Source organism: Streptomyces sp. TRM68416, assembly GCF_014596915.1.
GTDB lineage: Bacteria > Actinomycetota > Actinomycetes > Streptomycetales > Streptomycetaceae > Streptomyces.
The window spans coordinates 1-55,576 of the sequence record NZ_JACVWU010000007.1 but is presented as its reverse complement, the minus strand read 5'-3'; the positions used below and the strand labels follow the sequence as shown (position 1 = coordinate 55,576).

The following is a 55,576-nucleotide window of genomic DNA, read 5'->3' as shown; positions in this document are numbered from 1 at the left end:
CCGCAGTTCGGGCAACGGGGCGTGTGTGGAGATCGCCGCCGTCGACGGCCTCGTCGCGGTCCGGGACTCCAAGAACACCGACGGACCGGCGCTCGTGTTCACCCCGCGCGAATGGCGGGCGTTCCTCGGCGGAGGAACCAGCCGCCGCTGAACGGGAGTTGAGAACCGTCGGCGGGCCGGGGCGGTGAACCACCGGAACAGTTGCCGCACGTACGAACGGAGTACGACGCGCGACCGGCCCCTTGGCGCGTCGGGCTGCCCGTGAACGAGGTCCCCTCACCCCCACCCGCCGCGTCCGGCGCCTTCTACACGATGGAAGCCTTCTGGACCGCGGCCGGTGTCGCCGTGGCCGTACTCGTCGGGTGCGGCGCGATGTGGGCCGCGTTCCGGGCCGCCCACCCCAAGCGGCGCCTCACCTACACCGTGCGCCACCGCCCGATGGTGCCCCGGTCCATGGACGGAGGCCTGGAGATCCGCCGCAACGGCACCTTGCTGACCGACCCGCACCTCGTGGAGGTCGTGCTGACCAACCCCAGCCGCTGGGACATCGCCAGCCACTCGTTCGACCGGAACCAGCCGATCCAGGTGGACCTCGCCGTGCCCTACCTGGAGGTGACGGGCACCGAGTCCAGCGCCGGATCGGCCGCCGTACCGCCGGTCGAGGTGAACGGCACGCGGCTGTGGATCGGGCCGGGCCTCATCGGCCGCCGCACGACCATCACGTACCACCTGCTCGTGGACAGCGCACCGGTGCACGACTGCCGCCACTCCCTCGTCGACGTGGACGTGCAGCAGGTGGCCGTGGCCCCGGCCCGCCCGGCACCGCTCGTCCGTCCCTGACCCGCACGCCATCGGAGCATCTCTCATGCCGTCCTCCTACGAACTGCTGCCCGGGGCCGACGACTCCCCCGTGATCCTGCACGTGCCGCACTCCGCCCGGGAGATCCCGGCCGACGTACGGGCCGGGATCCTGCTGGACGACACGGCCCTGGAGCGGGAGCTGGACCACATCACCGACGCGCACACCGCGGAACTCGCCGAGGCGGCGGCCGAGCGCGCCGGGGTGACGCCCTGGCGGTTCGTGAACCGGCTGTCGCGGCTGGTGGTCGACCCGGAACGGTTCCCGGACGAACGGGAGGAGATGCTCGCCGTCGGCATGGGTGCCGTCTACACGCGGACCACCCACCGCACGGAGCTGCGGGCCGCGGACACCGATCCCGCGCCGCTCGTCGAACGGTACTTCCTGCCCTACGCCGAGGCGATGGCGCGGGCCGTGGCCGGGCGGCTGGCCGCCACCGGGCGGGCCGTGATCGTCGACGTGCACTCCTATCCGACCGCCCGGCTGCCCTACGAGCTGCACGGCGACGGCCCGCGCCCGCCCGTGTGCCTGGGCACCGACGCCTTCCACACCCCGCCCGGACTGCTCGCCGCGGCCGAGAAGGCGTTCGCGGAGTGCGGGGGGACCGGGGTGGACAGCCCGTTCGGCGGTACGTACGTGCCGCTGGAGTTCTACGGGAGCGAGCCACGGGTCAGCGCCCTGATGGTGGAGATCCGCCGCGACACGTACATGACCGAGCCGGGCGGACCCGCCGGGCCCGGACTCACCCGGCTCGCCTCGGCACTGGCGCGGCTGCTGGACGCGCTGCCGGGCTGACCTCCGGCTGGAGCACTTCCGGGCGACAGCCGGGCGGGGGGCGGTGAGGGTGGGGGCATGACAGAGGAGACCACCACGCTCACCGAGCCCCCGGTGCGGGACTGGCCCGCGCTCGACCTGGACGGCACGGACTTCGACCCGGTCCTCGGCGAGCTCATGCGCGAAGGGCCGCTGACCCGTATCCGGCTGCCGTACGGCGAGGGCTGGGCGTGGCTGGCCACCCGCTACGAGGACGTCAGGGCCGTCACCAACGACCCCCGGTTCGGCCGGGCGGAGGTCACCCGGCGTCAAGTGACCCGGATGGCACCGCATTTCAAGCCCCGGCCCGGCTCGCTCGCCTTCGCCGACCAGCCCGACCACAACCGGCTGCGGCGGCCGGTCGCCGGCGCGTTCACCGTGAGCGCGATGAAGCGGCTGCGGCCGCGTGCGCAGCGGATGCTCGACGGCCTGATGGACGGCGTGGTCCGGGACGGACCGCCGGCGGACCTCGTCGAGCGGGTCCTGGAGCCCTTTCCGCTGGCCGTGGTCAGCGAGGTGATGGGGGTGCCCGCCGCCGACCGGGCCCGGGTGCACGGCTGGACCCGGCAGATCATCTCCACCTCCGGCGGCGCCGAGGCCGCCGAACAGGCCAAGAACGGCCTGTACGCATGGATCACGGAGACGGTGCGGGCCCGCGCCCGCAGCCTCGGCGACGACGTGTACGCGCTGCTCGGCGCCGCCGTGCACGGCGGCGAGATCAGCGAGGCGGAGGCGGTCGGCCTCGCCGGTCCGCTCCAGATCGGCGGCGAGGCCGTCACCCACAACTGCGGCCAGATGCTGTACCTGTTGCTCACCCGGCCCGAGCTGATGCGTCGGATGCGGGAGCGGCCCGAGGCGCGCGGCGCCGTCCTGGACGAGCTGCTGCGCTACGTCCCCCACCGCAGCAGCGTCGGCCTCGCCCGGATCGCCCTGGAGGACGTCGACCTGCACGGCGTCCGCATCCGGGCCGGTGACCCGGTGTACGTGTCCTACCTGGCCGCCAACCGCGACCCCGAGGTCTTCGCCGACCCGGACCGCATCGACCCGGACCGCGCGCCCCGGCCGCACCTGTCCTTCGGCAACGGCCCCCACTACTGCACCGGCGCCGTCCTCGCCCGCCTCCAGACCGAACTCCTGCTCGACACGCTGCTGGACCGGCTCCCGGACCTCCGGCTCGCGGTGGCGCCGGAGGAGGTCCCCTGGCGCCGCAGAACCATGATCCGCGGCCCACGGTCCTTGCCCTGCACCTGGTGACAGATCCCCGCCCGGCCTCGGACATCCGGCCGCAACCCTGCGGCGCCAGGACCCGACCAGGCCGCCGTGGGCTCGCGTCCCCTGCCGAGCCCGGTGCGCACCTGATACACGTCGGGCCCACAGCCCCACCGAACCCAGCCCCGAACCCGGCGACACCGACTCACAGCCCCGCGGGGCCCGCACCCGAACCCGACGCCACCGACTCACCACCCCGCGGGGCCCGGCCCGAGCCCGGTGACGTCGGTCCGCGACCTCGCCAAGGCCGCACCCGAACCGGCCGGCGTCGGCCCGCAGCCCCGCGGACTCGGCCCGACCTCCGTGGCATCCCGGCAGGGCGTTGGTGCCCCTGCCGGGCTCGGTGACCGGCGCCGGTGATCAGGACCCGCGTGCCGGTGCGCATCGGGTAGCGGAGCGGGGGCCAAGGCGGGCCCGCGTGCCGCGTCCGACCGCACCGGCTCAAGGGGTCAGGTGGTCACGCCCGTAGCCACTCCGTGACGACCACCTCGCCGCCCGCCCGCAGGCGCAGGGCGAACGGGCCGACAGGTGGGGCGTCGGTGGTGAAGCGGCCCATGGAGTCGGCGGTGAGTTCCGCCGTCGACTGCGGGCCGCCGAGCACCTCGATGCGGACGGGCTGGGGCGGCAGGACCTGGCCCATCAGTGCCTGCGCGGTCACCTCGACGTCGACGGTCACCTCGCCCGCGCGGAAGGTCAGCATGCGCGGGACGTCGGTGGCACCCCGCACGGGGATCGCGTCCACCACCGAGTCGAAGGTCAGCTCGGCGATACGGGCGTCGAGGTCGTGCAGCGCGAAGGCCTCGACGGCGATCCGGCGCAGTTCCGGCGGGACGGGGTCCAGGATCCCGGCGGCCCGGCGCAGTTCCTCCTCCAGCAGATCGCAGTCGAACTCGGCCTCGGCGTCGGCGGTTTCCTCGATGCCTTCCTCGAAGAGACCGTCGTTCATGTCCTCGTTCACAGCGCCCCCCGTGCGTCGAGTCGGGCCCGAAGGCGGCGCAGACAGCGCTGGCGCAGCGGCCCGATGCTGCCCACGGCGATGCCCAGTGCGGCGGACACCTCCTGGTAGCTGGGCGGCGGCGTGGACATCAGCACGCGCAGCAACTGACGGCAGCGCTCGCCGAGTTCCTCGAACTCCTGCCACAGCCGCCGGACGCGCTCGCTCTGCGCGGCCGCCTCCTCGGAGTCCAGCAGCGACTCCTCGGGCGTACGGTCCTCGCTGACCCGGTCGAGCAGATGCGGATCGTCGGTCGGTGTCAGCCGCCGCAGGCTCTTGAGCACCTTCAGCGACTCGTGCCGCGCGGTGCTCGCCAGCCACGACCCCGCCTTCTCCGGCTCCCGGATGCGCCCCAGGTGCTGGGCGAAGCGGAACCAGGCGGTCTGGTACACCTCGTGCGCGTCGGCGTCGGAGAGCCGGTGTGCGCGCACCACGGACCACACCAGTGGGCTCAGCCCTTCCACGAGCGCCTTCCAGGCCGCCGCGTCACCGTCGACGGCGGACTGGACGAGCGCGCCGACCTCTGCACGGTCCACAGCCCCACCCCTCGTGTACGGCAAGTCATCGTACGCCGCGGAGGGGACGGTTCCGACCCTCATGCCGGAGGAGCGAGGGGGATGACGGGGACCGGGCGCCAGGTGAGCGGACGCAGCGACGGCACGTGCGCCCCGCGCACCTCCGCGTACTCGGTGTTGCCCGCGAGGAGTTGCTTGCGGGCCGCGCGCGGGTCGGTCTCCTTGTGCGCGGTCATGTGCTCGGCGATCATGCCGGCGACGACGGGAGTGGCGAACGAGGTACCGCTCCAGTGTGCGAACCCCTCGAACATCACCTGGTCCGGCTTGCCGGTCGCGGCCGCCGCCCGCTCCTCGGTCAGGTTCCCGGTGTGCCGCGGGGACTGGCAGGTGCACAGGTAGGCGAAGCCGTAGCGGCAGGCGTCGTACGTGGAGTGCTGGTACACGTACGGCACGGGCACGTCGAAGCCGGTCAGGGAGCTGGTGAGGCGCTCGCCGGGCGCGTAGGCCTTCACCCAGCCGCCGTGGTTGCTGAAGCAGGCGCCGAACTCGCCGTCGCCGCGCAGCGCGCCGACCGACAGCACGGAGTCGGCGTAGGCGGGCAGGTCGGCGTAGGCGGCGGGCCAGAAGGGCGTGGCGCTGCCGTTGTTGCCGGCCGCGGCGACCAGCAGGGTGTGCTGTTCGCGGAGTTCCTCCATGAAGGCGTCCAGGCCCAGCAGTCCGTCGGTGCGGCCGTTGGAGGTGCCGGCGGAGAGGCTGAGGATGTCCGGCCAGCCGCCCTGGTCGACGGCCTCGAAGAGCTTGTCGCCGAACTCGGACTCCAGGATGGCACCGGCGTCGTTGAGGGTGTTGCGGACGGTGATGTCGGTGTTGGGTGCGACGGCGGCGAGGAGTCCGGCGATGAACGTGCCGTGTCCGACGTACTGCTGGAGCACGCCGTCGTCGTCGCACTCCCTGATCTGGGGGTCGCCCTCGGTGCGCGCCAGCAGCGGGTAGGACCGGTAGTCCTTCATCAGGCCGGTGTCGATCACCAGGACGCCGACGGCGGTGTCCGGGTCGTAGGGCGTCGCGGCCGCCGCCGGGTTGGGCGGCTGGGTCAGCGGGGCCGGGACGGGCTCGTCGCCCGGGCAGGCGTTGACGGCGATGGAGACCACGTGGTTGCGGCTGACCAGCCGGCGCCCGGCGCGCCCCTCCACCTCTCGCAGGGCCCTGAGAGCGCCCGCGACGGACCGGTCCCCGCGCCGGTCGCCGTGGCCGGGGTCGCCGACCTGGATCCGGGTGATCCCGGAGCGGTTGGTCTCCGGGCTCGCCCGCCGCACGTGGTCGGTGGTGAGGCCGGTGAACGCGGTGAAGTGCTCGCGCACGGTGTCCTCGACGACGCGCGCCTCCTCGCCGTCGCGGGCCAGGACTACGCCCTTCTCGTAGAGGAACTCCGCTGAGTCGTCCGGTCCCATCGCCAATGGGACGTCGGGCATGCAGCGTTGGATCTGCTCGAACTGTTCGTGGAATCGCTGAGGTGCCATGGCGTGTCCTCCCCCTCGAGGCGGCAATCGTCAGTCAGAGCCGCACGGTCGTCGATTGATACACCACCAACCCTGTGTGGCGCGCCAGGCGGAGCACTACCATCCGTTGAGTGACGGCGGGAAGCGACTCGGTTCTCGAACTGCTGCCGAAGGTGTTCGCCGCCCCGGGCGAGGCGCTGGCCCAGGCGGAAGGCGTGCTCGGCGCCGACCCCTCACCGCTGCACGCCTCCGTCGCCCACCAGGTGATCGGCATCTGGCAGCGGGACTTCGGTGACATGCGGCTCGCGCTGGCCCATCTGCGGCTCGCCCGGGACTTCGCGGCGCGCGCGGACTCCGCGGACCGTGAGGCGGACGTGCTGGGCACGCTCGGTGTGGCGCTGGTGCACGCGGGCCGTACCCGGCAGGGTCTGGACGCGTTCGAGCGGGGTGTCGCCCGCGGTACGGGACACACCCGGGCGCGGGTGCTGTTCCGGCGGGCCTACGTCTGGTGGGTGCTCGGTCATCACCGCGAGGCGCTGGAGGACGTACGCCGGGCGATTCCGGTGCTGCGGCAGGCGGACGACGTGATCTGGACGGCGCGGGCGCTGACCCTGCGCGCCACCGTGCACCTGGCGCTGGGTTCGGTGGACCGGGCGGAGGCGGACTTCACGGCGGCCGAGGCGCTGTGGGAGACCACCGGCCAGGAGCACGACAAGGCGGACGCCGTGGAGAGCCGGGGGCTCGCCGCGTTCCGCTCCGGTGACGTGCCGGCGGCGCTGCGGCTGCTGGACGAGGCCGAGGAGCGCTACGCCAAGCTGGGCACGCCGACGTTCATGCTGGCCATCCGGCGCTGCGAGGTGCTGATGGCGGCGGGGCTCGCCCCGGAGGCGCTGGCCGAGGCGGACGCGGCGATCGGGGTGCTGGACCGGATCGGCGGGCAGTCCACGCGCAAGGCGGAGCTGCTGCTCGTCGCCGCCCGCGCGGCCCGACTGGAGGGTGATCCGCACACGGCGATCGCGCGCGCGGCGGTGGCGGTACGGCTGTTCACGGGGCAGCGGCGCACCTGGTGGGAGACGCACGCCCGGCTGGTGCTGATCGAGGCGCGGCTGGCCGCCGGGCGGGCCTCGGGGCGGCTGGTGGCGGACGCGGCCGCGGTCGCCGAGCGGCTGGCCGCCTTCGGGGCGCCGGCGGCGCCGGAGGCCTCGCTCCTGGCGGGCCGGATCGCGCTCACGCTGGGCTGGCGGACGGATGCCGAGCGGCATCTGGCGGTCGCCGCCCGCAGCCGCCGTGCCGGGCCGCCGCTGGCGCGGATGACGGGCTGGGCGGCGCAGGCGCTGCGGGCGCGGGCCGCCGGGTCGGGGCGCGGGGTGCTGGAGGCGTGCCGGCGCGGTCTGGACGTGCTCGACGACCACCGGATGACGCTGGGCGCCTCGGAGTTGCGGGCCCGGGCCACCGCGCAGGGCACGGAGCTGGCGGCGCTGGCCCAGCAGGCGAGTCTCGACAGCGGGAGCCCGCGGCGGCTGCTGGTGTGGAGCGAGCGCTGGCGGGCCACGGTGCTGTCCGCGCCGCCGACCCGGCCCCCGGCCGACCCGGCGCTGCAGAGCGCGCTCACCGCGTTCCGGGAGATCGCGGCCCGCGCGGAGGCGGCCCGGATGGAGGCCCGGCCGGTCCCGGCGCTGGAGCGTGAACAGCGCCGTCTGGAGCGGGAGATCCGCTCGCGGACCCTGCACATGCGGGGCGAGTCCCCCGGTGACGGGGACCGTTTCGACCCCGGGCGGCTGCTGCGGCGGCTGGGGGACGACCTACGGCTGGCCGAGCTCGTCGTGGTCGACGGGCGGGTTCAGGTGCTGTTGTGCGGGCGGGGGCGGGTGCGGCGGTTCGAGGCGGGGCTGCTGGCCGACGCGGAGACCGAGGCCGAGCATGTGCAGGCGGGGTTGCGGCGGCTGGCCCACCCGGGGGCGGAGGGACGGCTTCCGCTGGTGGAGGCGGCGGGGCGGCGGCTGGAGGAGCTGCTGCTCGGACCGGCCGCGGCGCATCTCGGCGACGGGCCCGTGGTGGTCGTACCGCCGGGCCGGCTGCACCGGGTGCCGTGGGCGGTGCTGCCGTCGCTGCGCGAGCGGGTGCTCAGCGTGTCGCCCTCGGCGAGCAGTTGGCTGCGCGCCCGGGAGACCGAACCGCCGCCCGGCGGCCGACGGGTCCTGGTGCGCGGCCCCGGGCTGGCCACCGGCGGTGCGGAGGTGCCCGAACTCGCCGACCGGTACGGCACGGCCACCGTCCTGGAGGACGACGAGGCGCGCGTGCCCCGGGTGTTGGCGGAGCTGGACGGTGCGGCGCTGGCGCACATCGCCGCGCACGGCACCTTCCGCGCGGACAGCCCGCTGTTCTCCGCGCTGCGGATGGCCGACGGCCCGATCGTCGTGCACGACTTCGAGCGCCTGGACCGCAGCCCCTACCGCATCATCCTCTCCTGCTGCGACACCGCACGCTTCGCCTCGGTCGGCGCAGACGAACTCCTCGGCCTGGTCACCGCCCTGCTCCCGCTGGGCACGGCGGGCGTGGTGGCGTGCAGCGCGCCGGTCAACGACGCCGCCGTGGTCCCCCTGATGGTCGCCCTCCACAAGGGCCTCAGCTCCGGCCTCTCCCTCGCCGAGGCCCTCCGCGACGCCCGCGCCGCACTGCCGGACGACGCGGTCCACCGGGCGACGGGGTGGGCGTTCACGGCGTTCGGGGCGGCGTGAACGCTCCGCCGCCGGGAGGGCCGCGGCGTGCCGTCGGCTCGCCGCGGCGCCCTCGTGGCCGATCGCGGGGGTTCGCTCACGCCGGCTGCGCGGTCGGCAGTTCCACCAGCCACGGCAGGGCTGCGCGGTCGCTGGCGCCGAGGCGGGTGTAGGCGCTGTAGAGGTGGTTGCCGACGGTGCGGACGGAGAGGGTGAGGCGTTCGGCGATCTCTCTGTTGCTGAGGCCGGCGGCGGCGAGGGTGACGATCTGGCGCTGGCGGGCGGTGAGTTCGCCGAGCACGAGGCCGGACAGGGCGGGCGTGCGGGCGCCCTGGCAGCGCCGGGCCAGGGCGACGGCGCGGGTGCGCGAGGTGCGGGCGGCGCGCGGGTCGCGGTGCGCCCGTACGGCCTGGGCGTGCGCCTCGGCGGCGAACAGCACCAGCCCGCGCTCCTGCAGGGCCTCGGCGACCCGGTCCAGCGCGGGCCCGTCGCCGCGCGCGAGGGCGTCGGCGTGCTGCGCGAAGACCCCGTCGAGCCGTCCGGCGGCACGCTCGGGCTCCCCGAGCCGTACGGCGTCGTACGGCTCCACGGCGTCCAGGGCGGCGGTGCTGTCGGGTCCGGCGTCCTCCGACTGGGCTGCGGCGAGGGCGAGTTCACGGCGGCAGTCCGGATCGTCACCGGCGGTGCGCAGCCCCTCCCTCGCCCATGCCGCGGCCTCCCGCAGCCGCCCGCGCAGTCGCGCGACCCGGGCCCGGACGGCCGCGTGTCCGGCCGGTACCGGCATTCCTTCGTCCAGCAGCCACTCCCCCACGGGCGCCGACACGTCCCGTACGTCGGCCAGTTCGGCGCGTCGGGCGAGGCCGGCGGTCTCGGCGTCGAGGGCGGGACCGCACTGCTCCGGTGTGCGGGCCAGCCGCCTCGCCCGGAGCCTGCCGGCCGCGGCCCGCAGCACCGGGCCGTGCAGGGGGTGGGCGAGGCGGACGGCGCCCCGGTCGTCGATGCGGATCAGCCCGTCGGCCTCCAGGCGTTCGAGGACCCGCAGGTCGAAGGCGTCCATGTCCGTGACCAGCGGCTCGCCGAAGGCGAGGCGTTCGAGGGTCTCGCGTTCCTCGGGGCAGCCGCGGTCGAGGAGGTGCGCGGTGCGTTCGCGCACGGTCGCGGTCAACGGCAGCGGCCCCCGCCAGGCCCAGGCGTCGGCGTCCTCGACCCGGGTGAGCAGCCCGCGTTCGCGCACCGCGCCCACCAGGTCGCGCAGCAGCCGCAGGTCGCCCCCGCACAGGCGGTGCAGTCGGTTCACGGTGAGCTGCTCCAGGCCGGCGCCGGTACCGGCGGTGAGCAGTTGTGCCGTCTCCTCGCGGGGCAGCGGGTCCAGGGCGAGGCGCGGCAGCAGCTCCCCGGTCCACAGCCGGGAGACCGCGCCGGGCGCCGGGTGGCCGTCCGTGGCGACGACCAGCAGGCGGGCGCGGCCGTGCAGGGCGAGCTGGTGGACGAGGGCGGCGGAGGCGTCGTCGAGCAGATGGGCGTCGTCGACGAGCAGCAGCCGTACGCCGGACAGGAGTTGGACGGCCCGGTGCAGGGTGACCGTCTCGGGCAGCAGGTGCGAGAACGCGGCGAAGGGGATGGCGCGGGCCTCCGGTGTGCCCGCCACCTTGACGCAGTCCGTGCCGCGGACCGCCTCCGTGACGAGGCGGGTCTTCCCGCAGCCCGCGGAGCCGGTCACCACGATGCCGTGCCGGCCGGCGGCCAGGGCTCCGCGGATCAGCTCCAGTTCGTCGTCCCGTCCGGTGAACGGCCAGGGCAGCTCAAGGGTCTTCGCGTCCCGTTCGAATGTCGTCACAGCAACAGGAGTCCGGATACTCATCCCTGATACAGGGGGACTTGAGTAGCCCCCGACTCAGGCGCCGGGCGGGTGGCGGAGGCAGGCTGTGCCCATGACCGCTCGCTACTGCTCGCTCGCGCAGCAGTCGGCCCCCGTGCTGGCACCGGGGCTGACCGCGGAGCGGCAGCGTGCGCTCATCGGCGGACGCCGGATGTGGGTCAACAACACGGTCCTGCACTACTACTTCTTCGACGGCGACGGCGACGCGTCCGTCATTCCCGTACCGGGCACCGGGGGGTCCCGTCGGGTGTCGTGGGTCGGTGCGAAGGAGCAGCAGGACGTGGTGCGCGAGTGCTTCCAGGAGTGGCAGGACCTCGGCATCGGGGTGTTGTTCAACGAGGTCACGGACCGCTCGGAAGCAGAGTTGCGGATCGGGTTCCAGCCGGGTGACGGTTCCTGGTCGACCGTGGGGAAGGACGCGCTCCAGGTCGGCCTGAACGAACGGACCATGAACTTCGGCTGGGACCTGACCGCTCCTTCGGAACGGGGCACGGCGCTGCACGAGATCGGGCACGCGCTGGGCATGCTGCACGAGCACCAGAGCCCGTTCGCCGGCATCCACTGGGACGACGAGGCCGTCTTCGCCGATCTGGCGGGCCCGCCGAACTTCTGGAGCCGTGAGACGACGTTCTTCAACATTCTGCGCAAGCTGGACCCGGACGAGGTCAACGGCGCCGTCTGGGACCCTCAGTCGATCATGGAGTACCCCTTCGAGGCGGGGCTCATCCTGGAGCCGGAGCAGTTCCGCGCGGGCCTGAACCCGCCCGGCACGCTCTCCCCCGCCGACAAGGAGTTCGTCCTGCGCTGGTACCCGCCGGCCGGGTCGCCGCGGCCGCCCGTGCTGGTGCCGTTCCGCTCGGCGCCGCTCGCGCTCGGGCCGGGCGAGCAGGCCGACTTCGTCGTCGAGCCGCCGGAGACCCGCGAGTACGCGCTGGCCACCTTCGGCGACTGCGACACCGTCGTGGTGGTCTTCGAGGAGCGGGACGGCGAGCCGCGCTACCTGACCGGCCAGGACGACGGGGGCACCACCGGCAACGTCACGATCAAGGCCCATCTCGTCAGGGGCCGCCGCTACTTCGTCCGTGTGCGCCTGTACTCCAGCTGGGGGTCGGGGGAAACCGCGGTGATGTGCTGGTGACAGCACGGAGGCGGGCGCACGCGGGCGGACGGACCACCAGTCCGGCGCCGGGGGAGCGGCCGAGTGACGTCACCTCTGGGGGAGGGTGACGTCACTCGGCCACGCCATTGGGCCGTCGCTCCTCAGCCGCCGTCGGCCGTGGCGCGCGGGGTCGGTTCGCCCTCGGGGCCGTAGCCGAAGCGGATCAGCAGCTGCGGGTGGCAGCGCTTGGTGCCGGGGGCGCGCATCGCCTCCCGGAGGTCCGGCCACTCCATCGCCTGGTGCAGCATCGAGGTGCGTACGCCGTGCGCGGTGGCGACCAGGAGAGTGTGCTCCAGCGCCTGGCCCGCCCGCAGCCAGGCCTCCCGGTCGTCGCGGACGGTCCACACCAGCGCCACCTGGGCGTGCCGCTCGAAGCGCGCGGTGGGGTGCGGCCGTCCGGTGAAGTCCCGCATCGGCATCCGCCCGGACCGGTCCAGCGGGCGCGCGAGAGTGGCCGGAATGCCGTACGGGCCCGATCCGGGCGGCACGATCCAGGCGCGGCTCTCCGCCGTGCGCGCCCGGTCGGTGGCGTTGCGCAGTTCCGCGGCGGAGGTCACCTGGAGCAGGCGCCGGGTCTGGAGGATGTCGGGGACGTACAGGTGCGCGCCCTCGGCCCGCGCGGCGTCGGCCATCTCGGCGACGGTGGGCTCGGGTACGGGGCGGCCGGTGAACGGCATCCGGCTGGTGTGGCGCCGCAGCAGGGCCGCGTAGAGGCCGCGGTGGTCCGGCGGGGCTTCGGTGGCGGCGGTCAGTTGTACGGTGGCCAGCAGCTCGGGGTCGTCCGGGTCCGGCAGCAGCGTGACCCGGGGATTCCAGCCCAGGTGGGCGGCGGCGACCCGGAGGTTGAACACGGCGGCGCCGGCGGACAGGTGCAGGGCGCGCCGGTCGGGGTCGGCGAGCGGCAGCGCTCTGCTGCGGTCGTCCCGTACCTCGACGGACCGTGTGGCCGGTGCCATGCCGAAGCGCCAGGGCTGCGTGTTGTGGATCGACGGTGCCGCCACGGCCGCGGCCAGCAGTGTCTCCACCGCGGTGGCGTCGATCTCCTGGGTCCTCATCGCGACTCCTCACTCGTGCCGGGAGCCGCCGTGCCGAACGCGGCTCTCCGCGTGCCCCCAGCCTCCGCCTCCGCCGGACCGGCCACGAGGGGTCGGCGGTCCTTCGCCGGGGGCCGGGGGACCCGGGACTTCGGTCGGGACAGGCTTACGTGGCGGGCAGCGCCGCCGCCAGCAGGACCACGCCGAGTGAGCCGACCAGGGAGACCACGGCCAGGGACCGGGCCGGTTCGGCGCGGTTCCTGGCGTGGGCGATGCCGTGGCCGACCGCGGCCGGCATCACCAGGACGAACAGGGCGAGTCTGGCGGCGAGGGTGCGGCCGTAGCCGGGTTCGGTCAGGGCGGCCCAGGTGACGCCCTTGTGCCAGGCCACGGCCCAGCCGGTGGCCAATTGCACCGGCAGGGACACCGCCCCGGTCAGCAGGCCGAAGCGGCGGCCCTCCTCGGCGGTGAAGCGGTCCTTGGTCTCGGGGGCGAGCATGCGGCGGGCCAACGGCAGGATCACCAGGGACAGGGCCTGCTGGCCGCCGACCCACAGGGCCGCACCGGCCACGTGGGCGAAGCGGACCGGGGACCACCGGCCGACGGTGTCCACTACCGGCTCACCTCCACGACTCCGTGCGCGCCGGCCGGGGTGGCGGACGCGGCTGCGTGCGTTCCCGGTCGGCCGGGCCTCAGCTTCGCCGGGCCGCCCGCACCGGCACCTGGGCCGGACGGCCCCGGCTCACGGCGTCGCCGGTCCCCGATCGACGCCCGCCGGTGGGGCCGAACGGCCGGGCGGTGCGGGGCACTTCGGCCCAGGTGGGCTCGGGGGCGGCCGGTCTACCGTGCGGTGCCATGGATCACGGCAGCCACCTCGCCCGGCGGACGCGTCCGCGCACTGCGCAGCCGGGGCGGCGGATCGGCTGGTTGATGACCACGGCCGGCGTCATCGGCTGGCTCGCCTCCTTCCGCCTCACCGTCGACGACTGGCGGCTGCTGAAGGACCCGGGCTACCGGCCGTCCTGCGACATCAGCCCGGTGGTGGGCTGCGGCAGCGCGATGTCCAGCTGGCAGGGCAACCTGTTCGGCTTCCCCAACATGCTGCTCGGCCTCGCCGCCTTCGCCGCGGTCACGGCCCTCGGCGTGGCCGTGCTCACCGGGGCGCGCCTGCACCGGACGCTGTGGCTCGCCCTGAACGCCGGGGCGCTCGCCGGGGTCGGCTTCTCCCACTGGCTGATCTGGCAGTCGCTGTACGAGCTCAACCGGCTCTGCCCGTACTGCGCCGTCGTCTGGACCGTCACCGTCGCCCTGTTCTGGTACGTGAGCCTGCACAACCTCCGGCACGGCGTCATCCCCGTACCGGCCCACGGACGGAGCCTCCTCGCCCTGGTCGTGGAGTCGCACTGGATCCTCCTGGGCGCCTGGTACGGCGTGATCGTCGTGCTGGTCCTCACGCGCTTCTGGACGTACTGGAGCGGCCTGCTGTGATCGGGCCGGTCGGTCGACGGCACGGGACCTTCGGCCCCGGACACTGCCCACCCCCATGAACTTAGGTTTACCTAAGTAGTGCCGGAAGTGCCGGCAGAGAGCGAGGCACGCCCATGGCGACCACGGACCACGACGCGTCCGCCCCCGAGAACGTCCCGGTACCGGGCGACGGTCTCGACCCCGCCGTCATGCCGGGTCACTGGCTGCTGGCCCGCCTCGGCAAGCGCGTCCTGCGGCCCGGCGGCGTGGAGTTGACCCACTGGATGCTCGACCACCTCGCCGTCGACCGCGACGACCGGGTGGTGGAACTGGCCGCGGGTCTCGGCGCCACCGCCCGGCTCGCTCTCCAGCGCGCCCCGCTCTCGTACACCGCCGTCGACCGTGACGCGGCCACGGTGGCCCGGCTGGGTCTCCTCACCGGCCCCGGCAGCACCGAGGTGGCCGCCGTGCGGGCCGACGCCTCCGACACCGGGCTGCCGACCGGCAGCGCCACCGTCGTGTACGGGGAGGCGATGCTGACCATGCAGCCCTCCCCCGCCAAGCGGCGCGTCGTACGGGAGGCGCGCCAGCTGCTCGACGGCCGCGTCGGCCGGTACGCCGTCCACGAACTGTGCCTGCTGCCCGACGGCATCGACCCGCGGCTCGCCGACCGGATCACCGCGGACCTCGCCGACGCCCTCCACGTCGCCGTCCGCCCGCTCACCCCCGTCGGCTGGAACGAACTCCTCGCCGACGAGGGCTTCACCGTCATCGTCGGCAGAACGGCACCCATGGCGCTGCTCGAACCGCGTCGCCTCATCGCCGACGAGGGGCTCGGGCACGCCCTGGGCATCGTCGGCCGCGCCCTGCGGGATCCCGCGGCCCGCCGCCGCGTGACGCAGATGCGCCGCGTCTTCCGTCGCCACCAGGCCCACCTGGGCGCGATCAGCCTGGTCGCCGTCCCCACCGAGTGACTCCCCGAGGAGGAACCGTCATGCCCGCCACCGTGATCACCGACCTGGCCGCCGAACTCCCGATCCCCGAGGACGGCACCCTCAGTCGCGTCCTGTACCGCGACGACCGGCTGCGCGTGGTCGGCTTCGCCTTCGCCGCCGGCCAGGAACTCACCGAGCACACCTCGGCCCTCCCCGTCGTCATCCAGGTCCTCCGGGGCCGCCTGGACCTACAACTCGGCGACGAGAAGACCGAGGCCACACCCGGCACATGGACCCACCTGCCCGCCCGCCTCCCCCACACCGTGCACGCCACGGAACCGACCGTCATGCTGCTGACGATGCCGGCTGGGTGACGGGGTGCGCTGACGGGGGCCGGCGGTTCGGGCCGGGGGACGGGCGGTAGGTACCCGGCATCGGGGACGCGCGGTACCGGATCCGAGGACGGGCGATACCGGATCCGGGGACGGCCAGCCCGGATCCGACGGCTGACGACAGCCCACTGACGGGGCGGCACAGGCCCGGCGAACGGCCGGTTCGGGTCCGGGGACGACCGGTTCGGGTCCGCCGCCGACAGGCGACGCCAGGCCCCGGGACCGTACGGCCGGGCCCACCGACAGGCGACACCGGATCCCGGAACAGCCGGACCGGATCCGAGGACGGGCGTGCAGCCCGCTGGCGGGCGGCGCGGATCCAGGGCCGGTCGCTACGAGAGCGCGGCAGGCGGGCCGGGCCCGGCGAACGGCCGCTGCGGGACCCCGGGACGACCGTGCGGGCCCGTAGCGGTGCCCGGGGTCCGCGCGGTGGACGCGCGGGCCCCGGGTACGGGCACGCGCGGGCCCCGGGTACCGGCGTGCGGGTCAGTTCTCGCCGTGGGCCAGCCACAGGTCGGGGCCGAAGACCTCGTAGCGGATGTGCCGGGCGGGGATGCCGGCGCGGAGCAGTTGCGCGCGGGCGGCGCGCATGAACGGCAGTGAGCCGCAGAGGTAGACGTCGGCGTCGGCGGGCAGGTCCAGCTCACCGAGTTCCATCAGGCCGAGGCGGGCGCCCGGTTCGCCGGCGGCGTCCTGCTCGTACCAGAACTGCGCCCGGGCGCCCGGCAGTTCGCCCAGCGTGCGGTCGGTGTCCGCGCGCAGGGCGTGGTCGGCCGGGGACCGGTCGGCGTGCAGGACCCACACCGGGCGGGTGGCCCCGGTGGCCGCGAGGTGCTCCAGCATGCCGACCATCGGGGTGCAGCCGATGCCCGCCGAGACCAGCAGCAGCGGCGCGTCGGAGTCGTCGAGCGCCACGTCGCCGAACGGCGCCGACAGGGTGAGTTCGTCGCCGACCCGCACCGAGCGGTGCAGTTGGTTGGAGACCTCGCCCTCGGGGGCGTCGGCCACGCTCGCGACCCGCTTGACGGTGATGCGGCGCAGCCGGTCGCCGGGCGCGTTGGAGAGGCTGTACTGGCGGGTCTGGTGGACCCCGTCGGGCATGAGGGCACGGACGCTGACGTACTGCCCGGCGCGGGCCGCGGGCAGCGGCGTGTCGTCGGCGGGGCGGAGCAGGAACGAGACCACGTCCGCGGTCTCCTCGTGCCGCTCGACCACGGTCCACTGCCGCCACGGCGCACGGGGGTCGACCTGCGCCTCGTGGTAGAGGCGGGCCTCCAGCGCGATCAGGGCGCCGGCCATCAGCCAGTACACCTCGTCCCAGGCGGCGGCCACCTCGGGGGTGACCGCCTCCCCCAGGACGTCCCCGATGGCCCGGAACAGGTACTTGTGGACGATCGTGTACTGGTCCTCGGTCACGCCCAGCGCGGCGTGCTTGTGGGCGATCCGGGCCAGCAGCGCGTCCGGACGGGTGTCCGGGGTGGCCAGCAGGGCCTGGGCGAAGGCCGCTATGGACCCGGCGAGGGCCTGGCGCTGCTCGCCGCTGGCCTGGTTGCCGCGGTTGAACAACCCGTCCAGCAGTTCCGGCTGTTCGGCGAACATCGTGCCGTAGAAGCGCTTGGTGATCTCGTCCAGTGCACCGCCGACGGCGGGCAGGGTGGCGCGTACGACGGCGGCCGACTCGGGCGAAAGCATGGGTCTCCCTCTGCGGGTGTGGGGTGCGGGTTGTGCGTGCGACTCGATGGTCATGGCTGCTCCGCCGGCTCCCATAGGGCCGAACAGCCCGGGTCCGGGGGCCCGTCGGTCCGTCCGGGGCCCGTCGGTCCGTCCGGGGCCCGTCGGTCCGTCCGGGGCCCGTCGGTCCGTCCGGCGGGGCGGGGAGCCGCCCCCGCCCCCCGCCGGTCACGGCCGACGGGTCGGGACAGTCCCCCTCGCCTGACGTGTGCAGGTGATGGCGAGGGTGAGGAAGACACCGACGACCGCCGCGGGAGCGACGGCCGCCACCAGCCAGTCCCGTCCGCTGTCGGGCCCGGCGGCCACCAGGAGTGTCGCGAGGGCCAGGGCGGCTACGGTGCCGACGGCGACGAGGGCGGCGAAGACCACCTGCGGGCGGGCCACGCGCGGGGCGCTGCGCGCCCGGCCGCCGCGGCGCCGCAGGGCGTGATCCGGCGCTGCGAGCGGAGCGCCGAGCGCCACCCAGCGGCGGGCGATCTCCCGTCTCTCGCGCCGCTGTTGGACACCGGCGCGGACCCGCAGGACGACCGTGACGGCCGCGCCCGCCACGGCCACCGCACCCGGCACCGGCCACACCGTGCCGACGAGCACCAGGAGGGCGACCGCGGCGGCCGTGGCCCAGCCCGTCAGGCAGGCCGTGGCGGCGGTACGGCGGAAGACGGGACGGTCGTCACCCGCGCGCAGGTCGGCGAGGGCCGGCAGGTACCAGACACAGGCGGAGGCGGTGACCACGGTGAGGCCGAGGCCCAGAACGAGGCGGGACACGGTTCACCGTGCCGCTTCGAGCTCGGCGATCTCGGGGTGGTGCAGGTCGAACGCGGGTGATTCGGACCGGATCCGCGGCAGCGCGGTGAAGTTGTGCCGCGGCGGCGGGCAGGAGGTCGCCCACTCCAGGGAACGGCCGTATCCCCACGGGTCGTCGACCTCGATCTTCTTGCCGTACTTGGCCGTCTTCCAGACGTTGTAGAAGAACGGCAGGATCGACAGGCCCAGCAGGAAGGCCCCGATCGTGGACAGGGTGTTGAGGGCGGTGAAGCCGTCGGCGGCGAGGTAGTCGGCGTAGCGGCGGGGCATGCCTTCGGAGCCGAGCCAGTGCTGGACCAGGAAGGTGAGGTGGAAGCCGGCCGAGAGGGTCCAGAAGGTGATCTTGCCGAGGCGTTCGTCGAGCAGCTTGCCGGTGAACTTCGGCCACCAGAAGTGGAATCCGGCGAACATCGCGTACACGACCGTGCCGAAGACCGTGTAGTGGAAGTGCGCGACGACGAAGTACGAGTCGGAGAGGTGGAAGTCCATCGGCGGCGAGGCCAGGATGACGCCCGTCAGACCGCCGAAGACGAAGGTCATCAGGAAGCCGGTGGTCCACAGCATCGGTGTCTCGAACGAGAGGCTGCCCTTCCACATCGTGCCGATCCAGTTGAAGAACTTCACACCGGTCGGTACGGCGATGAGGAACGTCATGAAGGAGAAGAACGGCAGCAGCACACCGCCGGTGACGTACATGTGGTGGGCCCACACCGTCACGGACAGGCCCGCGATCGCGATGGTCGCGCCGATCAGACCCATGTAACCGAACATCGGCTTCCTGCTGAACACGGGGACGACCTCGGAGACGATGCCGAAGAACGGCAGCGCCAGGATGTAGACCTCTGGGTGGCCGAAGAACCAGAACAGGTGCTGCCACAGCAGGGCGCCGCCGTTGGCCGCGTCGAAGATGTGGCTGCCGAACTTGCGGTCGCACTCCAGCGCGAACAGCGCCGCCGCCAGCACCGGGAACACGATCAGGACGAGCACCGCGGTCAGCAGCACGTTCCAGGTGAAGATCGGCATGCGGAACATCGTCATGCCCGGGGCGCGCATGCAGATGATCGTGGTGATGAAGTTGACCGCGCCCAGGATGCTGCCGAAACCGGACAGCGCCACGCCCATGATCCACAGGTCGGAGCCGAGGCCCGGCGAGTGCACGGCGTCCGACAGCGGGGCGTACAGGAACCAGCCGAAGCTCGCGGCGCCGCCCGGGGTGAGGAAGCCGAACGCGGCGATCGAGGAACCGAACAGGAACAGCCAGAAGGCGAGCATGTTCAGCCGCGGGAAGGCCACGTCCGGGGCGCCTATCTGCAGCGGCATGATCCAGTTGGCGAAGCCGGTGAACAGCGGCATCGCGAACATCAGCAGCATGATCGAGCCGTGCATGGTGAACGCCTGGTTGAACTGCTCGTTCGACATGACCTGAAGGCCGGGCCGGGCGAGCTCCGCGCGCATCATGAGCGCCAGCACCCCGCCGACGACGAAGAACACGAACGCGCTGACCAGGTACAGCGTCCCGATCCTCTTGTGGTCGGTGGTCGTCAGCCACTCCACCCACGACGGCCGGCCCGCCCCCACGGGGACCTCCACGGCGCGCGCCCGCGCGGCCCCCGCCTGCTCTGTCTGTACCTCGTCCACCGGACGGCGTCCTTCCCCTGCGCTCATGTTGCCGCGCCACATGATCGTGGGAAGAACACCGGGGCCGGATGGGTCCAACGGTCCCCGGGTGACCCTGCGCCCAGGGGCCAATGGTCCCGGTCCGCAGACCGCAAAAGGGACGCCCCGCATGAAAAAGGGTCCTCGCGGGCTTTCGCCCACGAGGACCCTTCACACCGTCGGGACGACAGGATTTGAACCTGCGACCCCTTGACCCCCAGTCAAGTGCGCTACCAAGCTGCGCCACGTCCCGGTGTACTCGTCACGCGGGTGTTCCGCGAGAACGCGCAGGTAAACCTTACCGTATGCGACCGGATGCTCCCGTCGGCCAGGGCCGGTGGCAGCCGGTGACGACCGCGCAGCCCGTCACTTGATGAGGGCGTTGGCCACCACCACGCCCACCCCGAGGAGCGCGTCGGCCAGGCCGACGAGGACGGCGGAGCTCCACGGGCGGTGCGAACGGCGGGCGGTGACGACACCCAGGGCGAACAGGAGGGCGATGTTCAGCGTGAAGGCCACGTACTCCACCCCGTGCGCCGACCACCAGCCCCAGCCCGCGCCGGCCAGCAGCACGACCGTGGGCATGACGGCCGCGACCAGGGGCCACTCGTCGGCGAGGGCGCGCAGCGCGTCCCAGCGACGGTGCGGCGAGCGCTCCGCGATGTAGTGGGCGTAGCCGTGGGCGAGGGCCGAGACGAGCGCGGTCACCAGCAGCCACAGGGCGTCGGAGCGGCGGCTCGCCTGCGAGACCTCGCCGTACTGGGTGAGGGCGGCGACCATCGAGCTGGCCAAAACGGCGCCGTAGACGCCGCCGAACAGGACCGCCTCGCGCGTGTCGTGCCGGTGGGGTGCGGCAACGGCCGCCGCGGTGTCCGTCATGTCCCCACGATCACCCGGGGCCGGTGCCCCCGCCACTCCGTCCCGGCGCGCCGAAGTGCGCGACGAAGTGTCCGTCCACCTGGGTCGATGCCCGACAGACTGTCTCCGGCGCGGTCGGGAACGGGCTCGCTAGGGTCGCCCCATGGACCACAGCTTCGTACTCCACATCCCCGACGCCGATCTCGAACCCGAGCCCCTCACGCCGGAGCAGATCGTCTCCGGCACGCCCGAGGTGACCGGGAAGGTCGTGTGGGAGTCGGCGGACGGGCGTCAGGTGCGCGGGATCTGGCAGATCACGCCGGGGGTCGTCACCGACACCGAGGCGGACGAGCTGTTCGTCGTGATCAGCGGGTCGGCCACCATCGAGGTGGCGGGCGGGCCGACGCTGACGGTGGGGCCGGGGGACATGGCGGTGCTGCGCGAGGGCGACCGCACGACGTGGACGGTGCACGAGACGCTGCGCAAGGCGTACGCGATCAATCTGTGAGCGGCGGGGCCGTGGTGCCCCGGATCTCCAGCGCCGGGGCGGCCAGGTGGACGCGGCCCGCCGCCTCGGGCCGGTCGAACCGGTCGAGGAGGCAGCGGGCGGCGCGCCGGCCGACCTCGTGGCCGGCGCCGTCCACCGTGGTCAGCCACAGGTGGCGCAGCCGGGAGGTGCTGGTGTTGTCGTAGCCGACGACGGACAGGTCACGCGGCACGGCCAGGCCGAGTTCCTCGGCCGCCGAGAGCGCGCCGACGCAGGTGATGTCGTTGACGGCGAAGACGGCGGTCGGGCGTTCCGGGCGGCTCAGCAGGCGGACCGTGGCGCGGTAGCCGCCCTCCTCGGTCAGGTCGCCGGCCTCGACCAGCGCACGGTCGGCGAGGCCGTGCGCGCGCATCGTCGCCTCGAAGCTGTGCCGGCGCAGGCCGCCGACCGCGCCGTAGCCCGTGATGTGCGCGATGCGGCGGTGGCCGAGGCCGATGAGGTGCTCGGTGACCAGGCGGGCGCCGTGCTCGTCGTCGTTGGCGACGACGTCGACGCGGGGCGGCACAACCTCGCGGGCGCCCGCGACGACCACCGGGATCCGTTCGGCGACCGCTTCCAGCGCGGCCGGGTCGGGCAGCGTGCCGACCACGACCAGGCCGTCCACACGCAGGTCGAGCAGGGGTGCGGCCGGGTCCTGCCCGGTACGGCGGTTGAGGCGGGCGTCGGCGAGCAGCATCCGCAGGCCGTTGTCGTGCAGCAGGGAGTTCAGCCCGTCGAGCAGGTCGACGAACCACGGGTTGCGCAGGTCGTTGAGGAGGACCCCGACCGTGCGGGTGCGCCGCTCGCTGAGGCTGCGCGCGGCGGCGTTGGGGCGGTATCCGAGTTCCCGTACGGCCCGCAGCACGGCCTCCCGCTTCTCGGGGCGCACCTGGTCGGAGCCGCGCAGCACCAGCGAGACGAGCGACTTGGAGACACCGGCGCGTTCGGCCACGTCACGGATGGTCGGCTGTCTCATGGGATGGACCGTTCCATGAGCGGTTCGGGCTTGTCAAAGGGTTGACTTCGAGCGTGGATCGCACTCAGGGTGGCCTGAACGCTAATTGGACCGGTCCAAGTGGATGCGAGGAGGCGCTGTCATGGTGGATGCGCTCGGTGTCGCCGTCGTCGGTTTCGGCTGGATGGGGCGGGTGCACACCCAGGCCTACGCCCGCGTCCGCCACCACTATCCGCAGCTGCCCCTGCGCCCGGAGCTGGTGACCGTCGCCGAGGAGGTGCCGGGCCGGGCCGAGGAGGCCGCCGCGCAGTTCGGGTTCGCCTCGACGACCCGCGACTGGCGCGAGGTGGCCGCCGACCCGCGGGTGCGGGCGGTCAGCATCACCGCGCCCAACTTCCTGCACCGGGAGATCGGCGTCGCGATGGCCGAGGCGGGCAAGCACATCTGGATCGAGAAGCCGGTGGGCCTGACCGCCGAGGACGCCCGCGCGGTCGCCGACGCGGTCGCCGCGGCGGGCGTGCAGGGCGCGGTCGGCTTCAACTACCGCAACGCGCCCGCGGTGGAGGCCGCACGGCGGCTGATCGCCTCCGGGGAGATCGGCACGGTCACGCACGCGCGCGTGCGGCTGTTCAGCGACTACGCGGCCCACCCCGAGGGCGCCCTGACCTGGCGGTACGAGCGCGAGCGCGGCGGCAGCGGCGTGCTGGGCGACCTCGCCTCGCACGGCGCCGACCTGGCCCGGTACCTGCTCGGCGACCTCGTGTCCCTGGCCGCCGACACCGCCGTGTTCCTCCCCGAGCGGGCCCGGCCCACCACCGCCACGGCCGGCCACAGCCGCGCCGCCGGCGGCGAACTCGGCGCGGTCGAGAACGAGGACTACGTGGCCTGCCTGCTGCGCTTCGCCTCGGGCGCGCGCGGAGTGCTGGAGGCCTGCCGGGTCTCGGTCGGCGAGCAGAACAACTACGGCTTCGAGGTGCACGGCACCCAGGGCGCGGTGTTCTGGGACTTCCGCAGGATGAACGAGCTGGGCGTCAGCCGCGGCACCGCCTACCAGGACCAGCCCGTCAGCACGGTCTACGTCGGCCCGGGCGACGGCGAGTTCGGCGCGTTCCAGCCGGGCGCGGCGAACGCCATGGGCTACGACGACCTGAAAGTCGTCGAGTGCCACCGGTTCCTGCGCTCGGTCGCCGAGGGCACCGCGTACGGCGCCACGCTCGCGGACGCCGTGCACAGCGCCGCCGTACTGGACGCGATGGCCCGGTCGGCCGAGAGCGGTTCCTGGGTCACCGTGGCGGGGTGAGCATCCGTACGCCCTCGGCGAGCGCGTCGACGACCCGGCGCGGGGGCACGTCCGCGGCCCCCGTGGTGCGGGCGGCCGGCGGGAGTTCCAGTTGTACGCCCGCGTCACGGGTCAGGTTGACCGGGTTGCGCGGATGCAGTCCGCGCAGCGCGGCCGGGATCTTCGCCAGGTCGGTGACCAGCTGGAACTCCGGCTGCAGGACGCGCAGGCCGGAGGCGAGGAGCCGGGCGGCGGACCGGTTGCCGCCGCCCACGAAGATCGCCGCGGGGGCCGTGCTCCGCATGTGGCCGTGCAGGGAGACGGTGACCCGGACGTGTGCGAGGAAGTCCGTCAGCAGCGCGCAGTGCTCCGCCGCCATCCGGGCGGAGGTGATGTGTACCGGCCGCGGGCCCGGCTGGGTGAAGACCAGGCTGGTGGCGCCGCACCGCCCGGCCACCTCCTCGGCGAGTTCTCCGGTGCCGCCCTCGTTGCTCGCGTGCAGCGCGAGCAGCCCGACCCGGCCGCCCGGCGTCAGCCGGGCCACGAACCCGGCGCCCTCGATCTCCACCCGCTCGGTGCGCTGCTCCACCCTCACCCCTCAACCCGCCGTCTGCACGGGCATGTTGTACGGCGTCACGACCTGGATCGCGGAGGGCAGCGCCGGTCCGGCCGGCGGCAGCGCGCCGTGGGCCCGCATCACATGGTGGCAGGCCTCGCGCAGGTCGTTGCGCAGGTCGTGGTGGAGCACGGCGGAGAGGCGGTGCTCGCGCAGCAGGCGGGTGTTGTCGTGGTCGAGGTCGTGGGCGACGAACACCGCGCACGGGCGGCGGAGGTCGTCGAAGGCCCGGAGCGTGGCGATGTTGCCGCCGCCGATGGAGTAGACGGCGCGGATCTCCGGGTCGCGTTCGAGCGCGGCGCGGACGAGGTCGTACTGGGTGGCGTCCAGGCCCTGGCCCTCGGCGATCTCGACCAGGGTGCGCTCGGGGTGGCGGGCGCGCATGGCGCTGCGGAAGCCCATCTCGCGCTCCTCCTCGTTGCGGAAGAAGCCGCTGCTCAGGCTGGTGAGCACATTGCCGGGGCGGTCGCCGAGCCACTGGCCCATGAGGTACGCGGCGGTCGCCCCGGCGGCCCGGTTGTCGCTGCCGACGTAGGCCACGCGCGCGGTGGCGGGCAGGTCGGTCACCAGGGTGACCACCGGGATGCCCGCCTCCGTCAGCCGGCCGACGGCCGCGGTCACCTCGGGGACGTCCGGGGCCTTGAGGATCACGCCCTGCGAGCCGCGCCGGGCGATCCGGTCCAGGGTGCGGGTGAGTTCCTCCACGGGGCCGGTCTCCCGGAAGTGGAAGCGTGAGCGCACCACCGCCGGGTGAAGGGAGGGCAGCTCCGCCTCCAGGGCGGCGCGTACGGCGGTGCTGAACCGCTCCGGGGCCTGCATCACGATGTCGACCATGAAGGTGCGGCCGACCAGCCGGACCTGGGTGCGCTGCCGGTCCAGGTCGGCGATGGCCCGGCGGACCTCGCCCGCGGTGCTCTCGCGCACCCCTCCGCGGCCGTTGAGCACCCGGTCCACGGTGGCCTCGCTCAGGCCGGCCTGACGTGCGATCTCCCGGATCGGGAACGGATGGCCCATGCCCTGGCTCCTTGAGGGGTTTTTGATGGTCGCCTGCTGGTTGTTCGACGTCTTTGTCCTGACAAGAATGACAGCGCCGAGTCACCCCTGTCACCGAGAGGACGCCGATGTCCTTCACTCCCCGGCTGTCCGCCGACGACTGCGACCTCGACACGTTCCGTGCGCTCGTCGAGCGGACCACCGACCCGGCCGACCATCCGCACGCCGTGTCCGTGCAGTGCGGTGTGCCCGTCTACGAGGGGATCGCGGGCGGCGAGAAGCTGCGGGCCGAGCTGGTGCGCGCGCTCACCGACGGGCCCGGGGTCGTGGTGTTCCGGGGCGCCTTCCCGGACGCGGCGGTGGTCGACCGGCTCACCGGGGTGTTCGAGGAGCTGATCGCCGAGCAGCGTGCCTCGGGTGCCGCGGCCGGGGACCACTTCGCCAGGCCGGGGGCGAACGACCGGATCTGGAACGCGCTGGAGAAGGCGGCCCTGCGCGCCCCGGAGGCGTTCGCCGACTACTACGCCAACGACGTCCTGGCCTTCGTCTGCGAGGCCTGGCTCGGCCCCGCCTACCAGGTGACCTCGCAGGTGAACGTCGTCAACCCGGGCGGGGCGGCGCAGACCGCGCACCGCGACTACCACCTCGGTTTCCTGTCCGACGAGGCCGCGGCCGCCTATCCGGCGCATGTGCACCGCCTCTCCCCCGTGCTCACTCTCCAGGGCGCGGTCGCGCACGGCGACATGCCGGTGGAGTCCGGGCCGACGCTGTATCTGCCGTACTCGCAGACGTACGAGCCGGGCTATCTGGCGTGGCGGCGGCCGGAGTTCCAGGAGTACTTCGACGCCCGTCACGTCCAGCTGCCGCTCGCCAAAGGTGACGCGGTGTTCTTCAATCCGGCGCTGTTCCACGCCGCCGGCGCCAACCGCTCGGCGGACGTGCGGCGGACGGCGAACCTGCTTCAGGTGTCCTCCGCGTTCGGGCGGGCGATGGAGAGCGTGGACCGTGAGGCGGTCGTGAACGCCGTCTACCCGGTACTGCTGGAGCGCAGGGCCGCGGGCGCGGACGAGGCCCGGCTGAGGAACGTGATCGCCGCGAGCGCCGAGGGCTACCCCTTCCCCACCCACCTCGACCGCGATCCGCCGGTCGACGGACTCGCCCCGCCGTCGCAGGCGGACCTCGTGCGGCGGGCGCTGCGCGAGGGATGGTCCCCCGAGGTCCTGCGCCGCGAGCTGAGGGCTCACGCCGCGCGCCGCGCGAGCTGAAAGGAACCGCACATCATGGGACTTCTCGACGACAGGGTCCTTCTCGTCAACGGCGGCACCCAGGGCGTCGGCGCGGCCGTGGCACGGGCCGCGGTGCGCGAGGGGGCGGTCGTGGCCGTCACCGGCCGCCGCCCCGGGCCCGGTGAGGCGCTGGTGGCGGAGCTGACCGCGGCCGGCGGCAAGGCGCTGTTCGTGCGGGCCGACCTGGCGGACGCCGAGCAGACGCGGGCCGCCGTGGCGCAGGTCGTGTCGGCGTACGGGCGGATCGACTGCCTGGTGAACGCCGCGGGCCTGACCTCCCGGGGCACGCTGCTGGACACCACGCCGGAGCTGTTCGACCAGCACATCGCCGTCAACCTCAAGGCGCCGTTCTTCGCCATGCAGGCGGCGGTCGCGGACATGGTGGCCCGTGAGGCGCCCGGCACGATCGTCAACGTCATCACCTCGTCGGCGCACGGCGGACAGCCGTTCCTGGCGCCGTACGTCGCCGCCAAGGCCGGGCTGATCGGGCTGACCCGCAACGCCGCCCACGCCCACCGCTTCGACCGCATCCGGATCAACGGCCTGAACATCGGCTGGACGGAGACCGAGGGCGAGGACGCCACCCAGCGGACCTTCCACGGCGCCGGGGACGACTGGCGCGAGCGGGCCGCCGCCCGGCTGCCGATGGGCAGGCTCGGACAGCCCGACGAGATCGCCGACTTCGTGGTGTTCCTGCTGTCGGAGCGGTCCGGCGTGGTCACCGGATCGGTGATCGACTGGGACCAGAACGTACTCGGCGGCCTCGACTGACCCCTTCTCTCTTCATTGCCAGGAACTGCTAGGAACCGCTAGGAGCTGCACCCTCATGCGTATCGGAATCCTCGGCCTCGGCCGCATCGGCGCCTTCCACGCCGAGACCCTCTCCGGACTCGACGCGGTCGAGTCGCTCGTCCTCACCGACCCCTTCGCAGACGCGGCCAAGACCGCGGCGGAGCGGTTCGGCGGCGAGGTCGTGGACTCGCCGGAGGCCCTGCTGGCCGCCGGCGTGGACGGCATCGTCGTAGCGGCGGCGACGGACGCCCACCCGGCGCTGATCCTGGCCGGGGTCGAGGCCGGAATCCCGGTCTTCTGCGAGAAGCCGGTGGCGAAGACCATGGCCGAGGGCGTCCGGGTCCTCAAGGCCGTCGAGGGGTCGGGCGTGCCCATCCAGATCGGCTACAACCGCCGCTTCGACGCCGGTTTCGTCGCCGCCCGCGCCGCCGTGCGGGCGGGCGAGCTGGGCAAGCTGCACACCGTACGGTCGACGACGCTCGACCCGGCACCGCCGCCCGCCGCCTACATCGCCGCCTCCGGGGGCATCTTCCGGGACTGCTCGGTGCACGACTTCGACATCATCCGCTGGGTGACGGGCCGCGAGGTGACCGAGGTGTACGCGGTCGGCGGCAACCGGGGTGCCGAGTACATCCGCGAGGCGGGCGACGCCGACACCACCGGCGCGATCCTCACCCTGGACGACGGAACGATCGCCGTTGTCTCCAACTCCCGCCACAACGCCCGTGGTTACGATGTGCGCATGGAGATCCACGGCTTCCAGGACTCCATCGCCGTCGGCCTGGAGGACAAGCTGCCCCTGCGCTCGGTCGAACCGGGTGTGACCTTCCCCGCGGGCACCCCGCACGACTTCTTCATGGACCGCTTCACCGCCGCCTACCGCGCCGAACTCACCGCGTTCACCGAGGTGGTGGCCGGCACCCGGCCCTCCCCGTGCACGGTCTCGGACGCCCTGGAGGCGGGCTGGATCGCCGACGCGTGCACACTGTCGCTGGGCGAGCACCGCCCCGTCACGATCGAGGAGGTACGGCAGGCATGACCGATCCGGGCCGGGAACCGCTGCGTATCGGAGTACTGGGCGCGGCACGCATCACCGAGCGGGCCCTCGTGGACCCGGCCCGGGCGACCGGCCACCGGCTGGTGTCGGTGGCCGCCCGCGACCGCTCCCGGGCGCAGGCGTTCGCCGCGGAGCACGGCGTGGAGCGGGTGGCCGACTCCTACGCCGACCTGCTGGCCGACCCCGAGGTCGAGGCCGTCTACAACCCGCTCGCCAACGCCCTGCACGGGCCGTGGAACCTGGCCGCCCTGGCGGCGGGCAAGCACGTGCTGTCGGAGAAGCCCTCGGCGAGCAACGCCGAGGAGGCCGCCGAGGTGCGGGCGGCCACCGTCACGTCCGGCACGGTGTTCATGGAGGGCTTCCACTACCTCTTCCACCCGGTCGCCCGGCGGCTGCACGAGCTGCTGGCCGGCGGCGAGCTGGGCGAGCTGCGCCGGGTGGAGGCGCTGGTCGCGATCCCCGCCCCGGACGCCGCCGACCCGCGCTGGTCGCTGCCCCTGGCGGGCGGCGCCCTGATGGACCTGGGCTGCTACAGCCTGCACGCCGTACGGTCGTTGGCGCCCTGGGGCGGCGGCGCCCCGCGCCTCGTCCGAGCCCGGGGCGGCGAGCGCGCGGGGGCTCCGGGCGTCGACGAGTGGCTCGACGCCGAGCTGGAGTTCCCGAACGGCGCCACCGCCGCCGCCCGCTGTCACATGGCGTACGGCGGGCGGGAGATGAGCTGGCGGATCGTCGGCACCCGCGGCGAGGCGTGCGCGGCGAACTTCGTGGTGCCGCACCTCGACGACCGGGTCGTGGTCCGCACCCCCGACGGCGAGCGCACCGAGCGTTTGGGCACCCGCTCCTCGTACACCTATCAACTGGACGCGTTCGCGGCACGGGTCCGCGAGGGAGCCCCGCTCCCGCTGGACGCGGACGACGCCCTGGCGATGATGACCCTGATCGACGCGACCTACCGGGCGGCCGGGTTCGAGCCCCGGCCCCGCACAGCGGTCGGCAGGCCGGTGCGCTGATGCCCACACCCCGGAGGGAGCGGCCCTTGCTTCCTCCGGGGTACCGCAGAAGCCCCCGGCCCCGCACTCAGCCGTACAGCGCCGGCCGCTCGGCCAGTTCCACCTCCACCCGGCGGCCCTCGTGCAGCGCCCGCACCCCGGCCGCGCAGACCGCGGCTGCCGCGTAGCCGTCCCAGGTGCTCGGGCCGGTGACCTCGCCGCGGCGGGTGGCGTCGACCCAGGCCTGGAGTTGCCGGTCGTAGGCGTCGGCGAAGCGCTCGGTCCAGTCCTGCGGGATGGCGCCGCCCCAGCGGCCTTCGGTGCTGGTGAGCAGGCCGTGGCCGGCTCCGATGCGGGCGGTGCCGCGTTCGCAGACCGCCTCGGCCTGCACCTCGTAGCCGAACTGGCAGTTGACGAAGATCTCGACGTCCGAGAGGGCGCCGCCGGCGGTCTCGAAGACGACGAACTGGGGGTCGAGCAGGCCCTCGGGGGCGGCTGACGAGGGCGTCGGGCGCAGCACGGTGACCGCGGTGATCTCGTGGCCGAACAGCCAGCGCGTGACGTCGGCCTCGTGCGCCACGGAGTCGCTGATCAGCATGGAGCTGGTGAAGAAGGACGCGCTGGCCACGTTGCGGTGCCGGTTGTGCAGCATCAGCGGGCGGCCCAGCCGGCCGGTCTCCAGTACCGCCCTGAGCCGGGTGTACTCGGGGTCGTAGCGGCGCATGAAGCCGACCTGGACCCGGCGTCGGCCGAGGGCCTGCTCGGCTTCGAGGACACGCAGCGCGGAGGCCGGGTCGGGGGTGAGCGGCTTCTCGCACAGCACCGGCAGGTCGTGCGCGAACGCGGCCAGCAGCGCCTCCTCGTGCGCGGGGCCCGGGGAGGCGATGAGCACGGCGTCGACGTCGGCCACCGCCATGGCCGCGGCCGGGTCGGTGTGGGCGGTGCAGCCGTCGACGGTGGCGGCCACCGCCTCGGCCCGGTCCGCGTCGACGTCCACGACGGCGGTGACGCGCGCCCCGCTGACGACCTCCTGGATCCGGCGGACGTGATCGGCGCCCATGCGGCCGGCGCCGATGACGGCCACGCCCAGCGGTGCGGTCACTTCCCTCCCTCGTCCCGCTGCGCCGCCGTGGGGGCGGTGAGGTCGTCCTCCTCGGGGAGTTCCTCGACGTCGACACCGCGGACCTGGGACAGCTCGTGCTTGAGGGCGGCGAGTTCGGCGCCGCCGGCCATGTGGTTGGTGAGCTCTTCGAGGCCGACCTCGCTGCGGGAGGCGGAGAGTTCGAGGGTGCCCAGGCGCAGCACGCTGAAGTGGTCGCCGACCATGTAGGCGTGGTGCGGGTTGTGGGTGATGAAGATGACGCCGAGGCCGCGGTCGCGGGCGGCGGCGATGTACTTCAGGACCACGCCGGACTGCTTGACGCCGAGGGCGGCGGTGGGCTCGTCCAGGATGAGCACGCGGGCGCCGAAGTACACCGCGCGGGCGATGGCCACGCACTGGCGCTGGCCGCCGGAGAGGGTGCCGATGGGCTGTTCCAGGTCGTCCAGGACGATGCCCATGTTGCGCAGCTCGGTGTCGGCGGTCTGCTTCATCCGCTCGATGTCGAGGCGGCGGAACGGCCAGGGGCCCTTGGTCATCTCGGAGCCGAGGAAGAAGTTGCGCCACACCGGCATCAGGGGCACGGTCGCCAGGTCCTGGTAGACGGTGGCGATCCCCCGGTCGAGGGCCTCGCGCGGGGTGGAGAACCGCACCGGGGTGCCGTCGACCAGGAACTCGCCCTCGGTGTGCTGGTGCAGCCCGGAGATGATCTTGATGAGGGTGGACTTGCCGGCGCCGTTGTCGCCGAGCACGCAGGTCACCTTGCCGGGGTGGACCTTCAGGGACACGCCGTGCAGGGCGCGGATGTTGCCGTAGGACTTGCCGGCCGACCTGAGCTCGACCACCGCGCCGTCCGTCTCGGGCGCGGTGTCCTGCAGGACGGCGCCGTGGGTGCCGGATTCGTTGCCTGTCATTGCGGTCACCTCCGGGTCGCCGTCTGGCGGACCCACAGATTGATCAGGGTGGCGCCGAGCAGCATCACGCCGAGGAACGCCTTGAACCAGTCGGGGTTCCAGCCGGCGTAGACGATGCCCTGCTGGACCATGCCGAACATGAACGCGCCGAAGACCGGGCCGATCGCCGAGCCGTAGCCGCCGGTCAGCAGGCAGCCGCCGATGACCGCCGCGGCGATGTAGATCAGCTCCTGGCCGACGCCCTCGCCGGACTGGACGGTGTTGAAGGAGAACAGCTGGTGCATGCCGACGAACCAGGCGCCGAAGCCGACCAGCATGAACAGCGAGATCTTGGTGAAGGTCACCGGCACGCCGACGGCCCGCGCGGACTCCTTGTTGCCGCCCACGGCGAAGATCCAGTTGCCGTACTTGGTGCGCAGCAGCACCCAGGTGGCGAGGGCCGCGAAGACCAGCCACCACACCACGGTGATCTTCACATCGACGCCGCCGATGTCGAACGACGAGGCGAAGAGGGCCTTGGCCTGGCCGAAGCCGTCCATGTCGCTGATGTCGTCGGTGGCCACGTTCCCGGTGACCAGCTTGGTGATCGCGAGGTTCGCGCCCTGGAGGATCAGGAAGGTGCCGAGGGTGACCAGGAAGCTGGGCAGGCCGGTCTTGACCAGCATCCAGCCGTTGAACAGGCCGACGGCGAGCGAGACGGCGAGCGCGGCGATCACACCGACCCAGACGTTCATGCTCAGCTGGTACGCGGTCATGCTGGCGGTCAGCGCGGAGGTGACGACGGCGACGCCGGACGACAGGTCGAACTCGCCGCCGATCATCAGCAGGGCCACGGGCAGCGCCATGATCCCGATGGTCGAGGACTGGTACAGGATGTTCGCCATCGAGCTGCCGTCGCGCACCGGGGGCGCGGCGATCAGGAAGAACACGAACACCGCTACGGCACCGAGGAAGACGCCGACTTCGGGGCGGGCGAGCAGCCTGAGCGCCAGGGGGCGCCGGGCGGTCCGTCCGTCCGTCTGCTTCCCGGGGCCGGGGGCCGGCGGTGCGGTCACCGCCGGCTCAGCCTGCTGGGTCATTCCGATCACCGCGTGCCCTTCGCGGCGAAGCCGGCGACCGCTTCGACGTTGGTCTTGTCGACGAACGCCGGGCCGGTCAGCACGGGCTGCTCACCGCCGCCCATGTAGTTGCCGTTGTTCTTGTAGAGCCACAGCGAGTCGATGGCCAGGTAGCCCTGGAGGTAGGGCTGCTGGTCGACGGCGAACTCGATGGTGCCCTTGCTGATGGCTCCGGTCAGGTCCTTGTTGAGGTCGAAGGTGGCGACCTTGGCCTTGCTGCCCGACTCGGAGACCGACTGGGCGGCGGTCAGCGCGAACGGGGCGCCGAGGGCGACGACGTAGTCGATGGCCTTGTCCTCGGCGAGCTTCGCGGTGATCGTCGACTTCACGGACGGCATGTCGGTGCCGTTGACGTTGAGCGTCTCGACCGAGCCGGAGAAGGTCTTCTCGACGCCGTCGCAGCGCTGGGTGAGGCCGATGTTGCCCTGTTCCTGGACGACACAGACGGCCTTCTTGGCGCCGGCCTCGTTCAGCCGCTTGCCGAGGGCCTCGCCGGCCACGGTCTCGTCCTGGCCGAAGAACTCCATCAGGCCGAGCTTCTGCCATTCGCTGACCCCGGAGTTGAGGCCGACCACGGGTATGCCGGCCTTCTCGGCCTTGCTCACGACGTCCTTGAGGGCGTCCGGCTTGGCGAGGGTGATCGCGATGCCGTCGACCTTCTGGTCGATGGCGTTCTGGACCAGGCCGGCCTGCTTGCCGGCGTTCGGGTCGGCCGAGTAGATCAGCTGGACGTTGTCCTTCGCGGCAGCGGCCTCGGCGCCCTTGCGGACGATGTCCCAGAAGGTGTCGCCGGGCGACTGGTGGGTCACCAGGGCGATCTTCATCCGGGGGGTGGTGGCCTTGCCGGCGGAGGCGCCGTCCGCGCTCTCCTCGGCCTTCTTGCCGCCGGAGCTGCTGGAACATCCTGCGAGGGTCAGGGCTGCCGCGGCGGCCACCGCCACCAGGGGGGCCATCCTGCGGGAACGGGTGTGCGAAGAGCGGTCCATCTTTCCTGCACCTCACTGTGCGACGAGGGGAACCACGGGGTCGAGCACCGCGGAGAGCGGCTGGTGCGCTGGGACCGGATCCAATCCCCTGCCGGGCCCCCTGTCAATACTTTGTTAAGACATCATTGCAGAACAAGGTCCGAATGTAAGTACAAAGCATTGACGTCGTCCGCCTTCAGGGCCTACACCTGGGAGGCGACAAGAAGTCGATCTCCTACCCACCGCGCTCGCGGTTCAGACAGGGAGGTACGTCCATGGCGCTCGACGCCGTGCACTTCGCCCTGGACCGGAACAGTCCGGTCCCGCTGTACTACCAGCTCGCCCAGCAGCTGGAGGCGGCGATCGAGCAGGGCGCGCTCGCCCCCGGCAACCTGCTGGGCAACGAGATCGACCTCTCCACCCGCCTCGGCCTGTCCCGCCCCACGGTCCGCCAGGCCATCCAGTGCCTCGTCGAGAAGGGACTGCTGGTCCGCCGCCGCGGGGTGGGCACCCAGGTCGTGCACAGCCAGGTCAAGCGCCCGCTGGAACTGAGCAGCCTCTACGACGACCTGAAGACGGCCGGACAGGGCCCGACCACGCAGGTGATGCGCAACGAGAACGTGCCGGCCCCGGCCGATGTCGCCGCCGCGCTCGGCGTCCCGGAGGGCACCGAGGTGACGCTCCTGGAGCGGCTGCGCCGCACACACGGCCAGCCGGTGGCGTTCCTGTGCAACTACCTGCCCGCCGCACTCCTGGACCTGGACACCGCCCGGCTGGAGACGACGGGCCTGTACCGGATGATGCGCGCCGCCGGCATCACCCTGCACAGCGCCCACCAGAGCATCGGCGCCCGCTCCGCCACCCCCGAGGAGGCCGCCCTCCTGACCGAGACACAGGGCGCCGCCCTCCTCACCATGCAGCGCACGGCCTACGACGACACCGGGCGGCCGGTCGAGTACGGCACGCACGTCTACCGCGCCTCCCGGTACGCGTTCGACTTCCAACTGCTGGTCAGGGGCTGAGCCTCGACCGCGCGGCTGCACGCGTCCCGGCGCTCTCAGGTGGTCAGCGACTCCGTGAAGGGCGTGACCGGCCGCTCCAGCCGCTCGCCGTCCACGACGAGGTCGACGGCCTCGTTGTAGAAGGCCAGCAGGCCCTCGACGGCCGCGACGGCGGGCAGCGGTTCCGGGTAGCTCCAGACGATGTTGCGCGGGACCTCGCCCCCGCCGTTCCAGTCCCAGTACCGGGCCGTGCCCTTGTACGGGCACGCGGTGCGGTGGCCGGTGGGCTCCAGCAGATCGAGGCGGACGTCCTCGCGGGGAATGTAGTACCGCGTCGGCAGCCCCGTCTCGAAGACCAGCACCGGACGCCGGGTGTCCGCGACCGTCGTGCCGCCGATGCCGACCCGGACGTGGCGGCTGCTGCGCAGGGCGTCGACCCGGTGGTACGGGTCGCGCGGGTGGACGAAGATCTCTTCCTCCTCCTCGTACCAGTGGTCGAGGCCGCTGTCCCAGCGCAGGAACCACTCGAAGGCGATGTGACCGGCCAGGTCGGCGGCGGGGAACGTCCAGGCGGCGTTCTCGGTCAGCCCTCCGTCGACCACGAGGTCGTAGAAGATCCGCGACCCGGTGTGCGTGCCCGTCGGCGGGTTCGCGGCGGGGCGCAGCAGGTCCGTGCGGACCTCGTCGCGCGGGAACGCGTAGAGCGGTACGGGCACTCCGGTGGGCTCCCAGACGAGGACCGGGTGCCGGCTGTCCACGACGGTGACGTCGCCCTTGCGGCCGCGCACCCAGCGTCGGCTGGGCTCCCAGCGGAGGCCCTCGGGGGTGGTCCGGGCGCTCGGTCCGACACGGAACTCGGTCATGGCCCACTCTCCTTCGGCTGCCGTCGGAGCCTACTGCGACGGCCACGAGCACGGCTTGAGCGCCTCGCCCGGCGCCGCCGCCAGGTTCTCCCCCAGTGGCCCCCTCCCGGCGCCACCGTCAGTGCGCCACGTCCAGCCGGGCCCGCGGCTCCCCAGTCAGCTCCAGGCCCACCGCGGCCAGGTTCTCCCCCGGCGGTCCTCGACCGGGCACCGCGGTCAGCGGGCCCGCGGCTCCCCAGCCAGCGCCAGGTCCACCGCCGCCAGGTTCTCCCCCGGCGGTCCTCGACCGGGCACCGCGGTCAGCGGGCCCGCGGCTCCCCGGTCAGCTCCAGGCCCGCCGCCGCCAGGTTCTCCCCCAGTGGTCCTCGCCCGGCGCCGCCGTCAGTGCGCCGCGTCCAGCCGGGTCCGCTGCTCCGCCGTCAGTTCCAGGTCCACCGCGGCCAGGTTTTCCTCCAGTTGGGCGACGGAGGAGGCGCCGGCGAGCGGGATGATCGGCAGGTCGCCGCCGATCTGCCAGGCCAGCACGACCTGGTTGACGGTGGCGTCGGCCTCCCGGGCCACCTCGCGGAGCACCTTCAGCCGGGCCGGGGTGCCCGGGTGGTCGTAGTCCGGGGGCAGCGGCTTGTCCGGGCGGGTGTAGGCGCCGGCGAGCAGCGGGGAGTAGGCGACCAGGGTGAGGGCGGGCTCGGCGCGCAGGTAGCCCAGGAGTTCCGGGCCGGCGTGGCCGAGACTGCCGTCGGGGAAGAGGCCGCTCGGTATGTCGGAGCGGGGGCGCAGATGGCTGTGCTGGTACTGGAGCACCTCGTAGCCGGGCTGTCCGGCGGCGGCGGCCAGGGCGCGGGCCCGCTCCACCCGCCACACGGCGTGGTTGCTGACGCCCAGCAGGCCGACCGTGCCCTCGGCGACCAGCGCGGCGAACCCTTCGACGGTCTCGGCGAGCGGCACCCGGTGGTCCTCGATGTGCGCGTAGAGCAGGTCGATCCTCTCCACGCCGAGCCGTTCCCGGCTGCGCTCGGCGGCCTCGCGGATGACCTTCGCCGACAGGCCCTCGGGGTTGTCGACGTAGCCCGTGCCCGGGGCCAGGGGGCGGGCGCCGAGCTTGGTGGCGATGACGATCTCGTCGCCGATGCCCCGGCTGCGCCGCCACCGGCCGAGCAGTTCCTCGCTCTGGCCGCCCTGGCCGCCGTCCTCCCAGAAGGCGTAGTTGTCGGACGTGTCGACGAAGTTCCCGCCGGCCTCGACATAGCGGTCGAGTACGGCGAAGGACGTCTCCTCGTCCGTGCGCGAGCCGAACAGCATCGCGCCGAGGGCGAGGACACTGACCTCGCGGCGGTGCTGCGGATCGGCGCCGATCGTGCGGTACTTCATGGCTGTTCCTCCCGTTCGTGGTGGACGAACAGGAGTCTTCAGCTTGAAGTGCTCTCCAAGTCAAGCGTCTGGTTGCCTACTTCGCGAACGGGCCCTCCAGCGCCGCCCATTGGAGCAGCATGATGGTCTTGGCGTCGGCGATCCGCCCGTTCCGGATCATCTCCAGGGCTTCGCGGAAGGGCAGTTCGAGGATCTCGATGTCCTCGCCCTCCTCGTCCAGGCCGCCGCCTTCGTGGGTGTGGGTGGACGGTCCGTACTCGGCGGCGTAGAAGCTCACGCGCTCGGTGACCGAGCCGGGGCTCATGTAGACGTCGAAGACGTGCCGGACCTCGCCGATGGTGTGCCCGGTCTCCTCCACCACCTCGCGCCGGACCGCGATCTCGGGGTGCTCGTCATCGTCGTCGAGGACTCCGCCCGGGGTCTCCACGAGCATGCCGTCGGGGTGGCCGTTGACGTATACGGGAAACCGGAACTGGCGGGTGAGCAGCACGGTTTCGCGTGCCGTGTCGTACAGCAGCATGGTGGCGCCGTTGCCGCGGTCGTGGGTCTCGCGCTCCTGGGTGGTCCAGGTGCCGTCGGCGTGCCGGTAGTCGAAGGTGGTGGTCCGTTCGACGTACCAGTGGCTGGACAGCAGGGTCACGTCCCGCACCTTCACGCGCGGGTTGCCGGTCAGGTCCAGGCCGGTCCGGTCGAGTCCGGTGCGGCCGCGGCGGTCGGGGGTGTCGATTCCGGCGGTCATCGGGGACCGGCCCCAGCAGAAATGGTCATGCCCTGCTTTTACCATCGCGGGCGGCTCGGCCCTCGGCGCCGGGGCGGCGGCGCTCCTCTCATGGGCCCGCCGCGCTCAGGACGCCGCCCCCGCGTCCGCCCGCGCCCCCTCCGTCTCGCTCTCGCCCTCACCGTTGTCCCGGACCTCGTCCGCCGTCTCCGCGTCGTCGAGGAAGCCTCCCGACTGGTGCTGCCACAGCTTCGCGTACGCGCCCTCCGCGGCGAGCAGTTCCTGGTGGGTGCCCTGCTCCACGATGCGTCCGCGGTCGAGGACGACGAGGCGGTCCATGCCGGCGACCGTGCTGAGGCGGTGGGCGACCACGAGTGCCGTGCGGCCTTCCATGAGCCGCCACAGCGCCTCCTGGACGAGGATCTCGCTCTCGGAGTCGAGGGCGCTGGTGGCCTCGTCGAGCAGGAGGATCGGGGCGTCGCGCAGGATGGCGCGGGCGAGCGCGACCCGCTGGCGCTGGCCGCCGGACAGCTTGATGCCGCGCTCGCCGACCATCGTGTCGAAGCCGTCCCGGAGCGTGTCGGCGAACTCCGTGACGTGCGCCGCCTCGGCCGCGCGGCGGATCTCCGCCTCGGTGGCGTCCGGCCGGGCGAACGCGATGTTCTCCCGCAGGGTGCGGTGGAACATCGCCGGGTCCTGCGGCACGTACGCGATGAGGCTGCGCAGGTCGGCCTGGCGCAGCCGGGTGATGTCCTGGCCGCCGACCAGGATGCGGCCGGCGTCGATGTCCGTCATCCGCAGCAGCAGCCGGGTGAGCGTGGTCTTGCCGCCGCCGGAGCGGCCCACGAGGCCGACCCTGGTTCCGCTGGGCACGGTCAGGTCGAGGCCGTCGAAGAGCGGCCGCCCGCCGGCGTGGGCGAAGGTGACGTGCTCGAAGCGGACGTCGGCGGGGCCGGGCCGCAGCGGCTCGGGCGTCGGCGGGTCGAGCACGGTCGGCGGTGTCAGCAGCAGTTCGGTGAACTGCGCGGCCTCCGTCATCGAGCTTTCCATGCGCCGGTAGATCTGGTTGAACTCAAACATGATCCGGGTCGCGTTGCTGTAGTAGGCGAAGGCGACCACGACCGCCTCCGCCCCGTGTTCGCCCGCGCCCAGCGCGACCGCGAGCAGCAGGCCCAGGGCGTTGGTCAGCACGGACATCGGCGCGACGAGGGTGTCGATGCGCAGGTTGCCGTAGTCCCAGGAGCGCAGGGTGAGGCGGCGGGACGCGGCGACGCGCGAGCGGTGCTCGGCGGCCTCGCGTTCCTCGGCGGCGAACGCCCGGACGGTGTCCATGTTCATCAGGCTGTCGGCGACGTGTCCGGAGACCCGGGCGATCGCTTCCTCGCGCTGGGCGACGAGCGCCTGGCGGCGCCGGATGAGGGGGAGCACGCACACCGCCGTCAGCGTGATCATCACCAACAGCCCTACGACGAGCAGCGGTTCGTAGCGCCACAGCACCACCGATCCGAAGGCCAGCGGCACGAGGCTGCCGACGATCTGGAAGGTCAGCGTGTCGACGAACGCCTCGAAGCGGGAGGCGAAGCTCAGGACGCGTTTGGTCAGGGATCCGGCGTAGTTGTTGTGGAAGAACGCGGCGTCCTTGGCGAAGAGTTCGTCCATGCCGATCACGTACAGGTGCTCGATGCCGCGTGCGTCGAGGCGGTTGAGGCAGTGCAGGGCGACGCGCCAGAGCGCCTCGGAGCACAGCAGGACACCGGCGAATCCGAGGACGTACGGCAGGGTCGAGTCGACGGTGACGGCGGAGTCGTCGGCGATGTCCGCCACGAGCTTCGCGACGACCAGCGGCGCGATGTAGTTGAGGCCGATGTTGCCGAGCGCCGTCAGCAGCATCGTGGGCAGGGTCAGCCATCTCAGGCGGGACAGTTCCCGTCCGTAGTAGCGCAGCGCGAGGATCACCGAGCCCTTGCTCGGCGTGGCCTTGCGTAATTCAGGTGATGCCATCCCAACTCCCCCCGGGGCGCTGGGCAGTGTCCCGCGCCCGCGGCCACGGCGTCCAAGAGTTTTCGCGAGGGACTGCAAAGAAAGGCCGCCAACTCCCCGTATATGCAAGGGGATTGACGTAGAAAACGCTTACCACCTACGGTCCCCCCGGAATCGCGGACACCTTTCGGAATGTCGAACCCCTAGAAGGGGGCGAAGCGGGTTGCAGAGGCAGCGAAGACTCGGATGGGCGGCGCTCACCGCGGCCACGACCATGGCGCTGGCGGCCGGAGTGCTCACCGCCCCGGCCGCCCACACCGCGGAGGACGCGGTGGAGGTCGTGGTGAACGGCGACCACGTGCGCGCCGACAACGTCAACGGGCTGACGTACAAGGGCCTGGGACTGCTCAGTTGCAACAGCACGAGCAATCTGCTGATGGACTACAAGGCGGAGCACCCCGCCCGGTACTGGGAGCTCGTCCGCGTCCTGTTCGGCGGGAAGAACCCGCTCATCAACCACGTCAAGGTGGAGATGGGCTCGGACACCAACACCTCCACCGGCTCCGATCCCGCCACCATGCGCACGCCGGACGAGCTCGCCGACGCCTCCCGCTCCCCCGGCTTCCAACTGGCCGCCGACGCCAAGACGGTGAACCCCCGCCTGAAGGTCTCCATCCTGCGCTGGGTCATGCCCCGCTGGGTGCAGACGGAGTGGAACAAGGGCACCGGCCACGACGAGATGTACAAGTGGTACAAGGAGACGATCCTCGACGCGTACGAGAAGTACGGGTACATGGTCGACTACGTGAACCCGGACACCAACGAGACGCGCAGCCCCGACGTCTCCTTCATCAAGTGGTACAAGAACGCGCTGGTGAACGACACGGACTTCGCCGATCCGCGGTACGGCCTGCCGGCCGGGAAGCGGGCGGAGGCCGCGCGGGCCTACCAGCGCATCAAGATCGTCGCCTCCGACGAGAACACCACGAAGAACATCGGGCCCGCCCTCCTCACGGACGCCGAACTCTTCGGCATGGTCGACGCGGTGGGCTACCACTACACCACCGACGACCGCCTCGACGGCACCCCCGACAGCGCCACCTACCGGCCGTACACGAAGCTCGCGACGGGCGACAACACGTACGGGCAGGACAAGGAGGTCTGGTACAGCGAGGGCACCGGCTCGTTCGGCGCCACCGAGTACCGCGTCAACAACACCGAGGGGCCGAACGGCGCGAGCACCGGCATCGGCGGCGTGCAGAGCGCCCTCGACCTCGCCAACCGCTCCGTCAAGGGGTACGCCAACTCCAAGCGGACGCACTACGTCTTCCAGCCGGCGATCGGCTCCTTCTACGAGGGCGCCCAGTACAGCCACAAGGAGCTGGTCAGCGCCCGTGACCCTTGGTCGGGCCACATCCGCTACGACGCCGCCGTCTACGTCATGCGGCACTTCACCCAGTTCGCCAGGACCGGCTGGGAGAACGACTCCAACACGGCGGGCATCTGGCGGACCGTGCCCGAGGCCAGCTACAGCGGGGTGAGCGGCACCGAGAACGTCGACGGCTCCAACGGCGCGCCGAGCTACATGACCCTCGCGGACCCCCGCAAGAAGGACTTCTCCACCATCGCCGTCAACGACAGCGACCGGCCGAAGACCTACCGGATCAAGGCCGAGAACATGCGTCTGGGCGCCGACCCGACCATGGAGGTCTGGGAGACCCGCGCGGCGGACCCCGGGCAGGCCTACGACGCGAACTTCCTGCACCTGGCCGCAGAGATCCGTCCCGGCGCCGACGGGTACTACACGTACACCGTCCGGCCGCGGTCGATCGCGACGCTGACCACGCTCGACCGCAGCGGCGACGCGGCGACCGGCCGGCGGGTGCCCGCGTCCGGGCCGCGCACGGTGCTCGACACCGACGCGACCGGCAAGCGGCCCGACACCCGCGACCGCGTCCTGTACGCCGACGACTTCGGCTACGCGGAGGAGGGCCGCGTCCTGGTCGGCACGGACAACGGCGCCCGCCGGACCTACCGGCCGTACCTGGAGTCCCGCGGCAACCAGCCCCGCTACATGGTCGACAACACCGGCGCGTGGGAGGTCGGCAAGGACGCCTCCGGCGACCACGTCCTGTACCAGTACATGGACCAGTCCATGAAGGACACGGCCGCCTGGAACCGGCACACCCCGAACACCACGGTCGGCGACTTCCGCTGGCAGAACTACCGGGCCTCGGTCGACGTCTCCTTCCCGGACCCCGCAGGCGGCCTCGCCGTCCTCGGCGTGCGCCAGCAGAAGGGCATGGCGGTGAGCGACGCCGCTTACCACGTGCGCATCGCGCCCAACGGGACGTGGGCGTTCCACAGGTACGGCACGCTCCTCCGGCAGGGCACGGTCGCCCCCTCCGACCGCTACCGCCTCGCCGTCGAGGCGAAGGGGGCGACGATCACCGCCTTCGTCGACGGGCGGGCCGTGGCCACCCACCAGGACCCGACACCAGTGACCGCGGGCCGCGTCAAACTCGGCACCGACTTCTACAGGACAGCGTTCGACAACCTGAAGGTCGAGAAGGTCGACGGCTACACGCCCTACGGCACCACGCTGCTCGACAGCATGGACGGCTCCGTCACCCACACAGGCACCTGGAGCAGGAGGGCCGCGCTCGGTGACGCGATGGACTGGCACCGGTCGACGTCCACGAGTGCGACCGCCGGAGCGTCGGTCACCGTCCCCTTCACCGGTACCGGCATCGACGTCATCGGCGGCAACAACGGCAGCGCCGTGCTCGACGTCCACGTCGACGGCAGGCTCGTCGCCCGTGACGTGCGGACCACCGCCACCGACAAGCGCCAGGCCACGTACTCCCTGCGCGGCCTGCCCCACGGCAAGCACCGGGCGACGTTCGTCCTGAAGTCCGGCACGCTCGTCCTCGACGCGTTCATGGCGACCTCCGGCGCCGTGTCCGGGCCGGTGGACACCACACCGATCCGCGCCACCCTCACCGAGATCGGCAACCCGGCACCGGGCGACTACACCGCGGACTCCTTCGCCCTCTACAGGACGGCACGCTCGGCGGCGAAGGCGGCAGTGAACGGGCAGAAGGGCCTCGACACGATCGGGGTCGAGCAGCTCACGCAACGCCTCGCCGCGGCGTACGAGGGGCTGGTCGCCCGGGAACGGGAATCCCGGGAACGGGAATCCCGGGAACGGGAATAGGGGAGCCGCCGGCATCCGGCGCCGACACGCAAAAGGGCCCCGCAGGCCATCGCCTGCGGGACCCTTCGCACCGTCGGGACGACAGGATTTGAACCTGCGACCCCTTGACCCCCAGTCAAGTGCGCTACCAAGCTGCGCCACGTCCCGGTGCGCTCACCCGGCGTGAACCGCGTGATCGCGCGGACAGCACTTTACCGCACACCGGGGGCGGCATCGAAGGGGCCACCCGGCGCGGGACAATCGGCGTATGGGCACCGCATCATCGAGGGCACGGGACCGGGACGACGAGGGGCGGGCGCGCAACGCGCGGCCCCGGGACGGGCTGGGGCGGCCACTGCCGTACGGCGCGGACGGCGTGGACCGCCAGCCGGAGGGGGTCGTGCGCACCCCGGACCAGACGATCGCCGAGGCGCAGGCGCTGCTGGACGCGGGCAGGCCGTTCCATGCGCACGAGGTCTTCGAGGACGCCTGGAAGTCGGGCGCGGAGGAGGAACGCACCCTCTGGCGCGGCCTCGCCCAGCTCGCGGTGGGCCTCACCCACGCGGCCCGCGGCAACACCACGGGCGGCGCCCGCCTGCTCCGCCGCGGCGCCGGGGCACTGGACGAGTGGGCCTCGGCCGCGGCACAGCACCAGCCGTACGGCATGGATCTCGCGAGCGTCACGGCCTGGGCCCGGGAGCTGGCGGAGGCGGTGGAGAGCGCCCCGGCACCGGTGAACGCGGGAGAACGGGCCCCGCGGCTGAGGCGACGGTGATCGCCGACGGCCGGGCCCGCGGCTCAGGCGACAGTGGTCGCCGACGGCCGGGTGCCGCGGCCACCGCCGCTGTGATCGCCGACCGCGGTGTCCGCCCCGTGGGCGCCGTGCGGCAGACTCTGGGCGTGCGAAAGATTCAGGTCATCGGTATCGGCGCGGGCGACCCCGACCAGCTGACGTTGCAGGCGGTCAGGGCGTTGCGGAGTACGGACGTGTTCTTCGTCCTCGACAAGGGCGAGGTGAAGTCGGACCTGACCGGGCTGCGCCGGGAGATGCTGCACACGCACGTGCCGGAGGGGACGTACCGGGTGGTCGAGGCGCGCGACCCCGACCGGGACCGGTCGGCGGGCGGGGCCGCCTACTCCCCCGCGGTCGGCGACTGGCGCAGCGCCCGCGCCGACATCTACGAGCGGCTGATCGCCGAGGAGCTGGGCGAGGACGAGACCGGGGCGTTCCTGGTCTGGGGCGACCCCGCGCTGTACGACAGCACGCTCGCCATCCTGGAGGAGGTGCTCGGCCGGGGTGCCGTGGCCTTCGAGTACGACGTCGTCCCGGGCATCAGCAGCGTCTCCGCGCTCGTCGCCCGGCACCGGACCGGCCTCAACCGGGTCGCCCGCCCCGTCCAGATCACCACGGGTCGGCGGCTCGCCGAGGGCTTCCCCGAGGGCGTGGACGACGTGGTCGTGATGCTCGACGCCCACCAGGCCTTCCGGCAGTACGCCGACCAGGACATCGACATCTACTGGGGCGCCTACATCGGCACCCCGGACGAGATCCTCGCCTCGGGCCCGATCGCCGAGGCCGCGCCCCGCATCGAGCGGCTGCGCGCCGAGGCCCGCGAGCGCAAGGGCTGGATCATGGACACGTATCTGCTGCGCCGCAACCCGGACCGCGGCTAGGACAGAGCGAGGACGCGGTCGGACACTCGCGCAGGGGGGGCGCCCCCGATGCGATCCGTCCTCCGTCACACTGGGGCCATGTCGTCCGTCCGCTTCCACGATCCCGGTCTGACCGAGCACCACTTCCGGGACTCGGTGCTGGTCCGCTGCCCGCGCTGCGACCGGATCGCCCACCACGAGCGGGCCTGCGTGGTGTGTCGGTCGTGCGGTCTGAGCCGGTCCGTCGGTCAGGGGTTCTGGCCGGCCCTGTGGCTCCGGGCGGAGACCCGGCACGGCGAGCTGTGGGCGTACAACCTCGCGCACCTGGATCTGATCCGGCGGTTCGTCGCGGCGGACCTGCGCGAGCGCGACCCCTGGTACTGCCACGGCCGGAAGATGACCTGTGTCGGCAGGCTCCCGGCGTGGGTGAAGAGCCGCAAGAACCGGACCGAGGTGCTGCGGGCGATCGACCGCCTGCGGGTCTCCGTCATCGAGGGCTGAGGCCCAGCCTCTCCAGCACCCCGGCCACGTCCGGCACCGCCACGACATGCTCCGGCAGCGGCGGCCGTACGACGACCACGACGGGCAGCGCCAGATGGCGTGCGGCGGTCAGTTTGGCGGCCGTCGCGGCTCCCCCGCTGTCCTTGGTGACCACCACGTCGATGCAGTGCGCGGACAGCAGCGCGGTCTCCTCGTCGACCGTGAACGGCCCCCGCGCCAGCAGGACTTCCGTGCGCGGCGGCAGCGGCGGCTCGGGCGGTTCCACGGACCGTACGACGAAGTGCAGATCCGTCAGGTGGGCGAAGGCGGCGAGGCCCAGGCGGCCGGTGGTGAGGAACACCCGCCGGCCGAGCCCGGGCAGCAGGTCCGCGGCCGCGTCCAGCGAGGCGACCGGGTGCCAGCGGTCCTCGGGCCCCGGCCGCCAGCCGGGGCGGCGCAGCACGACCGCCGGGACGCCGGTGGCCGCCGCGGCGCGCGCCGCGTTCGCGGTGATGGCGGCGGCGAAGGGGTGCGTGGCGTCGACGAGCGCGTCCACGCGACTCTCGCGCAGCCAGTCGGCGAGCCCGTCCGCGCCGCCGAAGCCCCCGATGCGCACGTCCCCGGTGACGGCTCCGGGGCGCTTCACCCGGCCCGCGAGCGAGGTGGTGACCCGGACGCCGGGCAGCGCGGTGAGCGCGGCGGCCAGTTCGCGGGCCTCGGTGGTGCCGCCGAGGATCAGGACGTGCGGGGACATGGGCCGAGCCTACGAGGGCAGCAGGAGCTGCACCGCGCCCACCACGGTCGCCGCGATGACGAGCTGCTCGAAGAGCCGCTGGTTGATCCGGTTCACAGCCCATCTGCCGATCAACGCACCGGGCACGACGAACCCCACGAGCGCCGCGTCGAGCAGGAGCGAGCGGCCGTCGATCAGCCCGAGGCCCACGCTGAAGGGCACCTTGGACACGTTGACGATGAGGAAGAAGAAGGCGGAGGTGCCCAGGAAGCCGAGCTTGCGGAAGCCCGCCGAGAGCAGGTACATCGACATCACCGGGCCGCCGGCGTTGGCGACCATGGTGGTGAAGCCGCCGAGGACGCCGTAGGAGCGGGCCTTGATCCGGCCGCCGCGGGTGACGACCGCGTCGGGGCTCCGGTCGGCCTCGGAAGCGCGGCGACGCCACACCGTCACCGCGGCCATCAGCAGCAGGATCGCGCCGATCGAGGTCCGTACGATCCCGTCGTCCGCCCACATCAGGAACACCGTGCCCGCGACCACCCCGGCGGCCACCGCCGGGAACAGCCGCCACAGCGTGGGCCAGTGGGCGTGCCGGCGGTAGACGAGGACCGCGAGCACGTCCCCGGCGATCAGGATCGGCAGGAGGACGCCGGTGGAGGCGCGGGCGGGCAGCACCGCGGCGAACACCGCCAGGCTGACGGTGTTGGCCCCGCTCACGGCCGTCTTGGAGAAGCCGACGAGGAGGGCGGCGGCGGCGAGGAGGGCGAACTCCCAGCCGGTGACGTGCCAGAGTGTCATCGTGTCCATGCGGGGACCGATGCTATGCCCACGCATCCGGCGGCGTACGGGCGGCCTTGCCCGGCGGGGCCCACCCCTTGTGTGTACCGGGCCCGCACCTTGCAGGTACCGGGCCCGCACCTTGCGGATACTGGGCCCGCCCCTTGCGGATACCGGGCCCGCAGCTCCCGCTTGAGCCCCTTCGGGTCCGGTGTCGGCGGCGCCCCTGATCCAAGTGCCCTAGTGCCGCTCGACCAGCACCGCGCTCCCCTGCCCCACGCCCACGCACATCGTGGCAAGCCCTCGGTGTGCGCCCGTGCGGCGCATGCGGTGCAGCAGGGTGGTCAGGATGCGGGCGCCGGAGCAGCCCAGCGGATGGCCGAGGGCGATGGCGCCGCCGCTGGGGTTGACCAGCTCCGGGTCGATGCCGAGCCGGTCGACGCAGGCGAGGGCCTGGGCGGCGAACGCCTCGTTGAACTCGGCCTCCTGGATCTCCTCGATGCCCCAGCCCAGGCGGGCCAGCGCCTTCTGCGTGGCGGGGACCGGCCCGATGCCCATGACGTCGGGGTGGACGCCGACGGAGGCGCCGGCGGCGTAGCGGCCGAGTGATTCCAGGCCGAGGTCGTTGAGGGCCTCCTCGCTGACCAGGAGGAGGCCCGCGGCGCCGTCGTTCATCGGCGAGGCGTTGCCCGCGGTGACCGTGCCGCCGTCGCGGAAGACGGGCCGGAGGCGGGCCAGCTTCTCGTACGAGGTGTCCTCGCGCACGCACTCGTCGCTGTCCACGACGGTGCCGTCCGGGCGCTCGACGGGCAGGAGTTCGTCGTCGAAGTGGCCGTTCTTGCGGGCCTCGACGGCCCGGCGGTGGCTGCGCAGCGCGAACTCGTCCTGCCGCTCGCGCGCGATGCCGTGGCGCTCGGCGACCTCCTCGGCGGTCTCGCCCATGGACAGCAGGCCGTGCAGTTCCTTCATGGCCGGGTTGACCAGGCGCCAGCCGAGGCGGGTGTCGGCGGTCTCGATGCGGTGCGGGAGCGCCTCGTCGGGGCGGGGCAGCACGAAGGGGGCGCGGCTCATCGACTCCGAGCCGCCCGCGAGCACGATGTCCGCCTCCCCGGCGGCGATGGTGCGGGCCGCGGTGGTGACGGCCTCCAGGCCGGAGGCGCACAGCCGGTTGACGGTGGCGCCGGGCACCGACTCGGGCAGCCCGGCGAGCAGCGCGGCCATGCGGGCGACGTTGCGGTTGTCCTCGCCGGCCTGGTTGGCCGCGCCCCAGTACACGTCGTCGATGCGCGCCGGGTCGAGCGCGGGCAGATCGGCCACCAGACCGCGGATCACCTGCGCGGCGAGATCGTCGGGCCGCACGGAGGACAGGGCTCCGCGCAGCTTGCCGATGGGCGTGCGGCGGGCGGCCGCGAAGTGGACGGGACGCACGAGAGAACTCCTGACCGACAGCGCTGGCGGTCTCCCGATCGGCCCTGACCAGCGACTCCCTTAATTAGCACTGCTAGTTTTTGACTATAGACCGGCGACCGCACCCCTGGGAAGATCCCCGGGAACCTTCACCGAAGCGCCGGAGGAGACATGGCCGAAACCCGTGAGCACATCCTCGCCGGAACCCGTGGCCCGATCGTCGTACGCGCCTGGCGGGGCGAGGAGCCCCCGCGCTACCTCGCCGTCCTCGTGCACGGCTACGGGGAACACATCGCCCGGTACGAGGAGGTGGCCGGCGTCCTGACGGCGCACGGCGCGGCCGTGTTCGGCCCCGACCACATGGGGCACGGCAGGTCGGCGGGCGAGCGCGTGCTGATCGAGGACTTCGAGGACGTCGTCACCGATGTGCACACGACGACCGAGCTGGCCCGGGCCACCCACCCCGGCCTGCCGCTGGTCATGATCGGGCACTCCATGGGCGGCCTGGTCTCGGCGCGCTACGCACAGCGCCACGGCGACCACCTCGCCGCGCTGGTGCTGTCCGGGCCGGTGATCGGCGACTGGGAGCTGCCGCGGCGACTGCTCGCCCAGGAGGAGATCCCGGACATCCCGATCAGCCCGGCCGCCCTCTCCCGCGATCCCGCGGTGGGCGCCGACTACACGGCCGATCCGCTCGTCTGGCACGGTCCCATGAAGCGGCCGACCGTCGAGGCGTTCGCCCTCACCCTGCACACGGTGTCCAAGGGCGGGGATGTCGGGGCACTGCCGCTGCTGTGGCTGCACGGCGACGACGACCGTCTCGTCCCGTTGTCCGGGAGCCGGGCGGGCGTGGCGGCGCTGGACGGAGGTCGACTGACCGAGCGGATCTATCCCGGGGCCCGGCACGAGGTGTTCAACGAGACGAACAAGGCCGAGGTGTTCGCGGATCTCGTCCACTTCCTGGACGGTGTACTCAAGGGCTGAGACGCTCGGGCGTTTGCGCCGGGTCGCCCGGGGCACCCGCGCCCGCATGGAGTGGTTGCGGAGCGCGGCCTGCGTGGGCGAGGACCCCGAGTTGTTCTTCCCCGTGGGCACGAAAGGGCCGGCGCTGCGGGACGCGACGGCCGCGAAGCGCGTCTGCGCCCGCTGCCCGGTGATCACCCAGTGCCTCGCCTTCGCGCTGGCCAGCGGCCAGGTCTCGGGGGTGTGGGGCGGGACCTGCGAGGAGGAACGCGCCGTACTGCTCCGGATGTCCAGGCACGACGCGACAAGGAGAAGCGCCCTATGACGACCGTGAGGAGCACGCTGCCCGACAAGGAGCGCCGGATCGCCGGCGACGCGCTCCAGGACACCCTGGTCGACCTGCTCGGCCTTTCCCTGATCGGGAAGCAGGCGCACTGGAACGTCGTCGGACCGCGGTTCCGCTCCATCCACCTCCAACTGGACGAGGTCGTCTCGGCCGCCCGCGAGTACGCCGACACGGTCGCCGAACGCGCCGCCGCGCTCGGCGTCCCGCCCGACGGCCGCCCCGAGACCGTCGCGGCCTCCTTCGGGCTGCCGGGCACCGGCGAGGGCCGGCTGCGCGACACCGAAGTGGTCCAACTCATGGTGGCCTCGCTGGAGATGGCCGTCGGCCGACTGCGCGAGCGGATCGACGCGACCGAGAAGGCGGACCCGGTCACCCAGGACCTGCTCATCGGCATCACCCGCGAACTGGAGAAGCAACGGTGGATGTTCGACGCCGAGAACTGGCCGCGCGACGAGTGACCGGTGCCCGGTACGCACACACACGCGAGAAGAGGGGCGCGCGATGACCGACAACCTCGAAATGGAAACGCTGTGGGAGGACTTCCACCGCGCGGTGAACATGACCTCGCAGGAACTGGCCGCGTGGCTGCGCGTCAGTGACGCCTCCGAGGAGACCGAACCCCTGCCGGAACACGCGGGCACACCGACCGGGCAACGCGTCCTGGCCATCCTGCAGAAGCGCCGCACGGACCTCACCGAGGACGACGTGCAGGTGATGTACGAGGTGGTCGACACGGTCGCCGAGCAGGCGGACGTGGAGAACGAACCCGCGGCCGACGACGCCCGCCGCAGGCACCTCCTGATGTCCCTCGGCCACGACCCGCTCAAGCCCTGACCGGCGAGGAACACGCCGTCCGCGCACCCGCCTCGTGGGCACACGGGGCGGACGTCGGCCGATGACTGCGGCAGGCTCGATCGCTCTCGGCACCGCCCGCCAGCCGCACGAGGCGCGCCTGCGCGATCCGCGCCGCATCACCACCGGGTAGACGCGGGGCATCACCACCGGGTAAATGCGCCGGGCCACCACCGGGCAGACGCGCCGCGCCACCACCGGGTGGACGCGGCGCCACCCAACTCTCCGAGAGTTCCGACCTGTTGACCCGACGCCGGGCCGGAGACCTGCGCCGCCCGCGCGAGGCGCGGCGCGTCCGGCCGGAAGCCGTCCCCCCTCCCGGCCCCAACGCGCTCGCGCGGGCGGAGCGACCCGGCCCGCCCAAGGCCTCCGACCTGCTGCCCGAACCCCGCCGACGAGGCCGAACGGGCCGCCCCCGCCGCCGTGTTGGCGCGGTGCGCGCCCGTCGAGGAGGTGGCCGAAGACAGTCTCCGCCGCGCCGGATGATCGTGAAAGACTGCCCGCGAAGCACACCGTGGCCAGCGAGCAGAGGAGCACCGCGTGACCGGGACCGAGCCGGCCGTCAACATCGACACGACCCGGCCCCATCCGGCCCGGGTGTACGACTGGTATCTCGGCGGCAAGGACAACTACCCGGTCGACGAGGCGCTCGGCCGCCAGATCATGGCGATCGACACGGGCGCCCCGAGGGCCGCGCGCAGCAACCGCTGGTTCATGCAGCGGGCCACGCGCCATCTCGCCGGGGCGGCGGGCATCCGCCAGTTCCTGGACATCGGCACCGGCATACCCACCGAGCCCAACCTCCACCAGATCGCCCAGTCCGTCGCGCCGGACGCGCGCGTGGTCTACGTCGACAACGATCCGATCGTGCTGGCCCACGCGGAGGCCCTGCTGCGCGGCACCCCGGAGGGCAGGACGGAGTACCTCCAGGCCGACGCCCGCGATCCGCACCGCATCCTCGAACAGGCGGCCCACGTCCTGGACTTCGACCGCCCGATCGCCCTGTCGCTCATCGCCCTGCTGCACTTCGTCGCGGACGAGGACGGCGCGTACGACCTGGTGGACACCCTCGTCGGGGCGCTGGCGCCGGGCAGTTGCCTGGTCCTGTCGTGCATGACCGCCGACTTCGAGCCGGAGAACGTCCGGCAGGGCATCGAGCGCTACCGGGCGGGCGGCGTGACCCTGGTGGCCCGCTCGCACACCGAAACGGGCCGCTTCTTCCAGGGACTTGACCTGCTGGAGCCGGGCATCGTCTCGGTGAAGGACTGGCGCCCGGACCTGGCGGAGGGCGAGACGTCCCTGGGCGACGGCCCGGTGTCGCTCTACGGCGGGGTCGGCGTCAAGCACTGACACCGCCCGCGGGCCCGGCCTCTCCTCCCCATTTCACTCCCCGCCGGTCAACCGCCTCCGCTCCTGCGCCGATTCGGGGGACACCGTGATCAAGGGGGCGGCACAATGGCCCTTGCGGCGCGGTCGGCCGTACGTGCGAGGAGAGGACGAGGCGTGAGCGAGAGCGGCACCCCGGCGGCCGGGTCGGCGAGGCTGAACACCGGAGTGGCGCACAACGCGCGCGTATGGAACTACTGGATCGGCGGCACGGACCACTACGAGGTCGACCAGCAGGTGGGCGAGCACGTCGCCGGCATGTTCCCGGTCATCCGGGAGATCGCCCGCGCTGACCGCGAGTTCCTCGGGCGGGCGGTGCGGTTCCTCGCCGAGGAGCGCGGGGTGCGCCAGTTCCTCGACGTCGGCACCGGGCTGCCCACGGCGGAGAACACCCACGAGATCGCCCAGCGGATCGCCCCGGACTCCCGGATCGTCTACGTCGACAACGACCCGGTCGTGCTCATGCACGCCCGCACCCTGCTCACCGGCACCTCCGCCGGCGTCACCGACTACATCGACGCCGATGTGCACGACCCCGACGCCATCCTCGAACGGGCGGGCCGGACCCTGGACCTCAGCCGGCCGGTCGCGGTGATGATGCTGGGCATCCTCAACTTCGTCCTGGACACCGAGAAGGCCCGCGACATCGCTCGCCGGGTGATGGCCGCGGTCCCCTCCGGCAGCTTCCTGGTGCTGACCCACCCCACCCACGACGACGAGGTGGGCGGCGCGGGCCAGATCCCGGCGATGGAGTTCTGGAACGAGAACGCCACTCCGCCGATCACCGCGCGGAGCGGCGCCGAGATCGCCCGGTTCTTCGACGGTCTGGAGCTGCTGGAACCGGGCCTGGTGTCCTGCTCGGTGTGGCACGCCGGGACCGACTCCCCCGCGACGGTGCCGCAGTACGGCGCGGTGGCCGTCAAACCCTGACGCCCCCAGCGCGTCACGGCCCGGTCCGTCCTCGTCGAGGAGTACCCATGACCCACGCTTGCCGACCCGTCCCCCACCTTCGCGACTGAGCGCGCGTCATTCCCGGAAAGTATGATCAAGCGATGTCTGACATGACCGAAACCACGCCCGGCTGGCTGAGCTCCGACGAGCTGGACTCGGCACGCGCCCGCATGCCGATCCTGTACGTCGAGGCGGTGCCCGTGCGCGTCGACGACAGCGGCGAAGTCATCAGCGTCGGCCTGCTGCTGCGCATCGGGCCCGACGGCACGGTCAGCCGGACGCTGGTGTCCGGCCGCGTGCTGCACCACGAGCGGGTGCGCGACGCGCTGCTGCGCCATCTGGAGAAGGACCTCGGCCCGGTGGCGCTCCCCCGCGTGCCGACCTCGCTGCAGCCCTTCACCGTCGCGGAGTACTTCCCGACGCAGGGGATCACGCCGTACCACGACCCGCGCCAGCACGCGGTGTCCCTGGCCTACGTGGTACCGGTGAGCGGTGACTGCCGCCCCCGCCAGGACGCGCTGGACCTGGTCTGGTTCAGTCCCCAGGAGGCTCTGTCCCCGGCGCTGCAGAGCGAGATGCCGGGCGGCCACGGGGTGCTGCTGAAGCAGGCACTGGCCCACGTGGGCTGCGCCCTCTAGGCACCGCACCGCCGCCCGACCGCGGGCCGAGCAGGCCACCCGCCCTGCTCGGCCCTTTCGCGTTGCAAGGATCCATCACTCAGAGTGATGGCTGTGTGACCCTTGGCAATTCCTGCGAGTCGTGAGGCGGGATCGAGGCCGCTGCGAGAGGCTTGTTTGTACGGCGTCGGGGACGGGACTCCGCTCCGGCATGTACTGGTCATCAAATTAGAACCTGTCGTTTTCTTGAACCGTTCGTGTTTCTGAGGGTAGGTTCTGAGGCATGACCTCGTCCCCGACTCCGACCACCGCAGCCGAGCTGCGCGGGGCCGGCCTGCGGGTGACGGCCGCCCGCGTCGCCCTGCTCGAAACCGTCCGGGACGGAGACCACCTGGGCGCCGAGGCGATCGCCTCGGGGGTACGCGCCCGCGTGGGCCACATCTCCCTCCAAGCCGTGTACGAGGGACTCCACGCCCTCACCACGGCGGGACTCATACGACGTATCGAACCGGCCGGCAGCCCGGCCCGGTTCGAGGGTCGCGTCGGCGACAACCACCACCACGTCCTGTGCCGGTCGTGCGGTGTCGTCGCCGACGTCGACTGCGCGGTCGGCGCCGCCCCCTGCCTGACCGCCGCCGAGGACCACGGCTTCTCGATCGACGAGGCCGAAGTCATCTACTGGGGCCTGTGCCCCGGCTGTTCCACCGCCCGCAGTGCCTGAGCACGAGATTCATGAAGCCCGGAAGGATTCCCATGGCTGAGAACCCGGACGCAATCGTCACCGACCCGAAGACGGAGGAAGGCTCGGGGGGCTGCCCCGTCGCGCACGGGCGCGCCGCGCACCCGACCCAGGGCGGCGGGAACCGCCAGTGGTGGCCGGAGCGGCTCAACCTGAAGATCCTCGCCACGAACCCGCCGGTGACCAACCCGCTCGGCGAGGAGTTCGACTACGCCGAGGCGTTCAAGAACCTCGACCTCGCGGCCGTGAAGGCGGACATCGCCGAGGTGCTGACCACCTCGCAGGACTGGTGGCCCGCCGACTTCGGCCACTACGGCCCGCTGATGATCCGCATGGCCTGGCACAGCGCCGGCACCTACCGGATCAGCGACGGCCGCGGCGGCGCCGGCGCCGGCCAGCAGCGCTTCGCGCCGCTGAACAGCTGGCCGGACAACGGCAACCTGGACAAGGCCCGCCGCCTGCTGTGGCCGGTGAAGAAGAAGTACGGCCAGTCCATCTCCTGGGCCGACCTCATGATCCTCACCGGCAACGTCGCCCTGGAGCAGATGGGCTTCCAGACCTTCGGCTTCGGCGGTGGCCGTGAGGACGTCTGGGAGGCCGACGAGGACGTCTACTGGGGTCCCGAGACCACCTGGCTCGACGACGAGCGCTACTCGGGCGACCGCGAGCTGGAGAACCCGCTCGCCGCCGTCCAGATGGGCCTGATCTACGTCAACCCCGAGGGCCCCAACGGCAACCCGGACCCGGTCGCCGCGGCCCGCGACATCCGCGAGACCTTCCGCCGCATGGCGATGAACGACGAGGAGACGGTCGCCCTGATCGCGGGCGGTCACACCTTCGGCAAGACCCACGGCGCCGGCCCGGCCGACCACGTGGGCAACGACCCCGAGGCCGCCTCCATGGAGGAGCAGGGCCTGGGCTGGAAGAGCACCTACGGCACGGGCGTCGGCAAGGACGCGATCACCAGCGGCCTCGAGGTCATCTGGACCACGACCCCGACCCAGTGGAGCAACGGCTTCTTCAAGAACCTCTTCGAGTACGAGTACGAGCCCGACACCAGCCCGGCCGGCGCCCACCAGTGGATCGCGAAGGACGCCCCGGAGATCGTGCCGGACGCGTTCGACCCGGAGAAGAAGCACCGCCCGCGCATGCTCACCACCGACCTGTCGCTGCGCTTCGACCCGGTCTACGAGCAGATCTCGCGCCGCTTCTACGAGAACCCCGACCAGTTCGCGGACGCCTTCGCCCGCGCCTGGTTCAAGCTGACCCACCGTGACATGGGCCCGAAGTCGCTGTACCTCGGCCCGGAGGTCCCGGAGGAGACGCTGATCTGGCAGGACCCGCTGCCGGAGGCCGAGGGCGAGGCCATCGACGCCGCCGACGTCGCGGCCCTGAAGGCCAAGCTCCTCGACTCGGGCCTGTCCGTCTCGCAGCTGGTCTCCACCGCGTGGGCGTCGGCCTCGACGTTCCGCGGCAGCGACAAGCGCGGCGGTGCCAACGGCGCCCGCATCCGCCTGCAGCCGCAGAGCAGCTGGGAGGTCAACGAGCCCGACCAGCTCGCCCAGGTCCTGCGCGTCCTTGAGGGCATCCAGCAGGAGTTCAACTCCGGCGCCAAGAAGGTCTCCCTGGCCGACCTGATCGTGCTCGGTGGCTCCGCCGCCGTCGAGCGGGCCGCCAAGGACGCCGGCTTCGAGGTCGAGGTGCCCTTCACCCCGGGCCGGGTCGACGCGACCGAGGAGCACACGGACGCCGAGTCGTTCGCGGCCCTGGAGCCGACCGCCGACGGCTTCCGCAACTACCACGGCAAGGGCAACCGCCTGCCGGCCGAGTACCTGCTGCTGGACCGGGCGAACCTGCTCACCCTCAGCGCCCCGGAGATGACCGTCCTGGTCGGCGGCCTGCGCGTGCTGGGCGCCAACTACCAGCAGTCGCAGCTCGGCGTCCTCACCACGACGCCCGGCGCGCTGACGAACGACTTCTTCGTCAACCTGCTCGACCTGGGTACGACGTGGAAGTCGACGTCCGCGGACCAGACCACGTTCGAGGGCCGCGACGCGGCCACCGGCGAGGTCAAGTGGGCCGGCTCCCGCGCCGACCTGGTCTTCGGCTCGAACTCCGAGCTGCGCGCCCTCGCCGAGGTCTACGCGAGCGACGACGCGAAGGAGAAGTTCGTCAACGACTTCGTCGCGGCGTGGGTCAAGGTCATGGAGCTGGACCGCTTCGACCTGGCCTGAGCGTCCCGATCATGAAGTCCGGGCCGGCCGACATCCGTCGGCCGGCCCGGTCGTCCTTTCCCGTGCCGAGTCGCTCCCCCCGCTCAGCACTCGATGACGTTGACGGCGAGTCCGCCGCGGGCGGTCTCCTTGTACTTGACCT

Annotated in this window: 53 protein-coding genes and 2 tRNA genes (1 of these 55 cut by a window edge); 29 read left to right on the top strand and 26 right to left on the bottom strand. The window is 72.7% G+C overall.

The window, feature by feature from the left end; genetic code table 11:
- The 4 genes in view from ICC28_RS13570 to ICC28_RS13555 are tightly spaced (at most 57 nt apart) and all read left to right on the top strand, a layout consistent with a single transcriptional unit that may run on beyond the window.
- Window positions 1–151: the 3' portion of a DUF397 domain-containing protein gene (locus tag ICC28_RS13570; RefSeq protein ID WP_188288776.1), read on the top strand. 68 nt of this gene lie to the left of the window's left edge; the window shows 151 of its 219 coding nt (coding positions 69–219); the start codon falls outside the window, past its left edge; its stop codon occupies window positions 149–151.
- A gap of 50 nt (window positions 152–201) precedes the next feature.
- Window positions 202–840, top strand: a complete 639-nt coding sequence (locus tag ICC28_RS13565) for a hypothetical protein (RefSeq protein WP_188288775.1) — start codon at window positions 202–204, stop codon at window positions 838–840.
- Window positions 841–865: 25 nt separating this feature from the next.
- A complete protein-coding gene (locus tag ICC28_RS13560) occupies window positions 866–1,654 on the top strand; it encodes an N-formylglutamate amidohydrolase (protein ID WP_188288774.1) in 789 nt (262 codons plus the stop codon).
- A 57-nt stretch (window positions 1,655–1,711) separates the two neighbouring features.
- Window positions 1,712–2,926 carry a cytochrome P450 gene (locus ICC28_RS13555; protein WP_188288773.1) on the top strand — a complete coding sequence of 405 codons (1,215 nt, stop codon included), beginning with the start codon at window positions 1,712–1,714 and terminating at the stop codon, window positions 2,924–2,926.
- A 472-nt stretch (window positions 2,927–3,398) separates the two neighbouring features.
- Here the strand turns inward: ICC28_RS13555 and ICC28_RS13550 are convergent, their stop codons facing one another.
- Genes ICC28_RS13550 through ICC28_RS13540 form a run of 3 tightly spaced genes read right to left on the bottom strand, consistent with a single transcriptional unit; the run spans window position 3,399 to window position 5,970 of the window.
- Window positions 3,399–3,887 carry a hypothetical protein gene (locus ICC28_RS13550; RefSeq protein ID WP_188288980.1) on the bottom strand — a complete coding sequence of 163 codons (489 nt, stop codon included), beginning with the start codon at window positions 3,885–3,887 and terminating at the stop codon, window positions 3,399–3,401.
- Window positions 3,888–3,895: 8 nt separating this feature from the next.
- Window positions 3,896–4,534: an RNA polymerase sigma factor gene (locus ICC28_RS13545; RefSeq protein WP_188288772.1), complete on the bottom strand. Its 639-nt coding sequence runs from the start codon at window positions 4,532–4,534 to the stop codon at window positions 3,896–3,898.
- Window positions 4,531–5,970 (bottom strand): S8/S53 family peptidase, encoded by a 1,440-nt coding sequence (locus ICC28_RS13540; protein ID WP_188288771.1) that lies wholly within the window; start codon window positions 5,968–5,970, stop codon window positions 4,531–4,533. The genes ICC28_RS13545 and ICC28_RS13540 overlap by 4 nt, the downstream gene beginning before the upstream one ends.
- Before the next feature lie 110 nt (window positions 5,971–6,080).
- On the opposite strand from ICC28_RS13540, the gene ICC28_RS13535 reads away from it, so the two are divergent.
- Window positions 6,081–8,687 (top strand): CHAT domain-containing protein, encoded by a 2,607-nt coding sequence (locus ICC28_RS13535; protein ID WP_188288770.1) that lies wholly within the window; start codon window positions 6,081–6,083, stop codon window positions 8,685–8,687.
- Between the two features lie 76 nt (window positions 8,688–8,763).
- Here ICC28_RS13535 and ICC28_RS13530 read toward each other — a convergent pair whose 3' ends face one another.
- Complete coding sequence (locus tag ICC28_RS13530) at window positions 8,764–10,527, bottom strand: LuxR family transcriptional regulator (RefSeq protein WP_188288769.1); 1,764 nt, start codon at window positions 10,525–10,527, stop codon at window positions 8,764–8,766.
- Between the two features lie 70 nt (window positions 10,528–10,597).
- On the opposite strand from ICC28_RS13530, the gene ICC28_RS13525 reads away from it, so the two are divergent.
- Window positions 10,598–11,683 carry a M12 family metallopeptidase gene (locus tag ICC28_RS13525; RefSeq protein WP_188288768.1) on the top strand — a complete coding sequence of 362 codons (1,086 nt, stop codon included), beginning with the start codon at window positions 10,598–10,600 and terminating at the stop codon, window positions 11,681–11,683.
- Between the two features lie 122 nt (window positions 11,684–11,805).
- Here the strand turns inward: ICC28_RS13525 and ICC28_RS13520 are convergent, their stop codons facing one another.
- Together ICC28_RS13520 and ICC28_RS13515 are read right to left on the bottom strand one after the other, a co-directional pair.
- Window positions 11,806–12,759 (bottom strand): Acg family FMN-binding oxidoreductase, encoded by a 954-nt coding sequence (locus tag ICC28_RS13520; RefSeq protein ID WP_188288767.1) that lies wholly within the window; start codon window positions 12,757–12,759, stop codon window positions 11,806–11,808.
- 145 nt (window positions 12,760–12,904) lie between these two features.
- Window positions 12,905–13,351, bottom strand: a complete 447-nt coding sequence (locus ICC28_RS13515) for a hypothetical protein (protein WP_188288766.1) — start codon at window positions 13,349–13,351, stop codon at window positions 12,905–12,907.
- Between the two features lie 242 nt (window positions 13,352–13,593).
- Between ICC28_RS13515 and ICC28_RS13510 the strand changes: the two genes are divergently transcribed.
- From ICC28_RS13510 to ICC28_RS13500, 3 genes are all read left to right on the top strand, one after another.
- On the top strand, window positions 13,594–14,226 hold the full coding sequence (locus ICC28_RS13510) for a vitamin K epoxide reductase family protein (RefSeq protein WP_223188819.1): 633 nt from the start codon (window positions 13,594–13,596) through the stop codon (window positions 14,224–14,226).
- A 113-nt stretch (window positions 14,227–14,339) separates the two neighbouring features.
- A complete protein-coding gene (locus tag ICC28_RS13505; protein ID WP_223188818.1) occupies window positions 14,340–15,179 on the top strand; it encodes a class I SAM-dependent methyltransferase in 840 nt (279 codons plus the stop codon).
- A gap of 20 nt (window positions 15,180–15,199) precedes the next feature.
- Window positions 15,200–15,514 carry a cupin domain-containing protein gene (locus tag ICC28_RS13500; RefSeq protein WP_188288765.1) on the top strand — a complete coding sequence of 105 codons (315 nt, stop codon included), beginning with the start codon at window positions 15,200–15,202 and terminating at the stop codon, window positions 15,512–15,514.
- Window positions 15,515–16,018: 504 nt separating this feature from the next.
- On the opposite strand, the gene ICC28_RS13495 is transcribed toward ICC28_RS13500, so the two are convergent.
- From ICC28_RS13495 to ICC28_RS13475, 5 genes are all read right to left on the bottom strand, one after another.
- A complete protein-coding gene (locus ICC28_RS13495) occupies window positions 16,019–17,224 on the bottom strand; it encodes a globin domain-containing protein (protein WP_188288764.1) in 1,206 nt (401 codons plus the stop codon).
- A gap of 207 nt (window positions 17,225–17,431) precedes the next feature.
- Window positions 17,432–18,028 (bottom strand): hypothetical protein, encoded by a 597-nt coding sequence (locus tag ICC28_RS13490; RefSeq protein WP_188288763.1) that lies wholly within the window; start codon window positions 18,026–18,028, stop codon window positions 17,432–17,434.
- Between the two features lie 3 nt (window positions 18,029–18,031).
- Complete coding sequence (gene ctaD / locus ICC28_RS13485; protein WP_411158593.1) at window positions 18,032–19,732, bottom strand: cytochrome c oxidase subunit I; 1,701 nt, start codon at window positions 19,730–19,732, stop codon at window positions 18,032–18,034.
- A 170-nt stretch (window positions 19,733–19,902) separates the two neighbouring features.
- A tRNA-Pro gene (locus tag ICC28_RS13480) sits at window positions 19,903–19,976 on the bottom strand.
- Window positions 19,977–20,089: 113 nt separating this feature from the next.
- A complete protein-coding gene (locus tag ICC28_RS13475) occupies window positions 20,090–20,602 on the bottom strand; it encodes a hypothetical protein (RefSeq protein ID WP_188288761.1) in 513 nt (170 codons plus the stop codon).
- Window positions 20,603–20,744: 142 nt separating this feature from the next.
- On the opposite strand from ICC28_RS13475, the gene ICC28_RS13470 reads away from it, so the two are divergent.
- Window positions 20,745–21,089, top strand: a complete 345-nt coding sequence (locus ICC28_RS13470; protein ID WP_188288760.1) for a cupin domain-containing protein — start codon at window positions 20,745–20,747, stop codon at window positions 21,087–21,089.
- Here the strand turns inward: ICC28_RS13470 and ICC28_RS13465 are convergent.
- Window positions 21,079–22,083: a LacI family DNA-binding transcriptional regulator gene (locus ICC28_RS13465; RefSeq protein WP_188288759.1), complete on the bottom strand. Its 1,005-nt coding sequence runs from the start codon at window positions 22,081–22,083 to the stop codon at window positions 21,079–21,081. The genes ICC28_RS13470 and ICC28_RS13465 overlap by 11 nt on opposite strands.
- 121 nt (window positions 22,084–22,204) lie before the next feature.
- Here ICC28_RS13465 and ICC28_RS13460 point away from each other — a divergent pair, with 121 nt between their 5' ends.
- Window positions 22,205–23,362 (top strand): Gfo/Idh/MocA family protein, encoded by a 1,158-nt coding sequence (locus ICC28_RS13460; RefSeq protein ID WP_188288758.1) that lies wholly within the window; start codon window positions 22,205–22,207, stop codon window positions 23,360–23,362.
- Here the strand turns inward: ICC28_RS13460 and ICC28_RS13455 are convergent.
- Together ICC28_RS13455 and ICC28_RS13450 are read right to left on the bottom strand one after the other, a co-directional pair.
- Window positions 23,346–23,930 carry a poly-gamma-glutamate hydrolase family protein gene (locus ICC28_RS13455; protein ID WP_188288757.1) on the bottom strand — a complete coding sequence of 195 codons (585 nt, stop codon included), beginning with the start codon at window positions 23,928–23,930 and terminating at the stop codon, window positions 23,346–23,348. The two genes, ICC28_RS13460 and ICC28_RS13455, sit on opposite strands and share 17 nt — an antisense overlap.
- Before the next feature lie 9 nt (window positions 23,931–23,939).
- Window positions 23,940–24,971, bottom strand: a complete 1,032-nt coding sequence (locus ICC28_RS13450; RefSeq protein ID WP_188288756.1) for a LacI family DNA-binding transcriptional regulator — start codon at window positions 24,969–24,971, stop codon at window positions 23,940–23,942.
- A gap of 107 nt (window positions 24,972–25,078) precedes the next feature.
- Here ICC28_RS13450 and ICC28_RS13445 point away from each other — a divergent pair, with 107 nt between their 5' ends.
- From ICC28_RS13445 to ICC28_RS13430, 4 genes are read left to right on the top strand one after another with little or no spacing between them, the layout of a single operon-like run.
- A complete protein-coding gene (locus ICC28_RS13445) occupies window positions 25,079–26,215 on the top strand; it encodes a phytanoyl-CoA dioxygenase family protein (RefSeq protein ID WP_188288755.1) in 1,137 nt (378 codons plus the stop codon).
- Window positions 26,216–26,230: 15 nt separating this feature from the next.
- Window positions 26,231–27,007, top strand: a complete 777-nt coding sequence (locus ICC28_RS13440; RefSeq protein ID WP_188288754.1) for an SDR family oxidoreductase — start codon at window positions 26,231–26,233, stop codon at window positions 27,005–27,007.
- Window positions 27,008–27,062: 55 nt separating this feature from the next.
- A complete protein-coding gene (locus tag ICC28_RS13435) occupies window positions 27,063–28,067 on the top strand; it encodes a Gfo/Idh/MocA family oxidoreductase (RefSeq protein WP_188288753.1) in 1,005 nt (334 codons plus the stop codon).
- The gene (locus ICC28_RS13430) at window positions 28,064–29,095 is read left to right on the top strand and encodes a Gfo/Idh/MocA family protein (RefSeq protein ID WP_188288752.1); all 1,032 of its coding nucleotides are present in this window, start codon (window positions 28,064–28,066) and stop codon (window positions 29,093–29,095) included. Before ICC28_RS13435 ends, ICC28_RS13430 begins: the two co-directional genes overlap by 4 nt.
- Before the next feature lie 67 nt (window positions 29,096–29,162).
- Here the strand turns inward: ICC28_RS13430 and ICC28_RS13425 are convergent, their stop codons facing one another.
- The 4 genes from ICC28_RS13425 to ICC28_RS13410 are packed head-to-tail and all read right to left on the bottom strand — an operon-like array spanning window position 29,163 to window position 33,191.
- A complete protein-coding gene (locus ICC28_RS13425) occupies window positions 29,163–30,176 on the bottom strand; it encodes a Gfo/Idh/MocA family protein (RefSeq protein WP_188288751.1) in 1,014 nt (337 codons plus the stop codon).
- Entirely contained in the window at window positions 30,173–31,087 is a 915-nt protein-coding gene (locus ICC28_RS13420; RefSeq protein WP_188288750.1) for an ATP-binding cassette domain-containing protein, read from the bottom strand. Before ICC28_RS13420 ends, ICC28_RS13425 begins: the two co-directional genes overlap by 4 nt.
- Window positions 31,088–31,092: 5 nt before the next feature.
- Window positions 31,093–32,172 (bottom strand): ABC transporter permease, encoded by a 1,080-nt coding sequence (locus tag ICC28_RS13415; protein ID WP_188288977.1) that lies wholly within the window; start codon window positions 32,170–32,172, stop codon window positions 31,093–31,095.
- Window positions 32,172–33,191 carry a sugar ABC transporter substrate-binding protein gene (locus tag ICC28_RS13410; RefSeq protein ID WP_188288749.1) on the bottom strand — a complete coding sequence of 340 codons (1,020 nt, stop codon included), beginning with the start codon at window positions 33,189–33,191 and terminating at the stop codon, window positions 32,172–32,174. The genes ICC28_RS13415 and ICC28_RS13410 overlap by 1 nt, the downstream gene beginning before the upstream one ends.
- Window positions 33,192–33,445: 254 nt before the next feature.
- On the opposite strand from ICC28_RS13410, the gene ICC28_RS13405 reads away from it, so the two are divergent.
- Entirely contained in the window at window positions 33,446–34,192 is a 747-nt protein-coding gene (locus tag ICC28_RS13405) for a GntR family transcriptional regulator (RefSeq protein ID WP_188288748.1), read from the top strand.
- Window positions 34,193–34,227: 35 nt separating this feature from the next.
- Here the strand turns inward: ICC28_RS13405 and ICC28_RS13400 are convergent, their stop codons facing one another.
- From ICC28_RS13400 to ICC28_RS13385, 4 genes are all read right to left on the bottom strand, one after another.
- Window positions 34,228–35,034 (bottom strand): DUF427 domain-containing protein, encoded by an 807-nt coding sequence (locus ICC28_RS13400; protein ID WP_188288747.1) that lies wholly within the window; start codon window positions 35,032–35,034, stop codon window positions 34,228–34,230.
- Between the two features lie 381 nt (window positions 35,035–35,415).
- Entirely contained in the window at window positions 35,416–36,402 is a 987-nt protein-coding gene (locus ICC28_RS13395; protein WP_188288746.1) for an aldo/keto reductase, read from the bottom strand.
- A gap of 76 nt (window positions 36,403–36,478) precedes the next feature.
- Entirely contained in the window at window positions 36,479–37,141 is a 663-nt protein-coding gene (locus ICC28_RS13390) for an NUDIX domain-containing protein (RefSeq protein WP_188288745.1), read from the bottom strand.
- A 105-nt stretch (window positions 37,142–37,246) separates the two neighbouring features.
- Window positions 37,247–39,121 carry an ABC transporter ATP-binding protein gene (locus tag ICC28_RS13385; protein WP_188288744.1) on the bottom strand — a complete coding sequence of 625 codons (1,875 nt, stop codon included), beginning with the start codon at window positions 39,119–39,121 and terminating at the stop codon, window positions 37,247–37,249.
- Between the two features lie 202 nt (window positions 39,122–39,323).
- Between ICC28_RS13385 and ICC28_RS13380 the strand changes: the two genes are divergently transcribed.
- Window positions 39,324–42,317 (top strand): GH59 galactosidase, encoded by a 2,994-nt coding sequence (locus ICC28_RS13380; protein WP_223188816.1) that lies wholly within the window; start codon window positions 39,324–39,326, stop codon window positions 42,315–42,317.
- A gap of 73 nt (window positions 42,318–42,390) precedes the next feature.
- Here the strand turns inward: ICC28_RS13380 and ICC28_RS13375 are convergent.
- Window positions 42,391–42,464 (bottom strand) — tRNA-Pro (locus ICC28_RS13375).
- 100 nt (window positions 42,465–42,564) lie between these two features.
- Here ICC28_RS13375 and ICC28_RS13370 point away from each other — a divergent pair.
- The 3 genes from ICC28_RS13370 (at window position 42,565) to ICC28_RS13360 (ending at window position 44,450) form a co-directional block, all read left to right on the top strand.
- Window positions 42,565–43,071 (top strand): DUF309 domain-containing protein, encoded by a 507-nt coding sequence (locus ICC28_RS13370; protein ID WP_188288743.1) that lies wholly within the window; start codon window positions 42,565–42,567, stop codon window positions 43,069–43,071.
- 125 nt (window positions 43,072–43,196) lie between these two features.
- On the top strand, window positions 43,197–43,970 hold the full coding sequence (cobF, locus tag ICC28_RS13365; RefSeq protein ID WP_188288742.1) for a precorrin-6A synthase (deacetylating): 774 nt from the start codon (window positions 43,197–43,199) through the stop codon (window positions 43,968–43,970).
- 78 nt (window positions 43,971–44,048) lie between these two features.
- Complete coding sequence (locus tag ICC28_RS13360) at window positions 44,049–44,450, top strand: hypothetical protein (RefSeq protein ID WP_188288741.1); 402 nt, start codon at window positions 44,049–44,051, stop codon at window positions 44,448–44,450.
- On the opposite strand, the gene ICC28_RS13355 is transcribed toward ICC28_RS13360, so the two are convergent.
- From ICC28_RS13355 to ICC28_RS13345, 3 genes are all read right to left on the bottom strand, one after another.
- Entirely contained in the window at window positions 44,437–45,183 is a 747-nt protein-coding gene (locus ICC28_RS13355; protein WP_188288740.1) for a cobalt-precorrin-6A reductase, read from the bottom strand. The genes ICC28_RS13360 and ICC28_RS13355 overlap by 14 nt on opposite strands.
- A 9-nt stretch (window positions 45,184–45,192) precedes the next feature.
- Entirely contained in the window at window positions 45,193–45,969 is a 777-nt protein-coding gene (locus ICC28_RS13350) for a sulfite exporter TauE/SafE family protein (RefSeq protein ID WP_188288739.1), read from the bottom strand.
- Between the two features lie 210 nt (window positions 45,970–46,179).
- Window positions 46,180–47,367, bottom strand: a complete 1,188-nt coding sequence (locus ICC28_RS13345) for a thiolase family protein (RefSeq protein ID WP_188288738.1) — start codon at window positions 47,365–47,367, stop codon at window positions 46,180–46,182.
- Between the two features lie 150 nt (window positions 47,368–47,517).
- Between ICC28_RS13345 and ICC28_RS13340 the strand changes: the two genes are divergently transcribed.
- The 9 genes from ICC28_RS13340 (at window position 47,518) to katG (ending at window position 55,434) form a co-directional block, all read left to right on the top strand.
- Window positions 47,518–48,330: an alpha/beta hydrolase gene (locus tag ICC28_RS13340; RefSeq protein ID WP_188288737.1), complete on the top strand. Its 813-nt coding sequence runs from the start codon at window positions 47,518–47,520 to the stop codon at window positions 48,328–48,330.
- 46 nt (window positions 48,331–48,376) lie between these two features.
- Window positions 48,377–48,634 (top strand): WhiB family transcriptional regulator, encoded by a 258-nt coding sequence (locus ICC28_RS13335; protein ID WP_188288736.1) that lies wholly within the window; start codon window positions 48,377–48,379, stop codon window positions 48,632–48,634.
- Entirely contained in the window at window positions 48,631–49,113 is a 483-nt protein-coding gene (locus ICC28_RS13330; protein WP_188288735.1) for a Dps family protein, read from the top strand. Before ICC28_RS13335 ends, ICC28_RS13330 begins: the two co-directional genes overlap by 4 nt.
- Window positions 49,114–49,156: 43 nt before the next feature.
- Complete coding sequence (locus tag ICC28_RS13325; protein WP_188288734.1) at window positions 49,157–49,489, top strand: DUF3140 domain-containing protein; 333 nt, start codon at window positions 49,157–49,159, stop codon at window positions 49,487–49,489.
- A 558-nt stretch (window positions 49,490–50,047) separates the two neighbouring features.
- A complete protein-coding gene (locus ICC28_RS13320; RefSeq protein ID WP_188288733.1) occupies window positions 50,048–50,857 on the top strand; it encodes an SAM-dependent methyltransferase in 810 nt (269 codons plus the stop codon).
- Window positions 50,858–51,010: 153 nt separating this feature from the next.
- Window positions 51,011–51,823, top strand: a complete 813-nt coding sequence (locus ICC28_RS13315; RefSeq protein WP_188288732.1) for an SAM-dependent methyltransferase — start codon at window positions 51,011–51,013, stop codon at window positions 51,821–51,823.
- A 131-nt stretch (window positions 51,824–51,954) separates the two neighbouring features.
- Window positions 51,955–52,482, top strand: coding sequence for an NUDIX hydrolase family protein (locus tag ICC28_RS13310; RefSeq protein ID WP_188288975.1), 528 nt, complete (start codon window positions 51,955–51,957; stop codon window positions 52,480–52,482).
- A 262-nt stretch (window positions 52,483–52,744) separates the two neighbouring features.
- On the top strand, window positions 52,745–53,182 hold the full coding sequence (locus ICC28_RS13305; protein ID WP_188288731.1) for a Fur family transcriptional regulator: 438 nt from the start codon (window positions 52,745–52,747) through the stop codon (window positions 53,180–53,182).
- A 32-nt stretch (window positions 53,183–53,214) separates the two neighbouring features.
- Window positions 53,215–55,434, top strand: a complete 2,220-nt coding sequence (gene katG / locus ICC28_RS13300; RefSeq protein WP_188288730.1) for a catalase/peroxidase HPI — start codon at window positions 53,215–53,217, stop codon at window positions 55,432–55,434.
- Window positions 55,435–55,576: the final 142 nt, after the last annotated feature.

Coding starts and splice junctions, on each gene's coding strand:
- ICC28_RS13560 (WP_188288774.1), top strand. CDS start 866: ATGCCGTCCTCCTACGAACTGCTGCCCGGGGCCGACGACTCCCCCGTG.
- ICC28_RS13555 (WP_188288773.1), top strand. CDS start 1,712: ATGACAGAGGAGACCACCACGCTCACCGAGCCCCCGGTGCGGGACTGG.
- ICC28_RS13550 (WP_188288980.1), bottom strand. CDS start 3,887: ATGAACGACGGTCTCTTCGAGGAAGGCATCGAGGAAACCGCCGACGCC.
- ICC28_RS13545 (WP_188288772.1), bottom strand. CDS start 4,534: ATGAGGGTCGGAACCGTCCCCTCCGCGGCGTACGATGACTTGCCGTAC.
- ICC28_RS13540 (WP_188288771.1), bottom strand. CDS start 5,970: ATGGCACCTCAGCGATTCCACGAACAGTTCGAGCAGATCCAACGCTGC.
- ICC28_RS13530 (WP_188288769.1), bottom strand. CDS start 10,527: ATGAGTATCCGGACTCCTGTTGCTGTGACGACATTCGAACGGGACGCG.
- ICC28_RS13525 (WP_188288768.1), top strand. CDS start 10,598: ATGACCGCTCGCTACTGCTCGCTCGCGCAGCAGTCGGCCCCCGTGCTG.
- ICC28_RS13520 (WP_188288767.1), bottom strand. CDS start 12,759: ATGAGGACCCAGGAGATCGACGCCACCGCGGTGGAGACACTGCTGGCC.
- ICC28_RS13510 (WP_223188819.1), top strand. CDS start 13,594: ATGGATCACGGCAGCCACCTCGCCCGGCGGACGCGTCCGCGCACTGCG.
- ICC28_RS13505 (WP_223188818.1), top strand. CDS start 14,340: ATGGCGACCACGGACCACGACGCGTCCGCCCCCGAGAACGTCCCGGTA.
- ICC28_RS13500 (WP_188288765.1), top strand. CDS start 15,200: ATGCCCGCCACCGTGATCACCGACCTGGCCGCCGAACTCCCGATCCCC.
- ICC28_RS13495 (WP_188288764.1), bottom strand. CDS start 17,224: ATGCTTTCGCCCGAGTCGGCCGCCGTCGTACGCGCCACCCTGCCCGCC.
- ctaD (WP_411158593.1), bottom strand. CDS start 19,732: ATGAGCGCAGGGGAAGGACGCCGTCCGGTGGACGAGGTACAGACAGAG.
- ICC28_RS13475 (WP_188288761.1), bottom strand. CDS start 20,602: ATGACGGACACCGCGGCGGCCGTTGCCGCACCCCACCGGCACGACACG.
- ICC28_RS13470 (WP_188288760.1), top strand. CDS start 20,745: ATGGACCACAGCTTCGTACTCCACATCCCCGACGCCGATCTCGAACCC.
- ICC28_RS13465 (WP_188288759.1), bottom strand. CDS start 22,083: ATGAGACAGCCGACCATCCGTGACGTGGCCGAACGCGCCGGTGTCTCC.
- ICC28_RS13460 (WP_188288758.1), top strand. CDS start 22,205: ATGGTGGATGCGCTCGGTGTCGCCGTCGTCGGTTTCGGCTGGATGGGG.
- ICC28_RS13450 (WP_188288756.1), bottom strand. CDS start 24,971: ATGGGCCATCCGTTCCCGATCCGGGAGATCGCACGTCAGGCCGGCCTG.
- ICC28_RS13445 (WP_188288755.1), top strand. CDS start 25,079: ATGTCCTTCACTCCCCGGCTGTCCGCCGACGACTGCGACCTCGACACG.
- ICC28_RS13440 (WP_188288754.1), top strand. CDS start 26,231: ATGGGACTTCTCGACGACAGGGTCCTTCTCGTCAACGGCGGCACCCAG.
- ICC28_RS13435 (WP_188288753.1), top strand. CDS start 27,063: ATGCGTATCGGAATCCTCGGCCTCGGCCGCATCGGCGCCTTCCACGCC.
- ICC28_RS13430 (WP_188288752.1), top strand. CDS start 28,064: ATGACCGATCCGGGCCGGGAACCGCTGCGTATCGGAGTACTGGGCGCG.
- ICC28_RS13420 (WP_188288750.1), bottom strand. CDS start 31,087: ATGACAGGCAACGAATCCGGCACCCACGGCGCCGTCCTGCAGGACACC.
- ICC28_RS13410 (WP_188288749.1), bottom strand. CDS start 33,191: ATGGACCGCTCTTCGCACACCCGTTCCCGCAGGATGGCCCCCCTGGTG.
- ICC28_RS13405 (WP_188288748.1), top strand. CDS start 33,446: ATGGCGCTCGACGCCGTGCACTTCGCCCTGGACCGGAACAGTCCGGTC.
- ICC28_RS13400 (WP_188288747.1), bottom strand. CDS start 35,034: ATGACCGAGTTCCGTGTCGGACCGAGCGCCCGGACCACCCCCGAGGGC.
- ICC28_RS13395 (WP_188288746.1), bottom strand. CDS start 36,402: ATGAAGTACCGCACGATCGGCGCCGATCCGCAGCACCGCCGCGAGGTC.
- ICC28_RS13390 (WP_188288745.1), bottom strand. CDS start 37,141: ATGACCGCCGGAATCGACACCCCCGACCGCCGCGGCCGCACCGGACTC.
- ICC28_RS13385 (WP_188288744.1), bottom strand. CDS start 39,121: ATGGCATCACCTGAATTACGCAAGGCCACGCCGAGCAAGGGCTCGGTG.
- ICC28_RS13370 (WP_188288743.1), top strand. CDS start 42,565: ATGGGCACCGCATCATCGAGGGCACGGGACCGGGACGACGAGGGGCGG.
- ICC28_RS13360 (WP_188288741.1), top strand. CDS start 44,049: ATGTCGTCCGTCCGCTTCCACGATCCCGGTCTGACCGAGCACCACTTC.
- ICC28_RS13355 (WP_188288740.1), bottom strand. CDS start 45,183: ATGTCCCCGCACGTCCTGATCCTCGGCGGCACCACCGAGGCCCGCGAA.
- ICC28_RS13350 (WP_188288739.1), bottom strand. CDS start 45,969: ATGGACACGATGACACTCTGGCACGTCACCGGCTGGGAGTTCGCCCTC.
- ICC28_RS13340 (WP_188288737.1), top strand. CDS start 47,518: ATGGCCGAAACCCGTGAGCACATCCTCGCCGGAACCCGTGGCCCGATC.
- ICC28_RS13335 (WP_188288736.1), top strand. CDS start 48,377: ATGGAGTGGTTGCGGAGCGCGGCCTGCGTGGGCGAGGACCCCGAGTTG.
- ICC28_RS13330 (WP_188288735.1), top strand. CDS start 48,631: ATGACGACCGTGAGGAGCACGCTGCCCGACAAGGAGCGCCGGATCGCC.
- ICC28_RS13325 (WP_188288734.1), top strand. CDS start 49,157: ATGACCGACAACCTCGAAATGGAAACGCTGTGGGAGGACTTCCACCGC.
- ICC28_RS13310 (WP_188288975.1), top strand. CDS start 51,955: ATGACCGAAACCACGCCCGGCTGGCTGAGCTCCGACGAGCTGGACTCG.
- ICC28_RS13305 (WP_188288731.1), top strand. CDS start 52,745: ATGACCTCGTCCCCGACTCCGACCACCGCAGCCGAGCTGCGCGGGGCC.
- katG (WP_188288730.1), top strand. CDS start 53,215: ATGGCTGAGAACCCGGACGCAATCGTCACCGACCCGAAGACGGAGGAA.